Annotated in this window: 57 protein-coding genes, 2 tRNA genes and 1 riboswitch (2 of these 60 running past the window's edge); of the genes, 29 read left to right on the top strand and 30 right to left on the bottom strand. The window is 54.4% G+C overall.

Annotation, left to right across the window (positions count from 1 at the left end; genetic code table 11):
- Nucleotides 1–804: the 3' portion of a 5-deoxy-glucuronate isomerase gene (locus DBQ51_RS02295; protein ID WP_054326181.1), read on the top strand. It extends 3 nt beyond the left edge of the window; the window shows 804 of its 807 coding nt (coding positions 4–807); the start codon falls outside the window, past its left edge; it ends in the stop codon at nt 802–804.
- Nucleotides 805–947: 143 nt separating this feature from the next.
- Here the strand turns inward: DBQ51_RS02295 and DBQ51_RS02300 are convergent, their stop codons facing one another.
- The 7 genes from DBQ51_RS02300 to DBQ51_RS02330 form a co-directional block, all read right to left on the bottom strand.
- Nucleotides 948–2,102: an iron-containing alcohol dehydrogenase gene (locus DBQ51_RS02300; RefSeq protein ID WP_159068036.1), complete on the bottom strand. Its 1,155-nt coding sequence runs from the start codon at nt 2,100–2,102 to the stop codon at nt 948–950.
- Nucleotides 2,103–2,168: 66 nt separating this feature from the next.
- Nucleotides 2,169–3,119, bottom strand: a complete 951-nt coding sequence (locus DBQ51_RS02305) for a transketolase family protein (RefSeq protein WP_107630652.1) — start codon at nt 3,117–3,119, stop codon at nt 2,169–2,171.
- Nucleotides 3,120–3,983 (bottom strand): transketolase, encoded by an 864-nt coding sequence (locus DBQ51_RS02310; protein WP_107630653.1) that lies wholly within the window; start codon nt 3,981–3,983, stop codon nt 3,120–3,122.
- Nucleotides 3,984–3,999: 16 nt separating this feature from the next.
- Nucleotides 4,000–5,031 (bottom strand): zinc-dependent alcohol dehydrogenase, encoded by a 1,032-nt coding sequence (locus tag DBQ51_RS02315; protein ID WP_054326176.1) that lies wholly within the window; start codon nt 5,029–5,031, stop codon nt 4,000–4,002.
- 71 nt (nt 5,032–5,102) lie between these two features.
- A complete protein-coding gene (locus tag DBQ51_RS02320; protein ID WP_054326175.1) occupies nt 5,103–6,239 on the bottom strand; it encodes a Gfo/Idh/MocA family protein in 1,137 nt (378 codons plus the stop codon).
- Nucleotides 6,240–6,278: 39 nt separating this feature from the next.
- Nucleotides 6,279–7,076, bottom strand: coding sequence for a TIM barrel protein (locus DBQ51_RS02325; protein WP_159068037.1), 798 nt, complete (start codon nt 7,074–7,076; stop codon nt 6,279–6,281).
- A 57-nt stretch (nt 7,077–7,133) separates the two neighbouring features.
- Nucleotides 7,134–8,519 (bottom strand): MFS transporter, encoded by a 1,386-nt coding sequence (locus DBQ51_RS02330; RefSeq protein ID WP_207724456.1) that lies wholly within the window; start codon nt 8,517–8,519, stop codon nt 7,134–7,136.
- Nucleotides 8,520–9,118: 599 nt separating this feature from the next.
- Here DBQ51_RS02330 and DBQ51_RS02335 point away from each other — a divergent pair.
- From DBQ51_RS02335 to DBQ51_RS02360, 6 genes are all read left to right on the top strand, one after another.
- Complete coding sequence (locus tag DBQ51_RS02335) at nt 9,119–10,066, top strand: AraC family transcriptional regulator (RefSeq protein ID WP_107630655.1); 948 nt, start codon at nt 9,119–9,121, stop codon at nt 10,064–10,066.
- A gap of 342 nt (nt 10,067–10,408) precedes the next feature.
- Nucleotides 10,409–10,608, top strand: a riboswitch (cobalamin riboswitch).
- Nucleotides 10,609–10,784: 176 nt separating this feature from the next.
- Nucleotides 10,785–11,786 (top strand): sirohydrochlorin cobaltochelatase, encoded by a 1,002-nt coding sequence (locus DBQ51_RS02340; protein ID WP_107630656.1) that lies wholly within the window; start codon nt 10,785–10,787, stop codon nt 11,784–11,786.
- Nucleotides 11,787–11,911: 125 nt separating this feature from the next.
- On the top strand, nt 11,912–12,841 hold the full coding sequence (locus DBQ51_RS02345) for a hypothetical protein (protein WP_159068038.1): 930 nt from the start codon (nt 11,912–11,914) through the stop codon (nt 12,839–12,841).
- A complete protein-coding gene (locus DBQ51_RS02350) occupies nt 12,838–13,980 on the top strand; it encodes an ABC transporter substrate-binding protein (RefSeq protein ID WP_107630658.1) in 1,143 nt (380 codons plus the stop codon). Before DBQ51_RS02345 ends, DBQ51_RS02350 begins: the two co-directional genes overlap by 4 nt.
- 12 nt (nt 13,981–13,992) lie before the next feature.
- The gene (locus tag DBQ51_RS02355; protein WP_107630659.1) at nt 13,993–15,006 is read left to right on the top strand and encodes a FecCD family ABC transporter permease; all 1,014 of its coding nucleotides are present in this window, start codon (nt 13,993–13,995) and stop codon (nt 15,004–15,006) included.
- A 15-nt stretch (nt 15,007–15,021) separates the two neighbouring features.
- On the top strand, nt 15,022–16,140 hold the full coding sequence (locus DBQ51_RS02360) for an ABC transporter ATP-binding protein (RefSeq protein WP_407923207.1): 1,119 nt from the start codon (nt 15,022–15,024) through the stop codon (nt 16,138–16,140).
- 500 nt (nt 16,141–16,640) lie between these two features.
- Here the strand turns inward: DBQ51_RS02360 and DBQ51_RS02365 are convergent, their stop codons facing one another.
- The 13 genes from DBQ51_RS02365 to DBQ51_RS02420 all read right to left on the bottom strand — a co-directional run bounded on the left by DBQ51_RS02365 (nt 16,641) and on the right by DBQ51_RS02420 (nt 28,583).
- Nucleotides 16,641–16,838, bottom strand: coding sequence for a hypothetical protein (locus DBQ51_RS02365; RefSeq protein WP_054326167.1), 198 nt, complete (start codon nt 16,836–16,838; stop codon nt 16,641–16,643).
- 937 nt (nt 16,839–17,775) lie between these two features.
- Entirely contained in the window at nt 17,776–18,000 is a 225-nt protein-coding gene (locus tag DBQ51_RS02370) for a hypothetical protein (RefSeq protein ID WP_107630661.1), read from the bottom strand.
- Nucleotides 18,001–18,308: 308 nt separating this feature from the next.
- Entirely contained in the window at nt 18,309–18,455 is a 147-nt protein-coding gene (locus DBQ51_RS16400; protein WP_159068039.1) for a hypothetical protein, read from the bottom strand.
- A gap of 103 nt (nt 18,456–18,558) precedes the next feature.
- Entirely contained in the window at nt 18,559–19,755 is a 1,197-nt protein-coding gene (locus DBQ51_RS02375) for a cupin domain-containing protein (RefSeq protein WP_107630662.1), read from the bottom strand.
- A gap of 37 nt (nt 19,756–19,792) precedes the next feature.
- Nucleotides 19,793–20,626 (bottom strand): shikimate dehydrogenase family protein, encoded by an 834-nt coding sequence (locus tag DBQ51_RS02380; protein WP_107630663.1) that lies wholly within the window; start codon nt 20,624–20,626, stop codon nt 19,793–19,795.
- 18 nt (nt 20,627–20,644) lie between these two features.
- Nucleotides 20,645–21,880: an NADH:flavin oxidoreductase gene (locus DBQ51_RS02385; RefSeq protein ID WP_159068040.1), complete on the bottom strand. Its 1,236-nt coding sequence runs from the start codon at nt 21,878–21,880 to the stop codon at nt 20,645–20,647.
- A gap of 109 nt (nt 21,881–21,989) precedes the next feature.
- On the bottom strand, nt 21,990–22,811 hold the full coding sequence (locus DBQ51_RS02390; RefSeq protein ID WP_107630665.1) for an RraA family protein: 822 nt from the start codon (nt 22,809–22,811) through the stop codon (nt 21,990–21,992).
- 58 nt (nt 22,812–22,869) lie between these two features.
- Nucleotides 22,870–24,045 (bottom strand): mandelate racemase/muconate lactonizing enzyme family protein, encoded by a 1,176-nt coding sequence (locus DBQ51_RS02395; protein ID WP_107630666.1) that lies wholly within the window; start codon nt 24,043–24,045, stop codon nt 22,870–22,872.
- 13 nt (nt 24,046–24,058) lie between these two features.
- Nucleotides 24,059–24,715 carry an aspartate/glutamate racemase family protein gene (locus DBQ51_RS02400; protein WP_107630667.1) on the bottom strand — a complete coding sequence of 219 codons (657 nt, stop codon included), beginning with the start codon at nt 24,713–24,715 and terminating at the stop codon, nt 24,059–24,061.
- Between the two features lie 12 nt (nt 24,716–24,727).
- Nucleotides 24,728–25,372 (bottom strand): hypothetical protein, encoded by a 645-nt coding sequence (locus DBQ51_RS02405; protein WP_107630668.1) that lies wholly within the window; start codon nt 25,370–25,372, stop codon nt 24,728–24,730.
- Between the two features lie 27 nt (nt 25,373–25,399).
- A complete protein-coding gene (locus tag DBQ51_RS02410) occupies nt 25,400–26,404 on the bottom strand; it encodes an aldo/keto reductase (RefSeq protein WP_159068041.1) in 1,005 nt (334 codons plus the stop codon).
- Between the two features lie 40 nt (nt 26,405–26,444).
- Entirely contained in the window at nt 26,445–27,308 is an 864-nt protein-coding gene (locus DBQ51_RS02415; RefSeq protein ID WP_107630670.1) for an aldo/keto reductase, read from the bottom strand.
- A gap of 207 nt (nt 27,309–27,515) precedes the next feature.
- A complete protein-coding gene (locus DBQ51_RS02420) occupies nt 27,516–28,583 on the bottom strand; it encodes a LacI family DNA-binding transcriptional regulator (RefSeq protein WP_107630671.1) in 1,068 nt (355 codons plus the stop codon).
- A 396-nt stretch (nt 28,584–28,979) separates the two neighbouring features.
- Here DBQ51_RS02420 and DBQ51_RS02425 point away from each other — a divergent pair, with 396 nt between their 5' ends.
- The 16 genes from DBQ51_RS02425 to DBQ51_RS17315 all read left to right on the top strand — a co-directional run bounded on the left by DBQ51_RS02425 (nt 28,980) and on the right by DBQ51_RS17315 (nt 43,038).
- A complete protein-coding gene (locus DBQ51_RS02425; protein WP_107630672.1) occupies nt 28,980–29,816 on the top strand; it encodes a transketolase in 837 nt (278 codons plus the stop codon).
- A complete protein-coding gene (locus tag DBQ51_RS02430) occupies nt 29,813–30,742 on the top strand; it encodes a transketolase family protein (RefSeq protein ID WP_107630673.1) in 930 nt (309 codons plus the stop codon). Before DBQ51_RS02425 ends, DBQ51_RS02430 begins: the two co-directional genes overlap by 4 nt.
- 12 nt (nt 30,743–30,754) lie before the next feature.
- A complete protein-coding gene (locus tag DBQ51_RS02435) occupies nt 30,755–32,239 on the top strand; it encodes an FGGY-family carbohydrate kinase (RefSeq protein WP_107630674.1) in 1,485 nt (494 codons plus the stop codon).
- Nucleotides 32,240–32,466: 227 nt separating this feature from the next.
- A complete protein-coding gene (locus DBQ51_RS02440; protein WP_159068042.1) occupies nt 32,467–33,432 on the top strand; it encodes a DctP family TRAP transporter solute-binding subunit in 966 nt (321 codons plus the stop codon).
- A 33-nt stretch (nt 33,433–33,465) separates the two neighbouring features.
- The gene (locus tag DBQ51_RS02445) at nt 33,466–34,008 is read left to right on the top strand and encodes a TRAP transporter small permease (protein WP_159068043.1); all 543 of its coding nucleotides are present in this window, start codon (nt 33,466–33,468) and stop codon (nt 34,006–34,008) included.
- 4 nt (nt 34,009–34,012) lie between these two features.
- Nucleotides 34,013–35,287, top strand: a complete 1,275-nt coding sequence (locus tag DBQ51_RS02450) for a TRAP transporter large permease (RefSeq protein ID WP_159068044.1) — start codon at nt 34,013–34,015, stop codon at nt 35,285–35,287.
- A 128-nt stretch (nt 35,288–35,415) separates the two neighbouring features.
- Nucleotides 35,416–35,871 carry a hypothetical protein gene (locus tag DBQ51_RS02455; RefSeq protein ID WP_107630677.1) on the top strand — a complete coding sequence of 152 codons (456 nt, stop codon included), beginning with the start codon at nt 35,416–35,418 and terminating at the stop codon, nt 35,869–35,871.
- 28 nt (nt 35,872–35,899) lie between these two features.
- The gene (locus DBQ51_RS02460; protein ID WP_107630678.1) at nt 35,900–36,550 is read left to right on the top strand and encodes a bifunctional 4-hydroxy-2-oxoglutarate aldolase/2-dehydro-3-deoxy-phosphogluconate aldolase; all 651 of its coding nucleotides are present in this window, start codon (nt 35,900–35,902) and stop codon (nt 36,548–36,550) included.
- A gap of 3 nt (nt 36,551–36,553) precedes the next feature.
- On the top strand, nt 36,554–37,576 hold the full coding sequence (locus tag DBQ51_RS02465) for a sugar kinase (RefSeq protein WP_107630679.1): 1,023 nt from the start codon (nt 36,554–36,556) through the stop codon (nt 37,574–37,576).
- Between the two features lie 116 nt (nt 37,577–37,692).
- Nucleotides 37,693–38,616 carry an AEC family transporter gene (locus DBQ51_RS02470; protein ID WP_277997736.1) on the top strand — a complete coding sequence of 308 codons (924 nt, stop codon included), beginning with the start codon at nt 37,693–37,695 and terminating at the stop codon, nt 38,614–38,616.
- A 957-nt stretch (nt 38,617–39,573) separates the two neighbouring features.
- Nucleotides 39,574–39,846, top strand: a complete 273-nt coding sequence (locus DBQ51_RS02475) for a helix-turn-helix transcriptional regulator (RefSeq protein ID WP_242977805.1) — start codon at nt 39,574–39,576, stop codon at nt 39,844–39,846.
- A 449-nt stretch (nt 39,847–40,295) separates the two neighbouring features.
- Nucleotides 40,296–40,727, top strand: coding sequence for a DUF6100 family protein (locus DBQ51_RS02480; protein ID WP_107630682.1), 432 nt, complete (start codon nt 40,296–40,298; stop codon nt 40,725–40,727).
- The gene (locus DBQ51_RS02485) at nt 40,714–41,745 is read left to right on the top strand and encodes a hypothetical protein (protein ID WP_107630683.1); all 1,032 of its coding nucleotides are present in this window, start codon (nt 40,714–40,716) and stop codon (nt 41,743–41,745) included. The genes DBQ51_RS02480 and DBQ51_RS02485 overlap by 14 nt, the downstream gene beginning before the upstream one ends.
- Before the next feature lie 132 nt (nt 41,746–41,877).
- Nucleotides 41,878–42,303: an N-terminal phage integrase SAM-like domain-containing protein gene (locus tag DBQ51_RS16965; protein WP_242977806.1), complete on the top strand. Its 426-nt coding sequence runs from the start codon at nt 41,878–41,880 to the stop codon at nt 42,301–42,303.
- A gap of 142 nt (nt 42,304–42,445) precedes the next feature.
- Entirely contained in the window at nt 42,446–42,817 is a 372-nt protein-coding gene (locus DBQ51_RS17310; RefSeq protein WP_277997737.1) for a site-specific integrase, read from the top strand.
- Nucleotides 42,712–43,038, top strand: a complete 327-nt coding sequence (locus tag DBQ51_RS17315) for a tyrosine-type recombinase/integrase (RefSeq protein ID WP_277997708.1) — start codon at nt 42,712–42,714, stop codon at nt 43,036–43,038. The genes DBQ51_RS17310 and DBQ51_RS17315 overlap by 106 nt, the downstream gene beginning before the upstream one ends.
- 115 nt (nt 43,039–43,153) lie before the next feature.
- On the opposite strand, the gene DBQ51_RS02495 is transcribed toward DBQ51_RS17315, so the two are convergent.
- The 3 genes from DBQ51_RS02495 to DBQ51_RS02505 all read right to left on the bottom strand — a co-directional run bounded on the left by DBQ51_RS02495 (nt 43,154) and on the right by DBQ51_RS02505 (nt 46,173).
- A tRNA-Ser gene (locus DBQ51_RS02495) sits at nt 43,154–43,244 on the bottom strand.
- Between the two features lie 86 nt (nt 43,245–43,330).
- Nucleotides 43,331–44,512: a phosphodiester glycosidase family protein gene (locus DBQ51_RS02500; RefSeq protein WP_107630684.1), complete on the bottom strand. Its 1,182-nt coding sequence runs from the start codon at nt 44,510–44,512 to the stop codon at nt 43,331–43,333.
- Nucleotides 44,513–44,541: 29 nt separating this feature from the next.
- The gene (locus DBQ51_RS02505; protein ID WP_107630685.1) at nt 44,542–46,173 is read right to left on the bottom strand and encodes a DEAD/DEAH box helicase; all 1,632 of its coding nucleotides are present in this window, start codon (nt 46,171–46,173) and stop codon (nt 44,542–44,544) included.
- 126 nt (nt 46,174–46,299) lie between these two features.
- Here DBQ51_RS02505 and DBQ51_RS02510 point away from each other — a divergent pair, with 126 nt between their 5' ends.
- Nucleotides 46,300–47,151 carry a putative manganese transporter gene (locus DBQ51_RS02510; protein ID WP_054326164.1) on the top strand — a complete coding sequence of 284 codons (852 nt, stop codon included), beginning with the start codon at nt 46,300–46,302 and terminating at the stop codon, nt 47,149–47,151.
- A 47-nt stretch (nt 47,152–47,198) separates the two neighbouring features.
- Here the strand turns inward: DBQ51_RS02510 and DBQ51_RS02515 are convergent, their stop codons facing one another.
- The 3 genes from DBQ51_RS02515 to DBQ51_RS02525 form a co-directional block, all read right to left on the bottom strand.
- Nucleotides 47,199–47,810: a CpXC domain-containing protein gene (locus DBQ51_RS02515; RefSeq protein WP_107630686.1), complete on the bottom strand. Its 612-nt coding sequence runs from the start codon at nt 47,808–47,810 to the stop codon at nt 47,199–47,201.
- Between the two features lie 141 nt (nt 47,811–47,951).
- Nucleotides 47,952–48,326, bottom strand: a complete 375-nt coding sequence (locus DBQ51_RS02520) for a DUF2752 domain-containing protein (protein ID WP_159068045.1) — start codon at nt 48,324–48,326, stop codon at nt 47,952–47,954.
- Nucleotides 48,326–49,930, bottom strand: coding sequence for an ABC-F family ATP-binding cassette domain-containing protein (locus tag DBQ51_RS02525; RefSeq protein ID WP_107630688.1), 1,605 nt, complete (start codon nt 49,928–49,930; stop codon nt 48,326–48,328). The genes DBQ51_RS02520 and DBQ51_RS02525 overlap by 1 nt, the downstream gene beginning before the upstream one ends.
- 174 nt (nt 49,931–50,104) lie before the next feature.
- Between DBQ51_RS02525 and DBQ51_RS02530 the strand changes: the two genes are divergently transcribed.
- From DBQ51_RS02530 to DBQ51_RS02540, 3 genes are all read left to right on the top strand, one after another.
- Nucleotides 50,105–50,626: a nitroreductase family protein gene (locus DBQ51_RS02530; protein WP_107630689.1), complete on the top strand. Its 522-nt coding sequence runs from the start codon at nt 50,105–50,107 to the stop codon at nt 50,624–50,626.
- Nucleotides 50,627–50,642: 16 nt separating this feature from the next.
- Nucleotides 50,643–51,359 (top strand): NAD-dependent protein deacylase, encoded by a 717-nt coding sequence (locus tag DBQ51_RS02535; protein ID WP_054326330.1) that lies wholly within the window; start codon nt 50,643–50,645, stop codon nt 51,357–51,359.
- Between the two features lie 116 nt (nt 51,360–51,475).
- Complete coding sequence (locus DBQ51_RS02540; RefSeq protein ID WP_054326161.1) at nt 51,476–51,691, top strand: DUF378 domain-containing protein; 216 nt, start codon at nt 51,476–51,478, stop codon at nt 51,689–51,691.
- 47 nt (nt 51,692–51,738) lie between these two features.
- Here the strand turns inward: DBQ51_RS02540 and DBQ51_RS02545 are convergent, their stop codons facing one another.
- Nucleotides 51,739–53,031: an O-acetylhomoserine aminocarboxypropyltransferase/cysteine synthase family protein gene (locus tag DBQ51_RS02545; protein WP_107630690.1), complete on the bottom strand. Its 1,293-nt coding sequence runs from the start codon at nt 53,029–53,031 to the stop codon at nt 51,739–51,741.
- A gap of 249 nt (nt 53,032–53,280) precedes the next feature.
- Nucleotides 53,281–54,672 carry a glycine--tRNA ligase gene (locus tag DBQ51_RS02550; RefSeq protein WP_054326159.1) on the bottom strand — a complete coding sequence of 464 codons (1,392 nt, stop codon included), beginning with the start codon at nt 54,670–54,672 and terminating at the stop codon, nt 53,281–53,283.
- A 154-nt stretch (nt 54,673–54,826) separates the two neighbouring features.
- Between DBQ51_RS02550 and DBQ51_RS02555 the strand changes: the two genes are divergently transcribed.
- A tRNA-Ala gene (locus DBQ51_RS02555) sits at nt 54,827–54,902 on the top strand.
- A gap of 45 nt (nt 54,903–54,947) precedes the next feature.
- Entirely contained in the window at nt 54,948–55,775 is an 828-nt protein-coding gene (locus DBQ51_RS02560) for an MvaI/BcnI family restriction endonuclease (protein WP_107630691.1), read from the top strand.
- Nucleotides 55,776–55,982: 207 nt separating this feature from the next.
- On the opposite strand, the gene DBQ51_RS02565 is transcribed toward DBQ51_RS02560, so the two are convergent.
- A complete protein-coding gene (locus DBQ51_RS02565; protein WP_107630692.1) occupies nt 55,983–56,870 on the bottom strand; it encodes a site-specific DNA-methyltransferase in 888 nt (295 codons plus the stop codon).
- On the bottom strand, nt 56,870–57,553 hold the 3' portion of the coding sequence (locus DBQ51_RS02570) for a DNA-methyltransferase (RefSeq protein WP_107630693.1). It continues 183 nt past the right edge of the window; only the last 684 of its 867 coding nucleotides appear in the window; its start codon lies beyond the right edge, outside the window — the gene reads right to left on this strand; its stop codon occupies nt 56,870–56,872. The genes DBQ51_RS02565 and DBQ51_RS02570 overlap by 1 nt, the downstream gene beginning before the upstream one ends.

Raw genomic sequence — 57,553 nt, forward strand, 5'->3', positions numbered from 1 at the left:
TATATGGATAAGCAGGTCAAGCGGGGATATAATGAATATCTCCGTTTGGAAGAAGGATACGGAAAAAAAGCCATGATGGACGTCGGGCTTCTTGTCATGGAGGCCGGCGACACCATCTCTTTGCGGGAGGACCGCAAGGAGATGGCCGCGCTGGTGTTCGACGGACGCTGCACGCTGGAATGGGAAGGGCAGGCCCGCGACGTGGACCGTCCCAACCCGCTTGATTACAACCCATCCTGCCTGCACGTCTGCAAGGGCGTCGAAGTCCGGATCACCGCTCATGGAGCCTGCCATATTTACATTCAAAAAACAGAGAACGACACGGTTTTCCCCTGCCGCATGTACGGGCCGGAGGATACCGACACTTGGCCGCGCGGCGACCAGGGCGAGCTGATGGGCTGCACTAAGCGCGATGTCCGTACCTGCTTCGATCTGGATAACGCGCCGTATTCCAACATGGTTTTGGGCGAGGTCGTCAACCTGCCGGGCAAATGGTCCTCCTACCCACCGCATCACCACCCCCAGCCCGAGGTATATTTTTACCGTTTCGATCACCCCAGCGGCTTTGGCGCGGGCTGGGGCGACGGGGAGTTATATGAGACCCACCACAACGGCCTGGCTCTGATTACAAAAGGGATGCACCCGCAGGTCACCGCCCCCGGCTATACCTGCTGCTATGCCTGGGGAATCCGGCACCTGCCCGGCAACCCGTGGGACAAGACCCGCATCGACGACACTGCGCATCTCTGGCTGACCGAACCGGATGCCAACGCGCACATCTGGCACTGTCCCACAGGGAACTGACCCCGCCACCCTTTCCAACCCAACACAAAACCGGTGTTTTATTCTAAGAATAAAACACCGGTTTTTGTAAGAGAGAGAAGCGGCCGCTATTTCACGGTCGCAAGGCGGCTGCGCCCTCTGCGCCGGCCGCCCGCCGTTTTCCATCAATACGCCGCATAGGTATAGGAGATGTATTCCCTGATCTCCTCCATACTGGGCGCGCCGGGTGCGTTGCCGAACGCCCCGTCATGCGCGAACTGCTCCGCGGAAGCCAGGCAGTCCTCCAGCAAGAAGCCGGATTCGCGCAGCGATTTGATCTGTAGTTCTTTCATCAGCCCAACCACGCGCTGCGCCAGCGTCTCCGCAAGCTCCATGGTTCCGGTTTCCGCAGTGCAGGCGACCCCCATTGCCTCGGCGACTTCCTCCAGATTCCTGCGCTCACCATATTTGGCGGTATAGACCATGACGCCCGGCAACCCCCACGCGCAGCCCAATCCGTGCGGCACATGATGGCGCGCGCCGAACGTCTGGCTGAAGCTGTGTCCGATCTGGCAGCCGCAGGCGGAGATCGCCATGCCGCCCAGGCTCGCGGCCAGGGACATCGCCTCTCGCGCCTGCGCATTCTTCGGCTCTTTTACGGCGACCGGAAGCCACTGCAGCGTCAGCCGAATGCCCTCCTTGCCGAAAATATAGCCATACGGGTTGTAATTCCGGTTCGTGATCGCCTCCACGCAGTGCGCCAGCACATCCATGCCGGTCGCGGCGGTCACACCCGCAGGCACGGAGTAGGTCAGCGCCGGATCGACGATTGCCAGATCCGGCTTATACACCGGCATTTCCTTGGCGCCGGTTTCCACATCGCCGATGACCGCCCACTGCGACAATTCGCTGCCCGTACCCGAGGTCGTGCTCAGCGTGATCAGCTTGAGGGTATGCTCCGCCTCCTCTATCCCATAGTAGTCGCGGATGGTCGTACCATTCTGGCTGATGACGATGCCGACCGCCTTTGCGGTGTCCAGCGTGCTGCCGCCGCCGACCGCCACAACGCCGTCGATCGCGTGCTCCCGCACATAGACCGCGCCCGCGTCGCAGATATCGCTCGGTGCGTCCGCACGGCACCGGTCGAACACGAACACCTCCAGGCCGGCGTCTTTCAGCGCATCGATGACCGGCGTTACCACACCGAATTCGCACAGCGCCTGTTCGGTGCAGACCATTACCCGATGCATGCCGAGCGCCTTTGCACGCTCCCCTGTCTCCCCGGAAGCGCCCGTCCCGAACAGCGTGGGGCAAAAGGTGTTCCACATATAAACGCTCATCTTATGTCCTCCTCTGCGCGTTCCGGCCGCTCCGCCACGCAGGGCGGGCCGACCGAAGCACCGCATTTATCCTAACAGCTTGCTCACATATTCCCAAACGGCTTCCGGGTCATAGCCGTACAGGTGATACAGGTCCTCCGCGCTGCCAAAGCCCGGGTACACCTGCGGGATGCCGAAGCGCTTGAACGATTTGAGTGCGATACCGTTGTCGCACAGCAGGTCCGCAACCGCGCTGGCCAGGCCGTTTTTCATCAAGTGGTCCTCCCAAACGATGATGCGGCCGGTTTCCTCGGCGGCCTTGCGCACGATCTCTTCGTCCAGCGGCTTGACCGTGAACATATCGATCACGCGCATACCGATGCCAGCCTTCTTTGCCTTGTCGTGCAGCTGCAGCGCATAGCTGACCATCTCGCCGCAGGCGATGATGGTGATATCCTTTCCGTCCCGCGCCAGGTGGCCCTTGCCGATCTCAAACCTGTCCTCCGCCGTGTACAGCACGCGGTTTTCCTTGCCTGGGTCAATGCGGATGGAAAGCGGGCCTTCGTAATACAGGCTTTTCTCGATGATTTGGCGCAGCTGCACCGGATCGGATGCCGCGCAGACCGTCATGTTGACCAGCGAGGAATACAGCGCCATGTCCTCCATCGCATAATGGGTGGAGCCGCCGTTGCCGGTCAGTCCCGCATAGTTGGCGATGAGGCGCACCGGCAGGTTGGGATAGCATACATCCGTGCGCACCTGTTCGAGCGCGCGCATGCTCATGAACGGCATCATGCCGATGATGAACGGGATGTTCCCGTCATACGCCAGGCCGGCCGATACGCCGACCACATCCTGCTCCGCGATGCCGGTGTCGATGAAACGGTCCGGATATTTCTCATGAAACTCCTTGCAGCCGAAGCCGATATCCGGCGTGAGCAGCCAGACGCGGCTATCCTTTCCGCCAAGCTCCGCTATCGTGTCGCCCACCACAGAACGCGCGGAGTTATATTCATCCAGAGTATATGACTGCTTCATTTATAACTCCTTTCTCTGCCGGTCCAGCGCCGCGTCCAGGTCGGCCAGCGCGGTCTGCAGATCCGCATCGTTCATGCTGCCCGCATGCCATTTGATCTCCCGTTCCATAAAGGAAATATTCTTGCCCTTGACCGTGTCCGCGATAACCGCGGTCGGCACGCCGCTGCTGCTTTCCGGCAGGCGCTCGAGCGCGTCGGCCACCTGCTGCATGTCGTTGCCATCCGCAATCTCGATCACGTTCCAGCCGAACGCGCGCCATTTATCCGCATAGGGGGCGAGCTTAATCGAATCCTCGGAAAAGCTGGTCATGAGCTGCCTGTTGCGGTCCACGACCGCCACCAGATTGCCCAGGCCAAGCGCGTGGCCCGCCATCGCAGCCTCCCACACTGAGCCTTCACAGGTCTCGCCGTCACCCATCAGGCAAAACACGCGGTTCCGGCGCCCCTTCTGGCGGGACGAGGCCGCTAGGCCGACGCTGAGCGGCAGGCCGTGGCCGAGCGAACCAGTGGAGGCGTCCAGCATCGGCAGTCGGGTCTTGCAGGGATGTTGTCCGAACTTGCTGCCCACCTGGCCGTAGGTCTCGCAGATCTCCTGGTAATCAAAAAACCCCTTTTGCGCCATCACGATGTACATGCCGACCGCGCCGTGTCCCTTGCTGAGAATGAAGCGGTCGCGGGCGGGGTCCTGCTCCCGTTCGGGAGAGACGTTCATCGTGCGGTGGAACAGGCAGGTCAGCACATCGAGCATGGACATGTCGCCGCCCATATGGATGTTGCCGCTGTACGCCCCGCACAGTTTGCACAGGTCGCGGCGCGCCTGGTATGCCAGCTCGGTCAGGCGCAATACCTCTTTTTTATCTACCATTCCGCGCTGTCCTTTCTCACAGGTCCATGGAAACGAATACCTTGCCGCACTGGCGGCTCGCCGCCAGGTCGAGCGCCTCCTGATAACGGGAGGCCGGTATCACATCGGTCACGATCTTATCGAGCGGCAGAATGCCGGATTCTATGATCTGCGCGACCTTGCGCATATAATACTTGCCCAGATAGCCGCCGTAAACCTCGATCTCGTTCTTGAGCAGCTCGGCGACCGGAAATTCCGGGCGGGCCAGCTCATCGTGTCCGAACTGCAGCACCTTGCCGTGCGGCCGCACCAGATAGACGCAGTCCACCAGCATCGCGGCCACCGCCTCTACACAGTGGTCCACGCCCAGACCGCCGGTTTCCTCCTTGACAATCTGCTGCAGGTTCTCGGTATCTGGATTGACCACGCGGGTCGCGCCGACCTCCAGCGCCAGCTTGCGGCGGTGTTCGATCGGCTCGGAAACGATGATCTTGCGGCAGCCGTTCGCCTTGAGCAGCGCGATGAACATCAGGCCGATCGGGCCGGCGCCCAGTACGCATGCGGTATCGCCCACATGCACGTTCAGCTTTTCCAGCGCGCAGCCGCAGCCCGCGAGCGGCTCGGCCACGCCCATCAGCTCAGGCTTGGTTTCCGGCGCTACCTTATAGCAGTACTGCTTGGGCAGTACGACGTAATTGGTCAGGCCGCCATCCGCGAACACGCCGCGTGAGCTGACGTGCTGGCAGGCTTCGGGCAGACCGGCCAGGCAGTTGTCGCACTCGCCGCAGGGGCCGTGTGGGTCGATGACCACCTTATCGCCCGGCTTGAGGTCGGTGACGCCTTCGCCCACCTCCGCGACCTCGCCGCAGAACTCATGGCCGAAAATAATATCCTGCTTGCACGGATGCTTCTGGGGCGTGGCAAAAATATTCACGTCCGTACCGCAGACCGCGCAGCCGTAACTTTTGATCTTGACATCGTTCCGGTTCTTGATCTCGGGAATAGGGCGGTCCTCATAGGCGAATTGGCCCGGCCCCTTGTAAACGATTGCCTTCTGCATGTTTGCCATTGTCTTTTCCTCCTGTTCCGGTCCGGCACGGACAGGGCCGGCCGCCCTGCCCCTGCCAGGCCGTTCTGCTCTTAGTTGATCTCCACCCACTTGGAGTTGTTCTGCGCGCTCTCAACGACAGCGTGGAAGAACTTGACGCCGTTGACGCCGGTTTCCACATCCGGAAAGTCCAGATCCTCCTCGGTCGGGGTCTCGCCGTTTTTGAGCTTGAGGATCGTGTCGATCACGCTGCGGTAGATATTGGCGATCGCGATATAGTAGCCTTCCGGATGGCCGAACGGCACGCGCGCCAGCTTGCCTGCGGGTACGTCGATGCCGTCGCCTGCGCGGCAGAGCGTGCGGGGCGCCTCGCCCTTTTTGATGTAAACCACTTCGTCCGGACGGGTCTGGTGCCACTCCAGGCAGCCCTCCGTACCCATGATCCGCAGGTCGATTTCGTTGGGGCAGCCGCAGGCTACCTGGGTGAACCAGTAAGCACCGTGAACGCCGTTTTCATACTCCAGAATAATGTTGTCGTTCAGGTCCAGCTTTTTGCCGAACGTATCAGTCGTGGCCAGCAGGCGCTTGATCTTCAGGCCGGTGACATAGTGTACCAGATGCTCGACATGCGTGCCATCGTCCGCGCAGGTGTTGGAGATGCCGCTATACTTGGGATCGGTGCGCCAGATACGGCCGTTGACCTGCTCCTTTTCGGCCAGCAGGCTGAGGAAGCTGTTCTCAATATAGTTGGCATTGACCGCGATGATCTGGCCGATGTCGCCGCGCGCAATCATCTGCTTCATGACCTTGCACATAACATAGCCGGAATAGCAGTAGTCCACCGCGAACACCAGTTTTTTCTCCTTGGCAATGCGGGCCAGGTCCTCGGCTTCTTCCACGGTCAGGGTGAGGGGCTTCTCACACACGACGTTGATGCCGTGCTCCAGAAAGGTCTTGGCAGCGGAGTAATGCACAAAGTTCGGCGTGCAGATGGAAACGAAATCGATCTTGCCAGCCTCAGCCTTTGCCATATCCTCCGCGTTGTAATACACGCGGGATTTATCAACGTGGTACGCCTCCGCGCACTCGTCATTCAGCTCGTCGATCGCGGAAAAGCAGCCGCAGACCAGCTTCGCGCGCGGATCCAGGCCCAGCGCCTTGCGGTGGCACTCGCCGATCAGAGCTTTCAGGTCGCCGCCTACCATACCGTACGTTACTTCCTTGAACATTTTGTCGTCCTCCTTAAAAATTGATGATAGTGGTTGGTTTTATTTTGAAATGGAATCGCAAAGCTTTTTGACTGCGGGGAAGCCGGCCTCGGTGTTCCCTGCCGGAAAATATTCAAAGCAGACCGTCCCCGCGTAGCCGCTTTCCGCCACGCCGCGCAGCAGGAAATCAAAGTTGATCTCCCCCGTTCCCGGCTCGTGCCGGTCGGGCGCGTCCGCCAGATGGATGTATTTCACCACGCCCAGGTTGTTGGTGATGCTGCGCAGCAGGTTCCCGTGCATCAACTGCATATGGAACACATCGCACAGCAGACCGACCCGCTCCGAACCGACCGCGCGCACGATGTCCGCGCCCTCCTCGGTTGTGGTCAGCGACATGCCCGCGTCGCCCCCCAAATTGTTAAGCGGTTCGACCAGGGCGGTCACCCCGTTTGCCTCCAGCACCGGCGCCAGCCTGGTAAGCGTATGCGTGATGTTGGCAAGCATCGCGGTATGGCTGTACTGGTCGCGGAAGTCCGCGCAGCCGTTTGGCGTAAAGTGATTTGGGAACAGGATCAGCTTGTCGCAGCTCAGCATTTTCGCCGCGTCGAGCGACTGCCGGATCCAGTCGATACAGTCCTGGCTGTGCGCCCGATCACACAGGGAGTAGATACTGGTGCCGCTGAACGCTTTGACGGACACGCCCCGTTCCTGGCAGACCCGCCGGATGTCCGCGAGGTCCTTGTCGTGCCAGCTCCAGAATTCGATCGCCCGAAATCCCGCCGCGCTGACCCGCTCGATTTTCTCGCATACCTCCATGCCTGGATAAATGGTTTCAATATTAATCGCAAAATCTATCATGTCTTCTGTCTTCACCTTCTTTCCGTGTTCTGTGCTGCTTCCTATTGTGCAGCCCGTTTACAGGATGCCCTGCTCGTCGCGCTTTTTCAGATCCGCAATCACCTGCGGATAGAGCTTATCCAGCTTGTAAAGCAGGCAGAGGATCACGATGATGACAGAGAAAATGATTGGCGCATACATGCAGATTGCTTTGATCATCGCCATCGCGTCCGCGTTCTGTACCGCGGCCAGGCCGTCATACCCGACCGAATCCATCAGCAGGCCGATGCCCGCCGAAGCAAGGCCGCCGCCCAGCTTGGAGCCGACCGAAGCGGCGCTGAAAATCATGCCGTCCTGCCGGACGTGGGTCTTCCACTGACCGAATTCCGCGCAGTCCGCGATCATCGGGAATACGCAGGCCCACAGCGGCGCAACACCGATGCCGCGCAGCACGGCGCTGACCATGGCGACGGTGACGCTCATCGGGTTGCTCATCCACACAAACTGCGCCACGATTACCAGCAGAATACCGGCAAGCGTCAGATTCCTCTTTCCGAAGCGGAGTACAAACTGCGGCACGATCAGCACAACGATGCTCTGCGCGATCAGCTCCGCCGCGTAGATCGGACTGTACAAGGCCTCGTTGCCCAATATGTATTTACAGTAATAGGTTTCGATCGTACCGGTGACAGTGCTCATCATGACCATAAAGCCCCACAGCCCCAGGCAGATCGCCCAGTACTGGTTGGAAAACAGCGCCTTTAGGCTTCTTCCCACCGATACCTTCTCGGTTTTTGCCGCTTCGATCACCACGCGCTCCTCAATATTGAAGAAGCAGACCAGCAGCAGCACCAGCGCGATCACGGCGAAGATGATCGAAACGATGATCCAGCTCTGCTGGGTGTTGCCAAACGCCTGCACCAGCGGGATCGTGGAAACCGTAACCACCATCTTGCCCATCGGCCCGCAGAAAATGCGGATCGCCTGGGTGGAGGTACGGGATTTCTGGTCGCGCGTAATCAGAGAGGCCATCGTGGAATACGGCAGGTTGAGCGCGGTATAAACCACCGTATTGACCAGGTTATAGGTGACGAAAATATACACTGCCTGCACCATGACCGGCGCATTCGCCGGAATGAGGAACAGCAGGACGAACGTCACCGCATACGGCACCGCCATCCACAGAATCCACGGCCGCGCTTTGCCGTACTTGGATTTCGTCCGGTCCGTGATAAAGCCCATGATAATATCCGAAACACCGTCAAACACACGCGTAATCAGGAAAATGATACCGACGAGCGCGGCACTGACACCCACATAATCCGTATAAAAAAAGGTAAGCAGCGTGCTGCACAGGCCGTATACCACGTTACAGGCCGAATCGCCCAAACCATAGCATATCTTTTCCCGCAGGCTGACAACGTGGTCCTCTCTGCTCCGCTGGATTTCCGAAGTATGCTCCAACTGAAAAACTCCTTTCTCTTTCCAATCACAATCCGGATCGCCCCAAGGCAATCCGTTTTCCCTCAAGCATTGTGCAAGCTGGGAAAATCGTAGCCGGAACTATGCCAACTGGACCGCTTGCATCCAATCGTTTTCCGGTGCCGCCCCGTATATCCATGCCGGTATGATGCAGGCGGTCGTCCTTTTCGCTTCTCCGAGAAAAAGTTCTGATTTCCGCACTTTTTACAGCCCCTTTCAATCTTCCGTTCATTTAGGATAATGCTCTTGAAAATTACCGGCAACTCTTTTATACTGGTATAGTACTATGAAAGCACAAGGGGTTCAATCAATTTAATTTCAGGAATTGTAATTATCCTCCCACGCCACTGGGAATATCGCAACAGTTTCAGGCAAATCCAACGTCATTTCTATCCCTCTCCAGTCCTGTTATCGTCACATTGAACAACAGCATTTTTGTTTTTTGATTTTTTCTTAACTATTTATAGGCATATCCGTGGTTAAAACGCAAAATTCGTTTTCCCTATTGTACATTTCTCACAACGCCCTTTTTCCGCCTTCATGAGACTTTAAAACTACTTCTGCAAAGGAGGAAGCCCTGTATGGAAAATATCAGCGCGCTGCACGCAGTAAAAGAGGAATTGACCTATTTGAACCAGATGTTCCCCCTATCCGAATTTGTGGACCATTTCGACACGTTTGCAGACGGCAGTTTCCCAAGCCACTGGCACAATGAGTTTGAGCTTCAGATCATGTTGAAAGGAAATGCGGAATATCGGGTCAACGGCACCCGCTATATAGTTAGCGAGGGCAGCGCTATCTATATCGCGCCGGAAGCCGTACATATGATGAAAGCGCTTTCCTCAAACGCCATTGGCTACAATGTGGTTTTGCTCCCGCAGTTCCTGACCAATCTGTTTCAAGTCTCCAACTGTGAAAAATATGCGGCCCCGCTGACTTCCCGCCATCCAGAGGCCTTTGTCATCACGCCGGAACGCAAGGAGGGGCATGTGGTTCTGGAACTGCTCAAGCGCATGTACTACGCCGAAAGCACCCATACCGCCTATGAGCTGTTCCTGCTGGAGCATTTGATCGGCATTTGGCGCAATCTGCTTGCCATCCTGCCCAAGGCCGCTTCGGTTTCCGAGAACAGCAGCAAATTCCTGCGGGAGCAGCGCATGCGGACTATGCTGCATTTCATTCGCAAAAATTATGCGCAGCCCATCACGATTTCCGAGATCGCTGCAGCCGCCAACATTAGCAAAAGCGAATGCTTCCGCTGCTTTTCCGAGCTTTCCAGAATGACGCCGATCGAATATGTCAACCAGTTCCGCCTGCTACAAGCCGCGCAGCTACTGACAAGCACCAAAAACAGCATATCTGATATCTGTTATTCAACCGGCTTCAATAACACCAGCTACTTTACAAAAAATTCAAGGAACAGTATAAGGCTACACCCCGCTCGTACCGGACACAAAATCTGCTATAGCGCTTCGGCGCATATCTGCAGCGGCTTTCTGTATCCCCTCTTTGCCGGCCGAGTGTTTTGATGCGCCGTTCAATCAGCAAAGTTTTTCCCGCTCCTGCCTGATTTTTATGCAGCAAAAAAGCTCTGGTCTGATTCAGACCAGAGCTTTTCTCAAAGCTTCTGCTATCTCAAGGAAGCAGCAAAACGCTTCCTTATTTTTTGACAGCGTTAATACCTTTGTTCATTCCCATACCCTCCGCGCGAAATCTGCTATGATATAAGGAATATCCGTCATATCGTTCACCTGCCCGTTTATTATCATAGCACAGATCGGCAGCGGATTTATAAAAGTTCAATAAGCTTATCCAAAGTATCTGCTTGACATCTGCGATATAGGTTGTATAATGAGGAATAGATTCAAAACTGAATACAGCGAGCAGTCGGTGCCTGCACTTCCTTATCTGTCGAAGATGCGGGTTAAAAGGGAAACAGGTGGGAAGCCTGTACGATCTCGTCACTGTAAGCAGGGAATGCGCGTCCATTCAGTCCACTGGTGCAAACCGGGAAGGCGGCCGTGCGTAGCGATCTGCAAGTCAGGAAACCTGCCGCCTGTTGGTACAGGAATCACATTCCAGATCACGAGTAATTGGTCGTACTGTAGCCGCGTTTGTCTCTTTACGACCCTTTTATTTGCACGTCATATGCAGTAAAAGGGTTTTGTTTTTCCTGTACTTTTTCAGAAGTGGTGTGCATTTTATATACATCACAGGGGATGTCCCCCAAAAGGAGGAAAAACAAAAATGAAACTTAAAAAACTGCTGGTTGTCCTGCTATCGGCCGCCCTGCTTGCTTCTCTGCTGGCCGGATGCGCTTCCACTCAAACGCAGGCGGAAGACAACACGGATACCCACGCTGAAACCGCGGCCGGCGGGGAGACAGAACAGACTGCCCCCGATGAAAACTATGATACCGGAGACGCCAGTCTGGACGATCCGCTCAATCAGGACGATATTGGCGAAAACGAACTGCTGGTTGTCAGCTTCGGCACCAGCTATAACGACAACCGCCGGCTTACGATCGGCGCCATCGAGAAAGCCATGCAGGAAGCATTCCCTGACTACTCGGTACGCCGCGGCTTTACCAGCCAAATCATCCTTGACCACGTCAAGGACCGCGATGGCGAAGTGATTGACAACGTTGGCGAGGCGCTGGACCGCGCCGCTGATAACGGTGTCAAAAATCTGGTCGTTCAGCCGACCCATCTGATGAATGGTCTGGAATACAATGATCTGGTCAATGAACTCGCGGAGTACAGCGATTCTTTTGAAAAGGTAGTCATCGGCGAACCGCTGCTGACCAGTGACGCGGATTTCCAGGCCGTCGCGGATGCAATCGTCGCGGCGACTGCGGAATATGACGACGGCGAAACCGCAATCTGCTTTATGGGCCACGGGACCGAGGCCGATTCCAACAGCGTATATGCCAGGATGCAGCAGGTGTTGACGGACGGCGGCCATGCCAATTACTTTGTCGGCACGGTGGAAGCCTCTCCGACGTTAGAGGATGTCCTGTCGCTTGTCCAGGCCGGCAATTACAAAAAGGTAGTGCTTCGTCCGCTGATGATCGTGGCAGGCGACCATGCCAACAACGATATGGCCGGCGATGAGGAAGGCGCCTGGAAAACCGCTTTCGAGGACGCCGGTTATGAAGTGATTACGATCGTAGAGGGCTTAGGGCAGCTCGAAGCGATCCAGGACTTGCTGGTACAGCACGCACAGGCTGCAGCGGCAAAATTAGGCTGATTATTTCAAACAGCTTTCTTTCCTTATCTTTCTGCTTTTTTATACTTCTTGTTCTGAACGGGGTGCGGCTTCTCAGGCCGGACCCCGTTCAGAATGTCGAGGGAACATTTTTTTGCAAAAGGAGGATGCGGTATTCTCACGAAAACCGCGCTAAACACATGAGAACAGGCAACCTTGTACCACTTGCCACTCTAACGGCCCTGCTGCTGTTCGGGGTGGGCTGCACCGCTGATAGAAATGGTCAGCAATCCGATATTCCACCCGTAAATGACGCAGTCGCTTCCGCCGACGAGATGGCCGGCGTAGAAGACGTTGTTGCGGAGGATATGACACCGATCGACGGCTCTCAGATCAGGGACGGCGTATACGATGTAACGGTAGACTCCAGCTCATCCATGTTCCATATCGTCGCCTGTCGGCTTACCGTAAAGGACGGAAGCATGACCGCACAAATGACCATGGGCGGAGCCGGCTACCTGTATGTCTATATGGGTACGGGCGAGCAGGCCGCAGCCGCAGACGAGACGGCATATATCCCGTTTGTCGAAGAGGCCGCAGGCGCCCACACCTATACCGTGCCGGTCGATGCGCTGGATGCTGGCATCCCCTGCGCCGCATTCAGCAAAAACAAGGAAAAATGGTACGACCGCACGCTGGTGTTCCGCGCCGATTCCCTGCCGGTTGACGCTTTTGCCTCCGGCGTCGTAACAACGCCGGAGGAGCTGGCGCTGGCGGATGGCAGCTATCAGGTTGACATCGCCCTGGAGGGCGGCTCCGGCCGCGCGAGCGTGGAATCGCCCGCGCAGGTGACGGTCAGGGACGGCGAGGTCACGGCAACTATCGTCTGGAGCAGCTCGAACTACGACTACATGAAGGTTGCTGATGTGCGCTATGACGCTGTCATTGAAAACGACCGTTCGGTGTTTACCATCCCCGTGACCTGTTTTGACTGGAAAATGGCGGTGGTTGCTGATACGGTTGCAATGAGCCAGCCGCATGAAATTGATTACGCGCTACGCTTCGATTCGGCTTCCCTTTCTCCGGCGGCATCATGAAAAGGCATGGAATGGCGGCGGCCATCCTTTCGCTTGCCGTTCTGCTGGCCGCCTGCTCCCCCGCATCCGAGCCGGTGTCAGGTGAGCCTTCCGCAGTCAGTTGGGACAGCCTCACGGTGGAAAGCGGCCTTGACCTGCAATACGCCGACCAGTTCACAGTCGATTATTACACCGGCGGCTATGCGTTAATCCATATTGTCGACGGCAACGATTATCTTGTCGTTCCGGAAAACAAGCCGGTGCCGGATGGGCTGGCGGATACGACCGTTGTCCTTACGCAACCGCTGGACCATATCTATCTGGTTGCAACCTCTGCCATGGACCTGTTCTGCGCGCTGGACAGTATCGGCAGCATCCGGCTGTCCGGCACAGACGAAAGAGGCTGGTATATTGATGAGGCCAAAGCCGCAATGCAAAACGGAGCGATGCTGTACGCCGGCAAATACAGTGCGCCGGATTATGAACTGATTTATGCTGAGCAATGCGATCTGGCGGTCGAATCGACCATGATCTATCATTCACCCGAGGTGAAAGAACAGCTCGAACGGTTGGGCGTACCCGTACTGGTAGAGCGCTCCAGCTACGAGAGCAGCCCGCTGGGGCGCATGGAGTGGCTGAAGCTGTACGGAGTGCTGCTGAACCGTGAGGAGGCGGCGGAAGCCATATATCAGCAGGCGCTCGACAGCCTGCGGCCTGTGATGGAGCAGGAGAACACCGGCAAGACCGTCGCGTTCTTTTATATCAATTCCAATGGTTCCGCCAATGTCCGCAAGTCCAACGACTATGTGGCGAAAATGATCGAAATGGCGGGCGGAACATACATCTTCAGCGACCTTGGGAATGACAACGCACTCTCTACCATGAATATGCAGATGGAGATGTTTTATACGGGAGCCAAAGACGCGGATGTCATCATCTATAACAGCACGATTGACGGGGAACTGCATTCCATCGACGAGTTGCTGGCCAAAAGCCCGCTACTCGCTGATTTCAAGGCAGTCCGGAACGGCGACGTGTGGTGTACCGGACAAAACCTGTTCCAGTCCACGATGGGCCTTGGCGATATGATTCTGGATATCCACGCCGTACTGACCGAAGAGGCTCCGGAACCTCTGACCTACCTGCATCGGCTGACATAAAAGAAGGTACCTATGGAAGAAAAACGAACCAGGCGTTATATCTTATCCTTCGGCATGCTGGCCATACTGCTGCTGGCCCTGCTGATCTGGAACATCCATTCGGGCAGCCTGCATCTGTCCGTCAGCGAAGTGCTGCACATCCTGCTGTTTCGCAGCGGTGAAAACGCCGCCGTCATCTGGGACATCCGCCTGCCGCGCATTCTGGCCGCGGTTTTACTGGGAGGCGCGCTGTCGGTTTCCGGTTTTCTGCTGCAGACCTTTTTTGCCAACCCTATTGCCAGCCCGTTTATTCTGGGCATTTCATCCGGTTCCCGACTGATGGTTTCGCTGGCTTTGGTGGGCGCACTTGCGCACGGCCTGATCATCGGCTCGGCGCTGATGATTACGGCGGCCTTTGTGGGCGCCATGCTATGCATGGGGTTTGTGCTGCTCATTTCCCAGAAGGTCAGGAAAATGTCGCTGCTCATCATCTGCGGCGTAATGATCGGCAATATCTGTTCTGCGGTTACGGATTTTGTTGTAACCTTTGCCGATGATTTCAATATCGTCAATCTTCATAACTGGTCAATGGGCAGCTTTTCCGGCATTTCATGGGAAAACATTTACATCATGGCACCCGTTGTGCTGGCCGCGCTGCTGCTTACCTTCCTGCTCTCTAAGCCGATCAGCGCCTATCAGATGGGCGAGGTCTATGCGCGGAATATGGGGGTGAATATTCGGGCCTTCCGCTTATCCCTGATTTTGCTGTCCAGCCTGTTATCCGCATGCGTGGCCGCTTTTGCCGGACCGATCTCGTTTGTCGGCATTGCGGTACCGCATCTTGTAAAAAGCCTGTTCCAGACTGCCAAACCGCTTCTGATCATCCCCGGCTCTTTTCTGGGCGGCGCGGCCTTCAGCCTGTTCTGCGATCTGATCGCGCGCACAGCTTTTGCTCCTACCGAACTAGGCATCAGCTCAGTAACAGCGGTTTTAGGCGCACCGGTCGTCATTTACATCATGGTGCGCCGCAGGATGCAGGCAGGATGAAAGGAGGAAGCCGCTGTGGATACCTATAAAATCCGCACGGAACACATGACAGTAGGGTATCGCGGCGTTCCTCTGATCCGCGATATTGAGATTCACGTCCGCAAAGGCGAGATCCTGTCGCTCATCGGGCCGAATGGCGCAGGTAAATCCACTATATTGAAAAGCATCATTCGGCAGCTTGCCCTGATTGGCGGGACCGTATATCTGGACGGCCGCGCGATGCGCAGCCTGTCGGAGCAGACAGTTGCACAGTCGATGTCCGTCCTGATGACTGAGCGTGTCCAGCCTGAACTGATGACCTGCGGGGATATAGTTAGCACGGGACGGTATCCCTATACAGGGCTTATGGGCGTTTTATCCGCCGCTGACCGCCGCAAAGTGCGGGAAGCTATGGCGCTGGTGCATGCGGAGGAGCTGTATGACCGCGACTTTTCGCAGATCAGCGACGGGCAGCGGCAGCGCGTACTTCTGGCACGCGCCATCTGCCAGGAGCCTGAAGTAATCGTGCTTGACGAGCCAACCTCCTTTCTGGACATCCGCTATAAGCTCGAATTATTGTCTATGCTCAAACAACTGGTGCGCGAAAAACAACTGGCGGTCGTTATGTCCCTGCACGAGATCGATCTGGCGCAAAAGGTATCCGATCACATCCTTTGTGTCCGGCACAACGCGGTAGACCGCTACGGTACGTCGGAAGAGATTTTCTCCGGCGGCTATATTGCCGAACTGTATGGAATCACCTCCGGTTCCTATAATGAAGCCTTTGGCTTTCCAGAACTGCAGGCAGCGCGGGGGCAGCCGCAGGTGTTTGTCATCGGCGGAGGCGGCAGCGGACTCCCGATATACCGCCGCTTGCAACAGCACGGCATCCCGTTCGCCGCCGGAATCCTGCATGAAAACGACATGGATTATCCTGTCGCGTCCATGCTGGCAGCGGAGGTCATTTCCGAACATGCCTATCAGCCGATCACCAAACAGACGTTACAGTCCGCATGTGCTGTAATGGATGCCTGCCGATATGTGTTCTGCCCATGCCAAACGTTCGGCCCGCTCAATCAGGCAAACGAACATCTGCGGCAGAGGGCAGGCCGCAAATTATGCGACGAGATTCCCGACTTGCCTTGCGAAGCATAGGAGGGCAATGGGATTGGCGCCTCCGGTGTATCCGCACGGTTCACGGGAAACGGTTTATTTTTGCTCCCACGCCGGTTTTATTTTATCGTAAAAGGCAGGCCGGTGCATGGAGTCAAGCCATATCAGTTTATCATGATACCGAGCGGCGCGCTATCCTTAAGCGAAATGATTATACCAGAGCGGCTGTGGTATCACAGCCGCCCCTTTTTCTTTGTGATATAAATTCACTTATAAAAGAAGTTCAAGAGTATATGTATGTAAAAACGCATTCGCCCTCCACTCCGCGCAAGGCTCATCAGCAAGGGCAAGATCTATCCTATTGTCTAAACAGAAACCGGCTTCACAACGCCACAGTTCGGCAGTTTTATCCGGCAGAGCCCCTCCCCCATTTTGGCACTTTGGCAGATCACAACCCACACAGCCTCGGATCTGATCCGAGACTGTTCTTTGTATATTGACACCCTGTCTGTTCTCACCAACCTAAAGGCCGGTGAAAACACTCAGCGCTTTACAGGATGGTAGTCGTTCCGCCACGATACGGAAGAAACCAAACAGGGAATGGCCTGATGAGAGGAGGCAGCAACCTGACGGCTGTACAGATCGAGCGTAAACGTATGCCGGTAGATCAGGCAGTTTTTGTCCGACGGGTTATTGCTGCCGCCGAACACCAGATTCCCCAAAGAATAGGCAATCTGCACCCAAATCAAACTCGTCCGAAACGGCCCTGCTTTGGTAGGCTGCAGCCACGCCCTCCTGCGCCCAGCAACTCATCGAGAACTCTGAACCGTCCTATGCGCCCGACTGCAGCCCGGCCAGCACGGCCTTCAACACGGAGGTACAGACTGTTTTCCGCACCATGCGGCACCTCTCTCTTTCTTATAGTACCAAAGTTACTATATTTCAGGCAATATTGCAAAACATTTTGCATAGTTATCCGACGGGAGCATGTGGATCGACAAGGAAATTGGGACTAAAAAATCGCACTTTTCCATCAAGAAAAAGTGCGATTATATGGCGGAGAAGGTGGGATTCGAAGTCATTTTTTGCAGTATATACCTCCAAAAAACTTCTATTATTTTCATTTTATTGCAGTTATCTCAACTTATTTTTCCATTTGGAGCACATAGATCTCGTTGCTTTCATTATGTTAGGGGTAACATTAGGGGGAGGCATGTCACGCACACCCGCTCATGTTGCCCCTGCTTGAAGTAACGGCTTGGCAGTATACCAGCTATAGAGGAATTCCTCAGCGTTCTCCGCTTTCCGGTTACACAGAAGAAAGAAATAATTATCGTCTTAAAGTTGTTCAAGGCTTTTAAGCAACAGAAATTAGGATAGGTATAATTGCTGTGGTCACTTTCACCGTGTTAATATCGCAATTTTCACCTATCAAATCCACGATGAATTTTGTCTTTTCGAGGTCTTTCGCCACACGATCCGCCGTCTCATAGATACGGAAAACATAGTGGGAGATTGACGAAATGCTGACCTTCGTGCTATGTTGTGTCTCAAGCCAGTGCTGAATGTCACGTTAGCTCATGTTGTCCTTTGTCAGCATTTCGTTTACCTAATCCCCCCCTTTTGGCAACTGGTACATTCGTGAATCAGAGCGCGGCTTACGCGGTTTATCAGCCATTACAGATCAATCCACGCTTCATCATCGCCGCCGTTCTCAATGAACCGAATCCCCTTGGTGGTCAGACGGGCCACGCCGTCACGCTCATAGGCTGTGTAGGGCGTGATGCGTACATCGGTGAACTCAATTAGCCCCATATCGGTAAGATACTTGAGTGGCTCCCAAATGTCAGGATCGGAAACCAGGCCGCCTTTCATCAGGTCGTTGGAGATGCGCCGAACCATAAGGCATGCTGGCGGCTCTTGACCAGCATCCGTAAAATGTATCCCCTGATTGTCGCGTTGGCGCGTCCGGCCTCTTCAAATGCGGTTTTAGAGGTTTTCACGTTTTGTTTATCCTATTTTCACATATTACAGGTAACATGACAACATGCTTGACCACAGCAACAACAGCAATTTTTACAAAACTCTCTGCCCCCCCTCCCCCCGCAGGAGTCTCTCCAGTCGGCTGAGGCTTGACCGCATGCGTCCGTGTAACACGCGGCCCCGTGCCAGATATTAGGATTTGCCACTCAACGTCTTATCAATCAACACTATATTTCCAAAGCGGACGCTACCGCATCTGATCCGAACTGGAAGACGCGCCCCTCTTGTTGTATCCCCGCCTTCTTCTGATCGCTCCCCGCCTGCTCGCTATCGACTGGCAGCCGTCCGGCATCGCGCTGACGCAGACGACGCACTGCTGTCGCCTCCCCGCTGCAGCCATGCGCTATGTTTGACTGTACATTCTCTTTTATTCTTTAAACAATCAAACGGAGCGGTACAAAGTACCGCTCCGTTTGATTATTTCTGCACATAAACCGCGTTATCCGGTCCAAAATGCTGGAGGATTACCATCGGTTCAGTCTGGCTGTTATTCGTGATTCGGACACCGCTCTGCGCGCGATCCTTGCTCACGAAGAATTCATCCGCAGTCAAGTCCCCGACCCGCATCATGTTGACTGCCTCCGCGTCGAAACTGCCGAATTTGCCGTAGCCCTGCAGCAGAACACAGCCATAAGCGGCGCGGTCGGTCAGTGTGACCGTGCTGCGCGGCGCAATGGTCGTTTCCTTGGCGGTGATGTAATCATTGCCGTAGCAGATCCACTTTTCCGTCAGGTTCTCATCCGTCTTGGACAGCTCTACCGGCGGGCGGAAATAGTGCTCCTTGAAGTCCGGATCGAAGTTTTTCTCCCAGTCCACCGCATCCATGATATAATCCACCTTATTTTCCTCATCCGGCGGACAGATGTCGGTCAGGAACCTCTCCGCGTATACCTCGCCGCAGACGACATTTTCAAACACACAGTTCAGGTCTGTGCTCCACTGCGGCTCATAGGTCAGCAGGGAACCTGGCGCGTGCAGCACGCCGGCCGGTATGTACCAGCCTGTGCCGATCTCCAGATCGAACGCGCGGGAAAGCGATGTGATATGGGTGTCACGGTCCCCGAAATGCTCGAGCCGTTCCCGCACATCCGCTTTCGTCACATTCGGGTTGAAGCCGAAATAGGTCGAGGGGCGCTCGCCTGCATAGTTGTTCAACTGCGGTGGGAAGTAATAGCATTCCGGCTTGGCCGAACATCCAACTTTTTCCGCTACTGCGTCGTCCGGATGGAAGTGGAAATACAGCGGATTTTTGTAGTCAAAAAACTTGGCGAAAATCGGCCATGTGCCGTACTTCTCCTGCAATTCCCTGCCTATCAATTCCTCTTTCAGTTCCGCGACCGCGTCAGCCAGCGTGATCTGCTGTCCATCCGGACAGAGAATATAGCTCAGTCCCTCGTCCTCACGCTTCAGGTTATTGTTACGGGTACGGTTCACCGAGCTGAACCAGCGCTCCATGACCGCGCCCGCCTCCATACCGTAGGCATAATAATCGTCCGGATGGATTTTCAGGCGGTAGCCCGGCAGGTTAAAGGTTCTGGTTACGAAAGTGGGGACCATACGAAAAATCCCGCCGCCCGCCTCAAATGCCTTGCGGATCGTATCTTTTTTATCCATATTGTGTTTCACTCCTTTTTCTGCTGTTTTTGTCCTATCAGTCCCCGCGCTCGATCAGGGCGACCAGTTCGCACGCCGCTTCATCTGTGGGCGCGGTACCGGTCCAGATCTCCATCGCGCGGATCCCCTGGCAGGAACTCATCGTATTTCCAACATAGCTGCGCAGCCCGCGTGCGGCCGCCGCAGCCGGCAGCCGGGCAGCCGGATTGGAATAATTGACATCAAACACCACCGCGTCCGGCCGAAGCCTGTCCAGGAAGTCCAGCGACGCATAATCGTCATAGCCGACCTGTCCTAAAACGCTGGCGTTGATGAATACATCCGCACCGTCCGCGCAGGCGCACAGATTTTCCGCATTCAGTATATGACCGGTAAACAGAGGCCCCATCCTGTCGGTCAGCCGCTTTGTCTCTTCCTCGAACAGGTTGAGTACATCCACCTTTGCTACGCTATTTACAGAAAGGTTATACGCGATCGACAGGGCAACGCCGCCCGCACCGACCATAGCCACATGCTTTCCGGCAAAATCGACACCTTTCAGCCCAAGCGATTTGATCATGCCCCAGCCATCGGTATTATAGCCGATCAGCTTGCCATCCCGCACAAGGATCGTATTGGCTGAGCCACATTTTTCTGCCGACTCATCCAACGCATCACAGTATTCCATGATTTTCACCTTATACGGCATCGTCACCGTAAAGCCCTTCATCTGCTCTTTCATAGTCTGCACGGTTTCGTCCAGCCGTTCCGGCGGCACATTGCAGATGGTGAAATCCACATCCACGCCGATGCTTTTGCCGAAGAACGTATAGGCACGGGGCAGCACGGAATTATGGATATCTTTCGCCAAAAGCCCCAATTTGTATTGCATGGTTGTCTCCTTTCCTCGTTATTTCCGTACGCAACGCATTTCCTGCCCACTCTTGATCAGCGCCGTACAGCCCCCACACGCCATACAGGGCTTTTGCAGCCGCCGGCCGGACAGGATATCGTCTGCATAGTATGGGGCTGCAACCCACTGGCGGCCAAAGCCCGCCAAATCGAACCATCCATCCCGTATGCCGCCGGCGGCGACCATCGGCGCATAGTCCCGCAGCCAGGTAAAACCGGAAGCGACGACGCAAACACCCGTCGCCGCCTGTTTGACCATGCGCGCGGATTGCAGCAAGCGCTCGACACCCTCCAGCGGGTGTTCATCCGGTATCGCCGCACCACGGTCATAGGGCCGGATCATATATGGCGTGCAGGCACCGATTCCCGCGCTGACATTGAGGATGGAAACCCCCAGCTCCGCCAGTTCCTGCACCAGACGGAGCGGCTCGGCCATATCCTGCTTTTTCGCATCGTCCGGATCACAGCCCCATCCATAAGGATACGGCAGACCATCCGTGACATTCAGACGCACCCCTACCGCCAGTCCAGTATGCTCCCGCACATCGCGCACAATATCGCGCAGCAGTCGCGTCCGATTCTCATAGCTGCCGCCGTAACGTCCCGGGCGATGATATGCGGCGAACAGTTCGTTGAGCAGATATCCATGGCAGGCTCGGATATCGACTGCGTCAAAGCCCGCCTGCTCTGCTAACTGGGCAGCGGCTACATAGTCCCCGCGCAGGCCGTCCAGTTCCTCGTCCGTAATGATACGGCTGTTTTCCTTGGGAATGAGCGGATTGGAAAACGCACAGATCGCCCGACGCTGCCCGTCCGGATTGCTGTATCGGCCGGAATGGGTGAGCTGTGCCACCACATAGGGGCAGCCGCTTTCATGAATGGTGTCCACCAACCCACGGAACCTATTAACATTATCTTTTGTGATCCAGAGCTGCTTCGCGCCAGATTTTCCCTCAAAATTGACGGATATCGACTCCATCCAGATCGTACCCGAGCCTCCCTGCGACAAACGCCGGTACCGCTCGACGACCTGCTCATTCGGACCGCCGTCCGCGTCCGCGTCAAACCCCTCGATCGGCTGAGCGAGCAGGCGGTTTTTTATCGTATGGGTGCCGCACTGCAGAGCCTCTCTCAGAATCGAAGTATCTTCCGCATAGGGAAGCCCGTGTTGAAGCACGGCGCAATCTGCTTTGAATTCCTCCGCATTTTTATAAGAAAATGGCCTGTGTTCCATTGTATTCCTCCCTTGTCCTGCACGCCGTATCATAATGGAAGAGCGGCTGGATGCCGACCGCCAGCCGCCCTGTTCTCTGCCGGAAGTATTCCTTCCGCAACGCGTGCGGTCAGTCCTCCTTTGCCGGATTGCACCGCAGATGGCAGATCTCGTAGGCATGGATGCATTCATCCACCGTCTTGGCCTGTTCGATCACCTTATTGGTTTCATCTTCCGCCCACTTTTCCGCTTTGCACATGGCGAGCAGCTCTTCCAGCATTTCGGCCTTGAACTTGACCGCGCCGTCCCGATCCATATGGACCAGCTCGCCGGGCTCGACCTCCATACCGGCTACTTCCACCTTGCCGTTGAGCTCATAGATCATGGACGGGGCTGTGGAGGCAATGGTTCCTGGGATCATCAGCTGCATGCCGTAGCCCTCCAGCTCCTCCACATCGCGGATCGCGCCGTCGCAGATGACATTCTTCACGCCAAGGATATTGCATACCCGTCCATACTGGCCGCCGAAGTTGCTGTCGGCCAGACGCATGGCCTCCGGCTCGTCCACTTGGATGACCAACGTGACCGGCTTGGGGCTTGCATCGATCAGGCGTAAGAGGTCGTATCGCGTCGGCGCGTCAAATTCCGGCACCGGCACCCCCACGCGCATAGTCACGACAAAACCACAACGCGCGCCGATCTTGGTATTTGTGCAGTGTAGGGATGCGTCGGTATAATATTTATCCATGCGCGAGGTATAGTAGTCCACTCTGCGGTGACCTTTTTCCAGGCAGGCCGCTACAAAGCCGCTCGGATACTGCTCCAGCTCCTTAGCGATCTCCGCCATACGCTCATTAGTCAACGGCTCCTTGTTTTCCGGTTCATATTGAAAGCGGATATTCTCCTGCAGCTTGGCGACCAATTCGTTCTCCTGTTCCTTTGTCATTGCCATTTTTATATGCTCCTTTTCCTGTATATCGTTGTGTTGCTGCGCCCTATCCCACAGGGTATCAGGCTTTATACTTTTCCACCGTATCCATATTCAGCTCAATGCCGAGCCCCGGTCCCTGCGGCACATAGACGAAACCGTCCGCCGCGATATCGATCTTCTCAGTCAGCAGCTCGTCGCGCAGCGGATACACGTTGCGGTCCATTTCAAACAGGCCTGCGTTCGGCAGCGAGGCCAGGAAGTGCAGGTTAGCCGCCAGGCTCACGCCCGATGAGAACACATGCGGGTTGCACGGCAGATTATGCGCCAGCGCAAGGTTAGCAATTCGGCGGCATTCCGTAATACCACCCGTCCAGACACAATCCGGCTGCACGATGTCGATCGCCCTCCGCTGGATGAATTCGCGGAATCGATAAAATCCGACCTCGGATTCATATCCTGCCACCGGCATATCAAGCGCGGCGGCAAGCTCCGCCGAACCGTCGATATTATCCAGATGAAGCGGCTCCTCCAACCAGTACACGCCCATTTCCTGTAACTTTTTCCCCATCTGTATTGCCGTAAAGGTGTTCCAGTTGTTATTAGCGTCCACCATGATGCGCGCGCCGTACTCCTTCGCCACGGCGCAGCAGGCCGCCACGCGCTCCAGATCCTCGTCCAAGGAATACCGGCACTCCTCGGTAAACGCCATGTTATGCAGCGGTGTCATCAGCACCTCCGGATTACGGCCGATCTTGATCTTCGCATACCGGAAGCCGCGTTCGAAATAGCTGCGGCATTCTGCGGCGATCGCCTGAGTATCCTTGCCACGCGAGTAGAAGCCCGAGCTGGCGTAGGGCGTCACCTTATCCGCGTAGCCGCCCAGCAGCTTATAAACCGGCAGCCCAGCCTTTTTGCCCAAAATATCCCACAGCGCGATGTCGATGCCACTCATCGCGGCGAAGATCAGCCCGCTCCTACCGTGCTGACGGGTCCGGTCAAACATACGCTGCCAGACGAGCTGGATATTGGTCGGATCCTGGTCCAGTACGATGGGCTTCAGCTCAGTCTCGATCACGATTTTTGTCGTTTCCGGAGGTCCGCCAAAGCAGGCCGACTCCCCAAGTCCAACAATCCCTTCATCCGTGTAGACCTGCACCAGCACAGCGGAACGGATCGAAAAAAAATTCTGCGCGTCCGCAATGCCGTTCTCGTACTGGTATTTCAGAATCGTTGCTTTTACATCTGTGATTTTCATGTCCTGCCTCCTGTCATGCAAAATATGCCGCAAGCTGCTCCAAGCCAGACTGGACGCTGGTCAGCACTGGCACACTGAGGCTGCCGCACTGCTCCGCAGCGTCCAGCATCGTTACCTGCGCGAACACCAGCACATCGTAAGCCGCTGCCGCCTCTTTTGCCTTTTCTACGATCAGTCGGTCGTGCTCCTGCTTATCCCCTGCGTTCAATGCGTCGCGCGCTCCATCCACCACGATCACATCAACGGTCACTTCGCACCCACAGTCTGCTGCAAAGGCCAGAGCTGCGGCCTTGGAAGTCCGCGCGGTCGGCGGGAACGTGATCAGCATGCCGATCCGCTCCCCACTTTGGACCGCTTGCTTGAGCATTGGGCCGTCGATCGTCAACATCGGGATGGATACTGCTTTCTGCGCCTCACGCACGGCAATTCCCAGCGTGGTGCATATACAGACGAATACTGCCGCGCCCTGCTCCTGTGCGATCGCGCCGTACTCCACTATCCGCTTGACGATGGATGGGGTCGGCAGCCCACCGTTGGCAATCACTTCGGGCAGCACGCCGTCCTCTAGGATCGTGATCAGCTCCGCATCTGGGTACCGCTCATGGAACGCCGCTTTCATCGGCGCGGGCGTCGCCAGAGTCGTATGGAAAAATGCCGCTTTTTTGGCCATGATCCCGCTCCCTCAGTCCGCTTTTTTCCGTGTGATGTGGATGCCCATGAATACTGTCGGCGCGAAAGACTGGAACTGATGCCACTGGTAACCGCCGTTCGCATCAAAAAGCACGTCATGGACGATGCCAGGCGCCATCTGCATCTCACGGAACTTGGTGTCGAAGTCCTTTTCATGAAACATCTGCATCGCACCTGCGCCGAGCAGCAGGCAGTGGTATTCGTCGATATCGCGCGGATGATTCTGATGCAGGCCAAGGTTATGCGGCTGGGCGATGCAGTTGCTATCGATATAGATCATACCGTCGTGGACGAATTCGCCCTCGGCATGGTAGAACGGCAAGCCCTTGAAGCGCTCTTCCGGACGCAGGGTGTACATCTGCGGCCACGCCTCGGCAAACTTGTCGAACACATTGGGATCCGCAGCCAACTCCTCATAGTTTTCCACAATAACCGCCTTGTCGATATGGGGGACGGTAGTGTGGCCGACAATCGTGCCTTTCATCGGCTGCAGCGGGATGCCCTCGAGCAGAATGTCCTCCTTCACGTCATAGGACAGGTTGATCAGGATCGCCATCATGCTGATCTCGTAGTTACTTTCGTCCTCGATGTACTTGACCTTCAGCATCGGTTCGCCGTATTTTAATTTCTGGATCATACTTTTCTAGTCCTTTCTGTATGTTTGTTATTTCTTGAACACATTGGTGAATTCCTTGAGCTTCATATCCGTGTTGCCCTCATCCTGGATCGCATTGATGCGGGTCACATACTCGGAAGCCAGCGGCCCCATCTCGACTGTTGCGATGTTATCCTGGATGTGCGCCAGCGCGCGGGCACCCAGCGTATGCGAGTGGATCTCTGGGAAAGACAGGACATAGCGCACCGCGAGCTGCACCATATTCAGCCCCAGCTCGTCCGACAAGTCGTACAGCTTGGAGAGCTTGCGCGCCTGCGAGACTACCTTTTCATCCTCCGACTGCAGGAAAGCCTCCAGCGCCGCACGGTCCTTATTGACCAGCCCCGGGTTGTTCTGCCCTAAGCAGCCGCCGACCAGCACGCCAACATCGTGCTCCTTTGCCGCCGGAATCAGTTCATCGAACATCCAGCGGTTGAGCAGGCTGATGCCCCCCGCGACCATGACCACGTCGAACCGACCGGTACGCGTCATCTTCGCCAGCGCGGAGCAGTCCCACGACGAGCCGCCGATATACTGGGTCAGCCCCTCCTTTTTAAGCTGCTCCAGCACCTCCATAATCACGCAGTCCGCCGTATCAAAGTTCGCCTTCCACTCGCGCTCAACCTCGTGCATAAGCAGGATGTCAAAATGGTCGACGCGCATCAGCCACATGGAATGCTTGATGGTGGCCATGATTTTTTTCGGATCCTGAAACGCCTCGATCGCGCGCTCCTTCATTCCTGCGAGGATGCCCTCGTGCAGATGCCCCACCTTGGCGCAAATAATCGGCTTATCATCCGGATGGCGCTGTAGCGCACGGCCTACGATCGCTTCGCTTTCGCCGCCGCCATAGCACTGTGCGGTATCGATCAGGTTCACGCCATGCGCGATTGCATAATCGATGATCGCGTCTGCCTCCTCGGGTGCCACGTCGAACATGCTGGTAAACTGGAAGCCACCCAGTCCTAGCGCGGATACCTCATAACCGGTTCTGCCCAAAGTACGTTTGATCATTTTTCTTCCTCCCGTTTTGTTATCTATAGAATATTTCATTTTAGAACACGTTGAACGTATCCGGATTATTACCCGAATAACCGGTCAGCGGCATCGCGTCGATCACCGCCATATCCTCTGCCGAAAGCACGAAGTCAAACACATTCGTATTGTCCTTGATGCGGGACGGCGTAACCGATTTCGGCAACGGGGCGACCCCGTGCTGTAGGCACCAGCGAACACAGACATGCGCCACAGTTTTTCCGTACTTTTCCGCGATCTGCTTGACGGTCTCGTTCTGGAACATCGCTCCGCTGCCCATCGGGCTCCACGCCTCGACCTGTATCCCGTTTTCCTTGCAGTAAGCAACCGTTTCCGCCTGCATATAGCCGGGGTGGAACTCGATTTGATCCACCATTGGCTTTACTCCGGTCTCCATCAGGGATTTGAGGTGGTGGGGCAGGAAGTTGGATACGCCGATCGCGCGCACTTTGCCCGCCCGATACAACTCGGTCAGGGCGCGCCAGCTTTCCAGGTTCATCTCGTCCCAGTTTTCACAGTTGCCCGCGTTCGCCGGCCAGTGAATCAGATACAGGTCAAAATAGTCCAAGCCGAAATCATGCAGCGACTTTTCGAACGCCTCCAGCGTCTTTTCGTACCCGCGGTGCGTTGTCCAGACCTTACTGGTCACAAACAGCTCCTCACGGCGCACGCCGGCTGATTCCATTCCCGACCGAATGCCCTCACCCACACTTTTTTCATTTCCATAAACCGCGGCGCCGTCAATATGTCGGTAGCCCGCTTCGATCGCTGCTTTTACGGCGCGAACTGCGGTCTCTCCATCCGGTGTCTGCCAAGTGCCGAAGCCTACGCAGGGCAGCTTGACGCCATTGTGTAAAACGAACGCATCCGTTAACTGTTTCATTCTTCTCACTCCATTTTGTCGTATTGGTTTCGTTATCCAACGGTGTCTGTGCGTCTCCCCTCCATTTCATTGTCAAGCAATTATTAAAACGATTCATTTTATTTTTACAAAGTGTTATATGGTATTTTTTATGATTATTTTCAAAAACATTGAATCGTTTTATTTTATAAATATGATGGTATACAGAGTATTCCGCACCATATCAGCTTATATTTTTTCCAAACTGCTTTTCCGCACCATCAGACGCGGACGGAAATAAAGGTTCTGAGGCTCCTCCGCCGGATACTTCAGTCTGGCAAGAATCATTCTGGCCGCCTCCTCGCCCATTTCGTCTTCGTGCATGCCAAACGAGGTAATGTCGAGAATCTTGGAAATTTTCAGATTATCCAAACCGGTCAGCGCAATATCCTCTGGAATTTTTCCGTTCAGGTCATGCACAGCTTCCCAGCATCCGATCGCCTGTTGATCGTTGGACGCACAAATCGCCGTCGGCCGGTCCTGCATCTGGAACAGGATGCGTCCTGAATTATATCCTCCACGCTCATTATAATCGTTCCACTGCACATATGTTTCAGGGCAGATAAGCCCGCACTCTTCCATAGCCGTCTGGAACCCTTCATAGCGCTGCCGATACACTTCCAACCCTTTGGGCCCCGCCAAATATCCGATCCGGCTGTGCCCCATCGAAGCGAGGTGCTTGACCGCGTCATGTATTCCCTGTTGAACATCGATGGAAATAGTATCGAACGGATACCCCTGGTTCGCCCACAGATGGTTGCACATACCACACAGCACGATCGGCGCCGGCGTTTGCAGAACGGCGTCCAACAGCTCCTGGTCATAGGAGAAGTGTACCATGAACAGGCCGTCCACAACACGCTCCTGCAACAACCGGACCGCTTGCAGTTCCTCGTTTAGTTTACCATTGGTATAGTACAGCAACATGGAGTAGCCTTGCTTTTTAACCGTTTCCTGCACGCCTTCTATCATACCGAAGTATATCTCATTGGACGTATCCGGCAATGCCAGCATGATCAAACCGGTTTTCGCGGTTTTCAAAATCCGCCCGGCGCGGTTAGGCACATAACCCAGCTCTTTTGCTGCGTCCAGTACCAGCTTCCGGGTGGAATCCTTAACATATCCCACCGAATTAAGCGCGTTGGATACCGTGCCAACTGACACACCAGCCAGACGGGCCACATCACTGATTGAGCTTTTACCCTGTCGGCGCGCTTTTCTGTTTTCCTTTTTGACGTTTTCTCTTGTCTCCGCCATATTGCCTCCAATTAATTGTTATTACAGACAAATCGTTTCCCTTTCTTTCATTGTAGCCTGATTTCTACTATATTGCAATTGTGTAATTTGCCCGCACAAACCTGAATCGTTTTTTGTTGAAACGTTTTAATCACATTTTGATTATACACCTCGCGCATTTTTTTGCAATATCGTTTCTGTACATATTTCCTTGCATTTTTTCGGATGTTTTTTACAAAAATTCGAATTTTTCAAAAATAGGTCTTGATTTTTCCGTATGGTTTCGTATTCTTAAATTAAGACCGCTCCTTATCGCTTTTTTCATGAAACGTTTTAATATCCAAATCATTCAATACAGTTTAGCACATACAAACTACTTGCATCATGATTATCTCTACAACACAAGGAGAAGCGTTTATGGACGATTTAACCGCATTGCAAAAGCGTTCTTTCGAGCTTCGAAAGGATATCGTTGAGCTGATCCGTACCGGAAAGGCCGGTCATATTGGCGGCGATATGAGCGTTCTGGAAATTTTGATGACGCTCTATCTGCGCAGGATGCGCATCACACCGCAAACCGCTGCCTCCCCGGACCGTGACCGCTTTATTCTCAGCAAAGGGCACTCCGTAGAGGCCTATCTGACTGTTCTTGCCGCTGCCGGCTTTCTGGACATTGCTGAGGCGACAGAAAAGTTCTCTCAATTTGGTTCCCCCTACATCGGTCACCCTAACAACAAGCTTCCGGCGATTGAAATGAATACAGGCTCGCTCGGGCATGGATTGCCAGTGGCCGTCGGCATGGCTCTTGCCGCCAAAATGGACGGCAAAGACTACCGCGCCTATGTTGTGATGGGCGACGGCGAGCTGGCGGAGGGCTCGGTCTGGGAGGGTGCGATGTCAGCCGCACACTACCGGCTCGACAATTTGTGCGCGGTCGTGGACCGCAACCGTCTGCAAATCTCCGGCAGTACAGAAGACGTCATGGCGCTCGACGATTTGCATGCACGCTTCCGGTCTTTCGGCTGGCATGTGATCGATGTAGCCGATGGCAACAGCGTAGCCCAGTTGGATGCCGCTTTCGCGCAGGCGGAATGGCATAAGGGCCAGCCCAGCGTCCTGATCGCGAACACCGTCAAAGGCTGCGGCTCCGCCATCATGGAAAACAAGGCCGGCTGGCACCACAAAGTGCCCAACGATGAGGAATACCAGCAGATCTTGCAAGATCTCGCGGCAAGAAAGGAGGCCGTACAATGAATACGATTGCGAACCGTCAGGTCATTTGCGACACTTTGATACAGGCAGCGCAGTCCGATAATGATATTGTCGTCCTGTGTAGCGATTCCCGCGGCTCCGCATCGCTCGCCCCCTTTGCACAGGCTTATCCAGCGCAGTTTATCGAAACAGGTATCGCGGAGCAGGATCTGGTCGGCATTGCCGCCGGCCTTGCAAGCTGCGGCAAAAAGCCGTTTGCCGCCTCCCCTGCTTCGTTCCTTTCGACGCGCAGCTACGAGCAGATTAAGATCGACGTGGCCTATTCTTCCACCAATGTCAAGCTGATCGGCATTTCCGGCGGCATCAGCTACGGCGCGTTGGGTATGAGCCACCATTCGCTGCAGGACATCGCCGCCCTATCCGCGATCCCCCATATGCGCGTCTATCTGCCGAGTGACCGTTTCCAGACTGCAAAGCTGATGAAGGCGCTTTTGCAGGATGACAAAGGCGCCTATATCCGCGTGGGCCGCAATCCGGTAACGGATGTATATGAAGAAAACAACATCCCGTTCGAAATGGACCGCGCGACCAAAATCGGCGCAGGGGAAGACGTACTGATCGTTGCCTGCGGCGAAATGGTGCGGCCCGCCGTTGACGCCGCTGCACTTCTGCAGTCCAAGGGCATCGCGTGTACCGTACTGGATATGTATTGTCTCAAGCCACTGGACAAGCAGAGCATTATAGAAAATGCGCGGGAAACAAGGCTGGTCGTCACAGTGGAGGAACACGCACCCACCGGCGGGCTTGGTTCGATGGTCAGCCAGGTCCTGTCTGCCCACTACCCGAAAAAGGTAGTAAACCTGTCCCTTCCCGACGAGCCGGTCATCGCCGGCACTTCCAAAGATGTGTTCGCTTATTACGGCCTTCATGCCGAAGGAATCGCCGCCTCTGTAGAACAGAACCTGTAGGAGGGCGTCGCAATGAATATGCGTTACGTCCTTTCCGTTGACCAAAGTACGCAGGGTACCAAAGCCTTGCTATTCGACCAAGCTGGGCGCCTGCTTCACCGCAGTGACCTGACGCACCAACAGGTCATTGACGCGCACGGCTGGGTATCCCACGACCTTGAAGAGATCTATCAAAACCTGATCCGCTGTGTCCAGGCCGTTGTTCAGCAAGCCGGTATCCGCAAAAGTGATATCGTCTGTCTTGGTATCAGCAACCAACGTGAAACCGCTGCCGCGTGGAACCGTGAGACTGGCAAGCCGATATGCGGCGCCGTGGTCTGGCAATGCTCACGCAGCAACGCGATCTGTGAGCGCATCGCCACAGCCGCGTCCACGAAGCAGATCCAGCGCCGTACCGGCATCCCGCTTTCACCCTATTTCCCCGCTTCCAAGTTCACATGGATACGGGAAAATGTAGCCGAAGCAGCATTGCTCGCACAGCAGCACGCGCTGTGCCTGGGTACGGTAGATACCTGGCTGATCTACCGGCTGACGCAGGGCGCGAGCTATAAGACCGACTACTCCAACGCTTCGCGGACGCAGTTGTTCAACATTTCCACCCTGCAATGGGATCCTGACATCTGCCGCATGTTCGGTCTGGAGCCGGCAGAGCTGGCAACGGTCTGCGATTCTGATTCAGTTTTCGGTTTTACCGATTTGGAGGGCTTCCTGCCCGCCCCTATCCCCATCTGCGGCGTGCTGGGCGATTCCCACGGCGCGCTGTTCGGGCAGGGCTGTCTGCGCAGCGGAGAACTCAAGGTGACCTACGGCACGGGGTCTTCCGTAATGATGAATATCGGTTCTACCCCCAAATACAGCATGCACGGCCTGGTCACCTCGCTGGCCTGGCGCAGAAACGGCCAGACCCAATATGTCATGGAGGGCAACATCAATTACACCGGCGCGGTTATCACCTGGCTGCAGGAGCTTGGCCTGATTGCTTCGCCGCCGGAATCCGAGCAGCTTGCCCGACAGGCACACGCGGCAGACACGACTTATCTGGTCCCCGCCTTTACCGGACTTGGCGCCCCCTACTGGGACGGGGAAGCACAGGCAGCCCTATACGGCCTGACCCGACAGACCGGCCGAGCAGAAATCGTCAAAGCCGGCCTAGAAAGCATTGCTTACCAAATTTCAGACGTACTCCGCACCATCGAGCAGGACATCGGGATTCCCGTGCGTGAAGTATTGGCAGACGGTGGCGCAACCAAAAATGCCTATCTCATGCAGTTCCAGAGTGATATCAGCGGCACCCCCGTCCATGTTACGGATGCGGAAGAGCTGTCCGGTATCGGCGCGGCTTATATGGCGGGGCTTTCTTTCGGTATATATGATCCATCTGTCTTTTCCATCATCCAACGTACACCATACACACCGCAAATGGACGATCAGACCCGCTTGGCAAAACACGCCGGCTGGGAAGACGCAGTCCGCCGGACGCTGCGGCGTCAAGCGTGACCTAAACAGTTTATGTTGCCTTTCCCCCCTGTTTTCGGAGGTGGTGCTTTTACAAAAATTTCCCGCATCGTGTGCCGCAGTTATTTCATCACGCATCGAACATCCCCTGTGGCAACCGATCCGGCTGGTGCTTCTTCCTATCATGCATGGTAACACACAAAAAAGAAATAAGAAAAGAGAGGTAAATTATTATGAAACGAATCGTAGCTTCCTTGTTAAGTGCAACGATGATCCTGGGCCTTGGCGCCTGTAGCTCGAGTGGTTCGGATGCAAACAGTCAGGCCGGGGGTACTGTTGAGTTAACGCTTGACAGCGGCCTGACGCCGACCCATATTATCAACAAATGTGGCGAAGCGCTGGTAGATCTGGTAAACGAAAAGACCAACGGTGAGGTGCAGATCACCTTTTATCCCGCTGATACGCTTGGCAATTCCTCTGAGCGCGTAGCTATGTTGATGGGCGGTGAAACCGATATTTCGATGCAGGCACTGAGCGCATTCGACAGCTATAACCCACGCCAGGGCGTAGTCAATGCATTCTTCATGTTCAATGATTGGGATCACTACCAGAAGTACATGGAGTCCGATATCTATGGCGAGGTAATGTCCGGCCTCGAGGAGGCAACCGGCGCCACTGTACTCGGAGAAGTCTACTACAACCGCCGTCATATCGTCTCTAAAAAACCGGTTCAATCTCTGGCTGACCTGAAAGGGCTGAAGTTCCGCGTTCCAAACGAACCCATGCCAATCGCCTCTATTGAAGCGCTTGGCGCGTCCCCCACACCGATGGCAGGCAACGAGGTTTATATGGCGCTGCAGAACGGTACCATCGATGCAACCGAAAACGGCGCGGAACAGATTGTTGCACAGGCATTTTATGAGGTAGCGCCTTATATGACCTTTACTGCCCATCAGTATCAGACTCAGCTGTTTGTTTTGAGCGACGCTGGACGCCAGAAGCTTTCCGACGAACAATTTGAACTGCTCTGCGAGGCGGTCGATGAGGTTACTGCGGAATATAATACGCTTATCCAGGAATCCGAGGCAGAATATGAAGAGCAGCTCCGCAGCCAGATCAGCTGCTACGACATCGACACCTCCGAATTCCGCACAGCCTGCGAGGCAATGTACGACCAGCATGACGACGAATGGGGCGACGGTACCTGGGAGGCCATCCGCGCGCTTGCAGAATAACGCATATTTCCCACACATAAAGGAGGGATTGATTTGATTAAAAAGCTTGCGCGTTATTATACTGCCTTTGAGACATGGTTTTTGACCGTCTTATTTATGGGCGCGTTCGTCGTTGTTGCCATACAATCGGTTAGCCGCTATCTGTTCAACAGCCCAATTATTTGGACAGACGAGGTATCCACCATGCTGCAAATGTTCATGGCCTTCCTAGGGATTGGCTATGGTATACGGACTAAAAGTCATATCCGCATTGATGGAATATTTGTTTTCCTGCCTAAAAACGCACAGCGTATTTTATCGCTGATTTTCGATATTGCATTCATACTGCTTTGTATCGTTTTAATCCAGGACGGTATCAAGTATTCGATGAGCGAATGGAACGTTTCTTTTGGTACCTTTGCACTGGATCGCGGCAAAGCGTTCCTGGCTGTTCCCATCGGCTATGGACTTGCACTGCTTTACAGCGCGCTCAGTTGCATCGACTCTGTACGTGAGCTGTGTCACAAAGAACCTTGGTTCCGCTTCGGAGAAGGCGAGCAATCAGTTACTGATCTGGAAGACGAGGAGGCGAACTGAACAAATGGATTTCCTATGGTTGTTTGTATTTCTAATCGCCTTTATGGCACTGGGCGTTCCTGTGGCTATTTCGATGCTGATGGCTTCATTTATCTATATGCAGATGTTCGACATCAGCTTTTATAGCGCTGTTATTCAGTCTGTTGCAGCTCCCATGTCCCAAACGTTGCTTGCGGTAGGCTTCTTTATCCTGGCAGGCAACCTGATGAACCTGGGCGGTGTCACGCGGCGTATCTTCACTTTCGCGCAGGACGTTGTCGGCTGGATTCCCGGAGGCCTAGGACATGCCAATGTGCTCGCCAGTGTCATATTCGCGGGCATGAGCGGTTCTGCCACTGCCGACGCAGCCGGACTTGGAAAAATCGAGGTCAAAGCAATGACCCAAAACGGCTACGACAAGGAGTTTTCTGCCGCTATCACCGGAGCCTCCTCTGTGTTGGGGCCAATTATCCCACCCAGCGTGCCGATGATTCTGATGGCTACCCTCACCGGTGTTTCTACCGGACGGTTGTTTGCTGCAGGGATTCTTCCTGGTATTACCTGCGCGCTGATACTGATGATCATCGTATTTCTGCTGGCTCTGAAAAACGGCTATCCTCGGACGCCGTTCCCCACCGCACGCCTTTTCTGGGTTGACTTGAAAATGGCTTTTCTTCCCATGATGACCCCTGTCCTGATGCGTTTGAGCATTTACAGCGGTGTCTTTACCCCCTCGGAAGTTGCAGTCTTTGCAGGCATGTATGCGATCTGCCTGGGTCTTATCACCCACGAGCTTCCCCTGCGTCAGATACCACATATTTTCCGCGAATCCGCGCAGCTCCTCTGCAATATCCTGTTTATCGTTGTCGCTGCCAAGGTGTTCGGGTACGTCCTTACCCTTGAGCGTGTGCCGAATATCATTACGGAAATGATGATGAGCTTTGTTTCTTCGCCGACCGGCTGCATGATCGTCATTGTCATCATCATGCTGATCGTAGGCTGCATTATGGATGGTACCGCGGCAATTTTTATTGTTGCACCAATCCTGTATCCGGTAGCAACCTCCTTTGGTATCGATCCAATTCATTTCTGTATGGTATTCGTATTCACGCTAATGGTTGGCGTTGTAACCCCCCCATTCGGCATGGTACTGTTCATTCTTCAGAAGGTGGCCAAGGTCGATTTCGGCAAGCTATGTAAGGCCATGATTCCGTTTTTTGCTGGTCTTGGCATTGTCATCCTGTTACTGGCGTTTGTACCGCAGCTCTCTACCCTGATGCCTGCAATCATGTACGGATAAAATGCATATACGGAAAACGGCAGCACCCTAATCCGCTGCTGTTTTCCGTTCTACCTGCGCAAAATAAATTTTTCGTCCAATATTGAAACGTTTTAATATAAAATTATCACGAGGTGAAACAAACAGATATGAAGTTACCCATCCATAACATTAATGAAATGAAAATCAGCGGCGTTTCCATACAGCTTAATCCGCAGGAGAACGAATACAAGGAGCGCTATTTCCAGTGGACGCCCTACAATCTGAAAACCTCTTTTAACGGACAGGAAATCATCTCCGGCCGACTAATCGGCTGGCATCATGCACCAGTATTCACGGAAGTAGAAACACATGGCAGCGATGAAATGTTTTTCTTCACCCACGGTGAATGTATTATGATCTTCTGCGATCTGAAAAATGGTATTCCTGCACTGGAAACCGTACAGCTTGCCCGTATCCCTGCTGGGACCCAGGTGCTAGTTCATGCGGGCAAAGCTCACTTTGTCCCTGTAGCCACGGGTGATTATTTTGAAGCTGTACTGTATGCCCCTGTGCAGGATTCCCCGCGAGCCAGTCTTGCAGAACCCATAGAGGGTATTGTATAATCTATTCCTTTTCGAGAGGTCTGACCATATGAGAAAAAATATTATTCAACAGGTCGAACTGCATAAACTGATCGCGATCGTCCGCGGCATTCCGCACGATCAATGCATGCCGCTTGCGCAGGCGCTTTACGACGGCGGCATCCGCCTGCTTGAGATCCCTTTCAACCAACAGGAGCCGGACTCTTTCCTACAGACCGCGCGGACTATTTCCGACCTTTCCAACGCATTTAGCGGAAAGCTACTCATCGGTGCGGGCACAGTCGTCAGCACAGAACTGGTGCGCCTTGCCGCTGACGCAGGCGCACAATATATCATTTCCCCCGATACCAAAGAGTCGGTTATCGCGGAGACTCGCGAGCGCGGACTGGTATCCATGCCCGGCGCGATGACACCTACCGAGATCACACTGGCGCACCAGTCCGGTGCGGACTTTGTCAAGCTGTTCCCCGCCGGCGCGCTGAGTGTGGATTACTTCAAAGCGGTCTTTGCGCCGCTGGGACATATCAAGTATTTGGCGGTCGGCGGTATCAACACCGAAAACATCCCCGCGTTTCTCAAGGCCGGCTGCTGCGGCTTCGGCATCGGCGGTAATCTTGTCAACAAAACGTGGGCAGCTGAAGGCGCTTTCGACCGGATCACCGCAGTCGCGCAGGACTTTTGCTGCGCAGTAAGGAGTTAAACCATGCCCAAGATCATTACCTTTGGCGAAATCATGATGCGCCTGAATCCGGAGGGATACCGCCGGATTGTACAGGCCGATCGTTTTGAGACCAGCTATGCCGGCGGCGAGGCGAATGTTGCCGTTTCCTTGGTACAGTACGGGATGGACACCGCCTTTGTTTCTAAGGTTCCTGCCCATGAGATCGGGCAGGCCGCAGTCAACGCGCTGCGCCGGTACGGGGTGGATACCGCGTATATGCTGCGCGGCGGACCGCGCCTTGGCACCTATTATGTGGAGAAAGGCGCTTCCCAGCGTCCGTCCAAAGTCATCTATGACCGCGCGGGTTCATCTATTGCGCTGGCAAAATCTGCGGAGTTCGATTGGCCAACAATCTTCAATGGAGCAGACTGGTTCCATTTTACCGGTATCACGCCGGCACTCAGCGAAACGCTTCCGGTCATTTGTCTGGAAGCGGTCCAGGCTGCGAAAAGTGCTGGCCTTACCGTCAGCTGTGATCTGAATTACCGCAACAAGCTTTGGAGCCGCGAAGAGGCGCGGACGGTCATGGAAACGCTGATGCCGTACGTCGACATATGCATTGCTAACGAGGAGGATGCGGCCGATGTATTTGGCATCCACGCAGAAAATACAGATGTCGACAGCGGCAAACTGTCGCATGAGGGCTATATCAGCGTAGCCAGGCAGCTCAGCGAGCGATTTAAATGCAGGGCGGTCGCCATTACGCTTCGCGGAAGCATCTCAGCCAGCGAAAACAACTGGGCAGCGATGCTGTATAACGGCAAACAGGCTTTCTTTTCACAGCAGTACCGCGTCCATATCGTCGATCGGGTCGGCGGCGGCGACAGCTTTGGCGGTGCGCTGATTTACGCTCTGCTCTCGCAGTACGACAACCAAAAGGCGATTGACTTCGCGGCGGCCGCCTCCTGCCTCAAGCATTCTATCGAGCAGGACTTCAACCTGGTCAGTGTGGCAGAAGTCGAGTCGCTCGCAACTGGAAATACCTCTGGCAGGGTACAGCGCTAGGCACATGCACCCCCATATCTTTTAAAAACAAACGGCAAGACAATGCGTCTTGCCGTTTGCTTCTGCTTTCCTATATTTTCGCAAACCGATCGCGAGGTGATCTCATGATCAGCCTTATGCTGGCGAAAAAAATCTTATCCCTTTTTATTATCATGTTCATGGGCGTAGTTTTGGTAAAAAGCAAACTTGTTACACCCGAAAACAGCAAATGTCTTTCCGTCATATCGCTGTATGTCATCACACCATGCGTGATTCTCTCCGCTTTTCAAGTCGACTATACGCCGGATATTCAAAGCGGCTTTATCCTTGCCCTGATCGCTGCTGTTCTGGTTCATATCGTCCTGCTGCTTGTGACCAAAGCCTGCGGACATCTTTTCCATTTGACCGCGCTGGAGCGCGCGACGACGATCTATTCCAATGCGGGCAGTCTGATTATTCCCATTGTATCCTCTGTCCTCGGAATAGAATGGGTCATCTACACCACCCCCTTTGTCGCGGTGCAGCTTTCTTTGATCTGGAGCCACGGAAAAATGCTGTTATCCGGTGATACGCATATCGAATGGCAGAAGATCTTCAAAAACATCAATATGGTGTTTATTTTTATCGGTATCTTCCTTTTTATCGCAGGGATCCGTTTCTCGCCCGTGCTGCAGGAAGCCATCGTGTCTACGGGAGATATGACCGGCCCGTTGGCCATGCTCGTAACGGGTATCCTGATCGGCTCCATGGACTGGCGCAGGGTTCGCTCCTACCGCCGGCTATGGCTGGTCGCGCTGCTGCGCTTGATCGTGTCCCCCCTCCTGATCATTGCCGTTTTCTATTTTTCCCGACTCGCCGCCCTCGCGCCGGAAGGCGCACGCATCCTGTTCATCACGTTGCTTGCCGCCAGCACGCCCTCTTCGGCCGGCCTAACGCAGATGGCGATGATCTATGGCGACGATCCGGCCTATGCCAGCACGATCAATGCAGTCACCACTATGCTATGCATCGCCACTATGCCTGCGATCATCGGCTTGTATAGTATGATTTTCGGCATATAGCTGTTGTGCTTCCGATCACACCTAAATGTTTATTTTGAAGTATAGCGTGAATTTTATCCCACGCTATACCTTTGTTTTGGGGCATATCCATTCAGAAGCAACTCGTATCTTTTCGTAGATCCCGTGATGATCACCATTAGGGGGACAGCCCCGTACAACGCCCTTTCGCTTAGATCAAAGACGTTTTTGACGGTATATCCCCTCAAAATCTCCTATTATCTTTAATTTGTTGAAATTATCTCAACTTATTTTCCCATTTAGAACACATGACCCTCATTTTTTCTTCCCTGTGTTGCCGGCATGCCACTCATCTCAACACGTCCAGTCCATCAGAGTCAATTCTGTAGCAGCCTTTTCAGCGATCAGCGCCTTTACCCCTGTAATCGTAGGCAGGCTTGGTATTGTATCCATAAAGGTGTCCATGATCATAGTCGCATGACTGGCAAGCGCCAGCACCTGATGTCGTCATGAAGAATTTTTTCAGGTAATACCTGTATTTTTGTAATTTCCCGACAGTCCTGAGTAATTATGCCGCATACTGCCTGGCATTTTTCTTCAATCGTACAAAAAGTTGGCCATTGCAAAGCAAAACTTGGCGCGTCTTTTCCCCATATGGTTGCGGTCAGTTTAATTGCATCTCGTAGTTGCTCCTGATCATACCGTAAGGCAGAAAAATCCATACTTGGTTACAACCACTCAACATAAATTTTATTTATGGCATATTAAGCGTTTGTTGGGTTTCCATCCATCATTCCCAACAGCACCTCATTTGTTTTTCTGACACCAAAAAGGCATTCTACTCTTCAGCCAACATTTTCCCTTTCATAGTGTTACACTCTATCAATATTATATAACCTTAACCACTTACTGATTAGCTAAAATAATATAAAATTCGCGAACTTCTTATCTACTCGTCTTTATTCAAAACAGCATATTCTCTACGGCGATTATTCTGACGTGCTGAACGCCGAGCAGCTTGCCGCACTGCTTGTCATCTCGCGCGCGAGTGCGTATCAGCTGATGAACCGCACGGACTTCCCCAGGCTCTACATCGGCAAGCGCAAATTGGCGCCCAAGGACAAAGTCCTTGCATGGATAGACCAGCAGACCATGACACGACCACACAAACAGAATTCAACGTTTTCCGAACTTTTGGCGGATTTTCGATCCCGCGGTTTTGTTTCCAGGTCCAGCGGTAATTTGGCCGAAAGCACACCTTTCTTCCCATAAACCGAAAGCGCCGAAAAGGTGTACTTTGGAGATCCGGAAAAATTTGGCGGTAATTCTGAAATCAATTGAAACAGCACACTTTATTGCTTCAAGTCTTCGGAAAAACACTGAAATCAACAGATACGTCGTTCTGCACGGTTCCTCATTACCGAGCTGCTGGCTACGCAAGTGGGGCGGTACTGTTCCGAGGCATTTCCAACAAAAACAGCTGAAAGGCGGAGAAGCAAATGACCGATCCCTCAAAGGTGGCTTTTGAGTCCGCCTGCACAAGCTGAATGAATTATCTGAGCGGCTTGCGGTAGGCTGGCAGGATGACGCCTACCTGTACCGCCTTACTAACGCTGCACAGGATACTGCAATCGCCGCACGCGAAGTCCTATGCAGAAGCCCGCGAAAAAGATATCCTGTGCAGCAGGATATCTTTTTCGCGGGCATGGGTGGGGAGAAGCATGGCAGAGAGCAGGTCTGCGGTGCTTCCGGATGGGTATGCGCTGGAGGTCAGAGAAGACGGCTCGGTGGCGATCCGGCTTCCGCTGCGGCTGTCCAAGCGGAGCAACGACAGCGCGTTCGTATACGCGCCGCTGGATACGCTCCTTGCCCAGCACGCATCCGCCCTGCCCAGATTCAAGGAATGTACGATAAAATTCCTCCACTGTTACGCCTCATCGCATCATCCCGCGGATGTGCGCGACCATGATAATCTGGAGACACGCGCCGTGCTCAATGTCATCGAGCGGTACCTGCTCACCAGTGACAGCGGTATCTACTGCTCCAACATCCAGACAAGCTGCTGGGCGGAACAAGACCAGACCATCATCGTTATCCGCCCCTACAAGATACCGGTCTGCAATATAGGAGATGGCCGCCATGCGCATCTTTAGGAACAGTACCGCAGCCTACCTGCTGCTCATCAGCGCGCGCTATGGGCAGCTGCCGTACCGTGCGCTGCGCTTCCTCTCCCTGCCCTACGAAACCGCAAAGAATGCATTCCAGAAGCTGTGCCGCGCTGGGTATCTCGAAGTCGTCAAGGCGCCGGGGCATAAGAGCTTTTTTCTCACGGACAGCGGCTACGAGGCGTATTTCCAGACTATGATGAAGGACGACGATTCGCTGGAATGGGATGACTGGGAGAAATTTTCGGACAAGCCGGAATTTACCCGCAATATTCAGAAAGCCATCCGGCTCAGCCGTATCAATGAAGCGCAGCTATTCTTCTTTTTCCTCGGGCTGGCGCCGTACCAGACCTCGCTGGAAGTCAAACATGAAATGGAGAAAAAGGCTGCCCGCAGCTCGGATAGCCTCAAATATTCCCGTTTTGTCGGCATTACCTGGCGCGGTCAGCAGTCATCGCTGGTCTACCATTTCAGCAGCGGCAACCAGCGGCTCAACACGAACGGCGAGCGGAATGCCGCGGCACTGTTCAGCGACTACAGGCACCCATGCGGCAAGTTTATCCTGACCGAAACGGAAAAAGGCATCGTGGACATTTTGGAATACTCCCTATGGACGCTGAACAAGAGCAGCCGTGAACTCCGGCACATGCAGCTCAACTACCATATCACCTACGAGGACAACACGATCCTTCTTCCGCTGACCAAAGACGCAGGGGATTTTATACGGGCTTTCCAACATACGGACTGGCCGCAGACCGTACAGCGCCTGGAGGAGGACGCGCGACCCAAAGAGGGGATATTTCTGTCCACGCTCGACGGCACATGGATGGATGTGCTAGCCTACTTATCCGAGGAGCATACACCCGATATGCCTGTGACGTTCGCGGTCTGGGCTATCCAGCTCCCAATCCTGCGGGAGCTGACAAGACGCGGCTTACTGCCGGACGGCTGGCAGGTCGTTTCCTATCAGGCAGGGGATTTCTGCCGCGGAATACCGCCGTTCTGACATAGCAGGACTGTTCGCATATATGCAAACAGTTCTGATCAGACAGGCAGATAGAACCACTACGCATCCAGCATGGAATATGCTATACTGTTCATAGCAACGGGATCCATGTGCCACAGAAAGGAGGTCATCGTGGCACAAGTCAAAAAGACCCGCAACGCCGCGGGCAACGGAAATATCCGAAAGCAGAAAGATGGGACATGGGAAGGCCGGTACACCGCAGGCGCCGATCCCAAAACCGGCAGGCAGATCCGCCACTCTATTTATGGGAAAACACAAAAGGAAGTACGGGAGCAGCTCCGGCAGATCACGACCGATGTAGATACTGGGGCTTATGTCGCGCCATGCGCGATGAAGTTTTCCGAATGGCTGGATATCTGGCTGGAGGAGTACCTCACCGGCCGCTCGCCGCTGACGGTCAGCTCCTATGAAAGCTATGCACGCAACCATATCAAACCCGCATTGGGAGCGATCCGCTTAGACCATATCACGCCAGTCCACAATTCAAAAATTTATCAACGCACTTACAAAAACCGCTTTATCCCCAAAGACTGTTAAAAACATCCACGGGATTATGCATCGGTGCTTACAGCAGGCTGTGCTGATAGGCTATCTGCGAAATAACCCTGCTGATGTCTGTAATCTCCCCAAGATCCCCAAATCGCACATACAGCCGCTGTCGGATGAACAAATCGCTGCAATGATCCATCAGCTGCAAAGTTATCCATCCCCCTATACCACGTTGTATTTTGTCACTTTGTTTACCGGTATGCGGCAAGGCGAGGCTTTGGGTCTGAGCTGGATGGATATCGATTTTAACCGAAGCACGATACACGTTCGCTGGCAGCTTCGTAAGCTCCGCAAAAAGGGAGCAGGCTACGAGTTCGCCGTGCCTAAAGACAATGACAGCCGACTGATCCGTCCAGCCGATGCAGGAAGCACTGTGCAGAACGGAAACGGCAGCAGTTGGCCGCAGGTCCGCTGTGGAACAACTCCGAAGACCTCGTTTTTACCAACGAATTCGGGAAACATCTGGCACATATCACCGTGTATAAAAAATTCAAGGTATTAGCAGCCGATCTCGGTTTTCCCGCATGCCGCTTCCATGATCTGAGACACACCTACGCGGTCGTCTCCCTGGAAAACGGCGACGATATCAAGACCGTTCAGGAAAATCTCGGCCACGCCACCGCAGCGTTTACCCTTGACGTCTACGGCCATGTGACCGACCGGATGCGCAAGGAAAGCTCGGACCGCATGGAGAAATTCATCCATCAGGTGTCCACCCTGTAAAATCCTCTTAGGGGTATGGATAGGGGTGGGGAAATTTATATCCGCCAAAAAAGTTTTGAATCCTTCATACAAAAATAAAAATCGCACTTTTCATTCTCAGAAAAGTGCGAAATTTTGGCGGAGAAGGTGGGATTCGAACCCACGTGACGTTTTACCGTCAACTCGATTTCGAGTCGAGCTCGTTATGACCACTTCGATACTTCTCCATTTTGCGCCTGTCCTACAGGCGCTTAATTATTTTACCATATGCTGCGCTGAAACACAAGGCTTTTTTCATTTTCCATCCGGATTTTTATTTTACCAAGAAGGCGTCCGGCAGATAGCGGCCCTCCGGATTCTTGGAAAGTGTGGTCGGGCTGGTGATTTCCCGTCCGTCGTACACCATAACCGAGGACGAGCCTCCGTCCAGCATGGAGGCTTGGTATGCGCCATAGCTCTCCATGATCTCGCCGCAGCGCTCGATCGAAATGCCAAACGAGTGGAACTGCCGCCCGTCCACGACCAGCATAATCACAGTGCCGTCCTCTGCCTGTCCGATCGCAGTACGCGGCTGCTCTTCATTCAGCCCCGTACCCGCGACCAGGTTTTCCCCATTAATGATAAGCGCCGGATGGAATTCGACCGCATCCCGCAGATTGGAGGTATCGCTGAACGCGCCGACCTGCAAATGGTCGTTTTCATCGAAGCCGATGATCTTCCAGCCGTCTCCGACCGCGCTCTGCAGTTTCCTGCCCTCGCTTTTCAGGAACCCATATGGCAGCCCGCCTGTACCGTTCCCCTCATAATCGGCAAAGCCGGATGCGTTGATGCCGAGTATAGCGTCATACGCGCGCGTTATGTCCGACACATAGGAGCCATATTCAAACAAGCCCTCGCAGGTGCCGACAATCACACGCTCCGGCTGCTTGCACAGCGCCAGCTTACCCGCATACTCCATACCGAGCGCGTCCTCGCCGACCACCTCCGCGATCAGGATACCGTATTCCACGTTGATCGCTAACACCGTATCCCCCTGCTTAGTCGTTATGCCGGTATGATAATCCCTTTTGTCCGCTTCGCCGATCAGGTCAATATCAATATGGTCGTATCCGTTGGCTATGTACTCCGGATTGTCCTGAAGGAATTGCTCAAAGCTGTCCCTGTCCAGTTCGGAAAAGGTCTGGTAAAAACGCTCCTTGGGGGTGGATGCCGTCGCCGTATGATTTCCACTGTCTCCCCAGGCGCTTTCCGCGCCCTCCTGCTTCTGGTTCAGCAGATAGCGTTTCACCATGACCTCCTCGATAATATCGTGTGGGATAAACCAGGTGGCCAGCCACTGATGCGTCATCGTCCCCATTGCGGTCTCGATATACCACTCTCGCCAGCGTGTTACAAATGCATTGGGCGTATACAGCAAAAAGGGGTAGACCACGGTCAGGCATATCATAAAAAAACAGGTTAGCCCTAAGGCAAAGCGGTGTCTGGCGCCGTTCATGGTCTGTTTTCTCCCCTTTTACGCTTTTTCTATTTCCCGCTGCGGCGGCGCGGGCTGTGGCGGCGCGCCGTTGCGCTTTTCTTCTCCTGCGGCTGCGCCGCAGGAGATTTTTCCGCCTTCTGTCCGCGGGCCGACAGCGCGGCCTCCACCTTTTTGCGGATACGTTCCGCCGCCTCCGCGCTCAGCGCATAGGCGCGGGACGGGGTATGCGCGTCCACCCGCGGTTCATTTTTTTCAAACCGCGCGTATGGGTCGTTTCTCCGTCCACGTCCGCGGGATACGGATGCGGCGGCGGTGCGCCGCGCGCGCGGTGCGGCCGCTTTCGCGCGCTGCTCCAGCTGCAGCTCCGCCGCTTTTTCCCTACGCGGCGCACGCTTGGCAGGCGCGGCTTTGCGCGCCTTCTGCTTCTCGGCCTTCTCCCGCTCCGCTTCAGCCGCTACCGCCTCTGCGGGGGCATTTTCCGAAACCAGCTTGCGGCGGGTGCGGGTATTCGTCGTTTTGCGCTGGCCGCTCTCCCGCTCTGCGGAGGCCGCTGGCTTTTCCTCATGCGGGATCTCGCCCGCGACCGGTATCTTTTTCCCGATCAGCTTTTCGATATCCGCAAGATACGGCCGCTCGCTCCGGTCACAGAACGAAACCGCCGTCCCCTCCTGTCCGGCGCGGCCCGTGCGGCCAATGCGGTGGACATACGTTTCCGGAATATTGGGCAGCTCGAAATTGATCACAAGCGGCAGCTCGTTGATATCGATGCCACGCGCCGCAATATCGGTCGCGACCAGCACCGCAATCTTGCAGGCCTTGAAATCCGCCAGCGCGGTCTGGCGCTGGTTCTGCGATTTATCGCCGTGGATCGCCTTGGACTTGATGCCCGCGCGGTTCAGGTCGCGCGCCACACGGTCCGCACCGTGCTTGGTGCGCGTAAAGACCAGCGTTTGATGCACGTTGCTTTGACGGATGACCTCGGTCAAAAGTTCCCGCTTTTCCGCTTTTTCGACCAGATACACCTTTTGCTCAATTTTCTCGACCGGCTTGGCGGACGGCGTAATCGAGATCCTTGCCGGATTCTTCAAAAGCCTGTTGGCCAGCGACGCAATCTCCTGCGGAATTGTCGCGGAGAACAGCAGCGTCTGCCGTTCCTCCGGCAGATACTTGATAATGCGCTTGACATCTGGGAAAAAGCCCATATCCAGCATGCGGTCCGCCTCATCCAGCACAAAGCATTCCACCTTGTCCAGCGAAACCAGCTTCTGCCCCATCAGGTCCCACAGCCGGCCGGGTGTTGCGATCAGGATATCCGCGCCGCGCTGCAGCGCTTCCACCTGCGGCACCTGGGAAACGCCGCCGAACACCACCGCGGCTGTGCAGCGCGTATAGCGCGCGTACTGACACACATTTTCATAAATCTGCAGCGCCAACTCGCGGGTCGGCGTCAGGATCAGCGCCCGCACCGCGCCCGTTTCCCCCTGCGCGCATAAGCGTTGGATGATCGGCACGGAAAACGCGCACGTCTTACCCGTACCGGTCTGCGCGCAGCCCATCAGGTCGTGTCCGTCCAGAACGGGCGGAATCGCCTTCTGCTGGATCGGCGTTGGCTGCTCATAGCCCGCCTCTTCCAGCGCTTTGAGAATATTTTTTTCGATCTTTAGTTCTTGAAATTTCATAATATCGTTTCGTTTCCTTTTTTGAATTGGCTGATTCCGGCAAATCCCGCTTGCCCGAACGCACCGCCTTGTGTTATACTATTATAGTACGTTTTTATGCCCCCATTAAATCTGAGGTGAATCTTTTTGCTGCATCTTTTAGCCCATGTGGTACCCGAAGCGTTTTTCGATGTCGTCAAAACCGTACCTCTGCTGCTGCTGGTTTATGCTTTGCTTTACTATATCGAAAACCGCCTCACCAACACCCCCGCGCTGTTGTCCCGCGCGGCGCAATTCGGTCCGGTCGTCGGCGCGCTGGCCGGAACAATCCCACAATGCGGGTTTTCCGCAGCCGCGGCCGCGCTCTTTTCCGCCGGCTATCTCGCCCCCGCGACACTGGTCGCCGTCTTTCTGGCTACCTCCGACGAGGCGGTGCCCGTTATGCTGGCCGGCGGTGCAAGCGTGCCGCAGGTCGTGCTGCTGCTGGCGGTCAAATTCGGCATTGCGGTGATCGGCGGCTATATCCTGCGTTTTACCGTATTCCGTTCCCACCGCGCGGAAAGCGGCGAAGCGCTGGAGATCGAAATGACCGCCTGTGACTGCAGTGCAGGCTCGCCTATTTGGAGCGTTGTCTGGCACACGCTCAAGACCGCGTTCTTCCTGTTTGCCGTACTGCTTGCGCTGAATCTCGTGGTACACGGCATCGGCGAGGAGCGCGTCGCCGCCCTCATGCTGTCGGACAGCATTTTCCAGCCGCTGCTCTGCGCGCTGCTCGGCCTGGTACCCAGTTGTGCGATGAGCGTTTTGCTCTCCGAGCTTTTCGTCAGCGGGACGATCAGCTTCGGCGCTTTGATCGCCGGCCTGTCAACCGGCGCCGGCTTCGGCTACATCGTCCTCTTTGAAGAAAAAGAGGGCCGCCGGCGCGCGCTTCCGGTCATCGCGGCCACGCTCGCCGTTGCAGTCATCGGCGGCACGCTTGTCCAGTTCTTTTACGGATAACACAGCCGGTATTTTCAACAGCCTCTCCTATACGGAGCGGCTGTTTTTTATCCCAGCTCGTGCAGCAGCCCGAGCGCCTCGTGCGCCCAGGTCATGTCAATGCGCGCAAAATCCCCGCCGGTGGTATACAGGTAGTCCTCCACATCACCGTGTATGCGCTGGTAAACCGCCCCCGGCATAGCGGCGTATTGCTCCGCCCCGTCCGACAGCACGGCAACGAACCGGATATCCCCCGTGCGCTCGTCCAGTTCATGAAACAGCAGTTCAACCACATCCAGATCGTGGTCCAGTTGGGTAAACAGCAGCAGCTTCATGATCTCAACCGTGCGGTCGTCCAGGCCGCGCTCCAGAATATTGATCTTTTCGCGGAACGCGTTCATACTGTCCACAATACGCAGGGTATAGCCTGCCAGCGGGTCGAATTCCGCGCGGGGCGCTTCGCCCTCCTCCGGCCACAACCAGACCATAAACTGATTCGACATATCATGGTACAGGCAGGGGTACACCACCAGCACGGTTTCGCCGCAGTTTGGGCATGCGACGCGGAAGCAGGACAGATCCTGCACCTTAGCCCGCAGTTCGGGATTACGGTCAATATTGATATGGTCGAGCATCTTATGGTCGGTCTCGGCCTGACAATGCGGACAGGTAACGGTCATAGCTGCGTTTTCCTCCTCGATATATGCCCAGTTATTTTATAGTATACCACAAAATACCGGATATAGGCAAGCAATCGCGCCGGATTTATCCAGCACAGAAAAGCAGCGCACGGCCCGCGCCGCGCGCTGCTGTATCCGGTTTCAGACAGACCCCCATACCAGCGGGTCGTGCGCGGCCAGACGAACTATCCAGACCGCCGCCCAGAGTGTCATTACACCCCAGAGCAGCGCCCGCTCGCGTGTTTTGCTGCCAAGCAGCGGTTTTTTCCCGAACAGGACATATAAAACCACCGGCGGCAGCACATAGACCATCGGATGATACCGAAACGCTGCCGCAAAATCCAGGCGCAGCAGCGCGTATACCGCGCGAGACAGGCCGCAGCCTGGGCATGGCACGCCGATAAAATGCTGCACCGGACAGCCCCACCCTAGCAGGGAAGCGCTGAGGCTCGCTGCTCCGAACAGCAGCCCGATCACAAGCACGCCGAGCAGCCCCGCCCCGAAACGCCCGCGCATCAGCCCTGATAGGTTTCGCGGAACTCGAGGAACTCGTCGTAAGTGCATTCCTTGTCCAGAACGCCCTGTTCCCGTATCTCGATGATGCGGGTCGCAATGGTCTGCACAAACTCATGGTCATGCGAGGCGAACAGCACCGTACCCTTAAAATCGCGCACGCCGTTGTTCACGGCAGTGATGGATTCCAGGTCCAGATGGTTGGTCGGCTGGTCGATGACCAGCACATTCGAGCCGAACAGCATCATTCGGGCAAGCATCAGGCGCACCTTTTCGCCGCCGGACAGCACGCGCACCGGCTTATACACATCATCGCCCGAGAACAGCATCCGTCCCAAGAAGCCGCGCAGCGTGGACTCCAGCGTATCGGTCTGGGAATAGGGTGCGATCCAGTCGAGCATGTTTTCCTCATGGCCCTCGAAAAAGTCGTTGTTATCTTTGGGGAAATAGCTCTGCGAGGTGGTCACGCCCCACTTGAAGCTGCCCTCGTCCGGCTTAATCTCGCCCATCAGGATTTGGAACAGCGTGGTCATGGCCAGCTCATTATCCGAGATAAAGGCGATCTTATCCCCGCGGCGCACAATGAAAGACACATTATCCAGCACCTTTTCCCCATCAATGGTTTTGGAAATGCCGCGCACCTCTAAGATATCCTTTCCCGCCTCGCGGTCCTGCTGGAACGCGACCCACGGGTAGCGGCGCGAGGAGGCTGGCAGCTCCTCGACGGTCAGCTTGTCGATCAGCTTGCGGCGGCTGGTCGCCTGGCGCGATTTGGACTTGTTGGCCGCAAAGCGCTGGATGAAGTTCTGTAACTCCTTGATCTTTTCCTCGTTCTTGCGGTTCTGGTCTTTAATCATGCGCTGGATGAGCTGCGAGGACTCATACCAGAACTCGTAGTTGCCCACATACAGCTTGATCTTACCGTAATCGATATCCACAATATGGGTACATACGTTATTGAGGAAATGGCGGTCGTGCGACACCACCAGCACAGTGCCCTCAAAGTCCGCGAGGAAGTCCTCCAGCCAGCGCACCGCCTGGATATCCAAGTGGTTGGTCGGCTCGTCCAACAGCAGGATGTCCGGCTTGCCGAACAGCGCGCGGGCAAGCAGCACCTTGACCTTTTCCACGTCCCCGAGGTACTGCATCTCAGTATACAGGATCGCGTCCGCGTCCAGTCCCAGGCCGTTGATGAGCTGCCCCGCCTCGGTTTCCGCGTCCCAGCCGCCCATCTCAGCAAACTCGGCCTCAAGCTCGGCGGCCTTGTTGCCGTCCTCCTCGGTGAAGTCCTCCTTGGTATAAAGCGCGTCCTTTTCGCGCATCACTTCCAGCAGACGCGGGTTGCCACCCAGCACGGTATTCAGCACGCTCTCCTCATTAAAGGCAAAGTGGTCCTGCTTAAGCACGCTCATGCGGGTCTTGGCCGCGATGGACACCGTGCCGGTCGAGGGGTCGAGGTCGCCGGACAAGATGCGCAGAAACGTGGATTTGCCCGCGCCATTGGCGCCGATAACGCCATAGCAGTTGCCCTCGGTGAATTTCAGGTTTACGTCTTTGAACAGCGGCTCGCCGCTGAAGTTCAGGCTCAGGTCGGTAATCGTGATCATATCGCGTTCGTCTCCTCCATCCATTTTTTCAAATCTGTATCAGTATACCATATAAACGCGGTTTTTCACAGTTTTTTTACAACCTTTCCCGCATTTTTGTTCATCTTGTATTGAAACCGGCCGCGCGGAGCGCTATACTATATTTATTCTTATCGTTTAAGGAGGTCTTTCCCTATGTCCAACCTGATGCAAGTCATCCAAAGCCGCCGCTCCACGCGCGCGTTTCAGGCCGAGCTCCCGCCCAAGGAACAGATCATGCAGCTTGTCGAGGCCGCCGAGTGGGCGCCCTCCGGCGTAGGCAAATACCTGTGGCATTTTACAGTCGTTTACAGCGCGGAAAAATCCTACAAGCTCGCCCGCGCAGTCGCTGAGGTGGACAACCGCGGTCCGGAATACAACTTTTACGGCGCTCCGGTCAACATCATCATCTCCTATCAGCGCGGCGAGCACCACGCTTTCGTCGACGGCGCCGCCGCGATGGAGAACCTGCTGCTCATGGCCACCGAGCTGGGGCTTGGTTCTTGCTGGATCAACCAGCTGCGCGAGACCTGCGACATCCCCTCGGTGCGCGCGCTGCTGACCGAATACGGCGTGCCGGAGGACCATATCGTCATCTGCTCCGCCGCGGTCGGCTACATTGCAAAGGAGACCCCCGCCAAGCCCCGCAGGGAGGGTACGGTCACGTTTACGGAATAAAAGGAGGCGCGCCGGTATGGACGCACAGATCGCAAAGTTAAAAGAATGGGTCGATGCGAGCGACAATATCGTTTTCTTCGGCGGCGCAGGCGTATCCACGGAAAGCGGCATCCCTGACTTCCGCTCGGTGGACGGGCTGTATAACCAGCAGTACAAATACCCGCCCGAAACCATTTTGAGCCATACGTTCTTCATGGCTGAGCCGGAGGAATTTTTCCGCTTCTACCGTGCAAAAATGCTTGCGCTGGACGCGCAGCCCAACGCAGCGCACCGAAAGCTGGCAGAATGGGAGCGCATGGGCAAGTGCCGCGCGGTCGTCACGCAAAATATCGACGGGCTGCACCAGAAGGCCGGCTCCGAAGAAGTGCTTGAGCTGCACGGCTCGGTTCTGCGCAACTACTGCATGCGCTGCCGCAAGCCGTACGACGTACGTGACATCGCCGCGGGCAAGGGCGTACCCAAATGCACCTGCGGCGGCACCATCAAACCGGATGTCGTCCTCTACGAAGAAAGCCTGGACAGCGTTACAATCAACAAAAGCGTCGAATACATTGCAAATGCGGATATCCTGATTATCGGCGGCACCTCGCTGGCTGTTTATCCGGCCGCGAGCCTGATCGATTATTACCGCGGTAGCAAGCTGGTACTGGTCAACAAAACCTCTACCCCTGCCGACCGCCGCGCGGATCTGGTCATCCACGCGCCGATCGGCGAGGTTTTCTCACAGCTTTAAAAGGCGCCCCCCAAGCAGCGCAACAGCCGGCTTTGATAAAACAACTATTTTCCGTTCCGTATATTTCTCCCTTTTTCGGCCATACTATTGCAAAACCAAGAGGGGAGATTTTTCAAATGATCGATAAAATCGCGCTGACACTCGCTATCATCGGCGGCCTGAACTGGGGCGGCGTCGGCTTGTTCGGCTTTGACCTCGTCGCATTTCTGTTTGGCGGCTCCGCCAGCGTAATGAGCCGTATCGTCTATTGCCTGGTCGGTCTGGCGGCGGTCTGGTGTATCTCGCTTCTGTTCCGAAATGTCCAGGAGCCTGTAGAGCGACATGCCTCCTGAACAAAAAAGAACACCCGATCGGGTGTTCTTTTTTGCACTTCCATCTTTCATGCGAGCGCCTGCTCCAGGTCGGCCAGAATATCCTTGATATTTTCCGTACCGATCGAAAGCCTGATCGTGTTCGGCTTGATCCCTTGGTCGAGAAGCTCCCGTTCGTTGAGCTGTGAATGCGTCGTGGTCGCTGGATGGATCACAAGGCTCTTAACATCTGCCACATTGGCCAGCAGGGAGAATATCTGCAGCTTATCGATAAAGTGATGCGCCTCCTCCTGCCCGCCTTTGATCTCAAACGTGAAAATAGAGGCGCCGCCCTGCGGAAAGTATCTCTGATAAAGTGCATGATCCGGATGCTCCGGTAAAGAGGGATGATTGACGCGCTCTACCTTGGGGTGCGCTGCCAAGAACGCAACGACCTGTTTTGTATTCTCCGCATGCCGTTCCAGCCGCAGCGACAGCGTTTCCACCCCCTGCAGGAGCAGGAACGCGTTAAACGGCGATATTGCCGCGCCCGTATCGCGCAGCAGAATCGCACGGATGTAGGTGACAAACGCCGCTGAGCCAGCCGCCTCGGTGAACGATACGCCGTGATAGCTGGGATTTGGCTCGCTGATCGGTGCGTACCGGCCAGACGCCGCCCAATTGAATCTACCGCTGTCTATAATCACACCGCCGAGCGTTGTTCCATGTCCCCCAATAAACTTGGTCGCCGAGTGAACGACAATATCCGCCCCATGCTCGATCGGCTGGATCAAATAGGGCGTGCCAAAGGTATTGTCGATCACCAACGGCAGGCCGTGCCGGTGAGCGATCGCCGCGATCGTATCGATATCAGGAATGTCACTATTCGGGTTTCCCAGAGTCTCCAGATAAACCGCCTTTGTATTCGGCTGAATGGCCGCTTCCACCGCCGCAAGATCATGTGCATCCACAAAAGAGGTCGTTATTCCATACTGCGGTAGGGTATGCGCCAACAGATTATAGGTGCCGCCGTAGATCGTCTTTTGCGCCACGATGTGTTCCCCTGCCTGTGCCAGCGCTTGTATCGTATAAGAGATGGCCGCCGCTCCTGACGCGGTCGCTAACGCAGCCGCGCCGCCCTCCAGCGCAGCGAGACGCTTCTCCAGCACCTCCTGCGTCGAATTAGTCAGGCGGCCATAGATGTTCCCTGCATCCTCCAGGCAGAAGCGCGCCGCCGCATGGGCGCAGTTCTGGAAAACGTACGAAGCCGTCTGGTAGATCGGTACCGCGCGTGCGCCGCTTGCCGGATCCGGACTTTCCTGCCCGATGTGGAGCTGCTTGGTTTCAAACGCCCAATTTTCGGTATTTTTTATTGTTGTCATGGTAAGTGCTTCCTTTCCCTTTTGGTTTGTCATTACCGTTATTTCCACAGAAGCTGCGTCACATTCGCCCAAACCGAAAATTAGACCGCAGCAGCGTTTTTAGCCAAAAGCACATGGCGGCTCCTTCCTTAATTTCATATTATTCCAATAGGAATAATAAAATTATAAACTTCCCTACTTTACTTGTCAACCCCCTGTATAGAAAAAACCCGCTGCAAAATGCAGCGGGTTTTTGAAAACAGCGAATTTTCAGAATGCGATCTTCTTGGCAAGGTAGTCTGCAACATCCTCAATCCGGATGCGCTCCTGTTCCATGGTGTCGCGGTCGCGCACGGTCACGCAGCCGTCCTGCTCGGTTTCGAAATCGACCGTGATGCAGTAGGGGGTGCCAATCTCATCCTCGCGGCGGTAGCGCTTGCCGATCGAGCCAGCGTCGTCGAAATCGACAGAGAACTGCTTTGCCAGCATTTCCCACACCGGCATTGCCTTTTCCGACAGCTTTTTGGACAGCGGCAGCACGGCCGCCTTGAACGGCGCGAGCGCCGGATGCAGGCGCAGCACGGTACGCACGTCGTCCTTGCCGTTCTTATCCTGGCCGACGACCTCTTCGTCGTAGGCATCGCACAGGAAAGCGAGCGCCACGCGGTCCGCGCCGAGAGACGGCTCGATGACGTACGGGATATACTTTTCGTTCCCCTCCTGGTCGAAATACTCCATGGAAACGCCCGAAGTTTTCTGGTGCTGGGTCAGGTCGAAGTCGGTGCGGTCCGCGATGCCCCACAGCTCGCCCCAGCCGAACGGGAACAGGAATTCGATATCCGTGGTGGCATTGGAGTAGTGCGACAGCTCCTCCGGATCATGGTCGCGCAGACGCAGGTTCTCGTCCTTTATGCCAAGGGACAGCAGCCAGTTATGGCAGTAGTCCTTCCAGTATTTGAACCATTCGAGGTCGGTGCCAGGCTTGCAGAAGAACTCCAGTTCCATCTGCTCAAACTCGCGGGTGCGGAAGGTGAAGTTGCCAGGCGTGATCTCATTGCGGAAGGACTTGCCCACCTGTCCCACGCCAAAGGGGATCTTCTTGCGGGTAGTGCGCTGGATATTCTGGAAATTGACAAAAATACCCTGCGCGGTCTCCGGCCGGAGAAAGATCTCATTCTTGGCATTTTCGGTTACGCCCTGATAGGTCTTGAACATCAGGTTGAACTGGCGGATATCGGTGAAGTTATGACCGCCGCAGTTCGGACAGGCAAGCTGATGCTCGTCAATATACGTTTTCATCTGCTCGTTGGTCCAGCCGGCCGGATTCTCGCCGGCCTGCTCCTCGATGAGCTGGTCTGCACGGTGACGAGTTTTGCAGTCCTTGCAGTCCATCAGCGGGTCGGAAAAGCCGCCGACATGGCCGGAAGCGACCCAAGTGGTCGGGTTCATCAGGATCGCCGCATCCAGACCGACGTTATACGGACTCTCCTGCACAAACTTCTTGCGCCACGCGGCCTTAACATTGTTCTTGAACTCCACGCCGAGCGGGCCGTAGTCCCAGGTGTTGGCCAGGCCGCCGTAGATCTCCGAGCCGGAGTATACGAAGCCGCGGCCCTTACACAGGGCAACGATCTTTTCCATGGTTTTTTCGCTGTTGTTCATTTTACATTCTCCTTTTGGCGCATCTGGCTGATGCACGCTTTTTTTGCCAGCCGTTTAAAAAAATGCTTGACATGTTTCCATTCTACATGTATAATTATTACTTGTCAAGGGCAGTTAGTCTGCTACACCCAAGAGCGAAAAATTTTTTATATTTGGGCCTGTAGCTCAGTTGGGAGAGCGTTCGGTTCGCATCCGAGAGGTCGAGAGTTCGAATCTCTTCAGGTCCACCATAGATCCTTATTTTATCGGAAGATAAAATAAGGATTTTTTAGCTTATGCCCAATTTTCACCTAAGCATCAGCGGGCTGGCTGCAGCAGAGCCCGCAGAGCCGCAAAACAGACAAACAATTCATAGAAAGCGAGGAACTGCAATGGCTGATATCTGGACCAAAGAGGCTGTGATAGAACGACTGAAAGAAATCAATTCCAAAGGATTCATTTCCGTTCCCAAAGGTATGTTTCGCGCTGATGACGGAATTGTGGGGCAAATACTAGAACGCGAATTTGGTGTTGCCGAAAACAACCTTCATCTTGCCGATTTAGGCACATATGAGTTAAAAGGAATGCGCAAGAAAAAGGGTAAAACCAGTAAGTTAACCCTATTTCACCAAACATCAACTTCCGGAATGACTCCCAGGCAAATCTTTAACCGCTTTAGTTACGAGAAGCCGTCAAACAGAGACGACTCCTTAAAGCGTAAACTCTTTACAACCATTTACGGAAATAAATTTAATCGCCTTGGTTTTACTCTGCGCGCGCAGGGGGTATCAGAAGTGTGTCTCTATCACGAAGAGGAATACCTGGCAACCTGGGATCTAACAGGCGGGAAAGGAAAAATCAATCAGGTACTATTCGTTCTTGCAGAAACGCAAGGGCCAGCCAACTCAGAATACGAACGATTTCATTTCATTGAAGCCTACATTTTAAGTTCGCCCAAAAACATTTACGACGCTATAAGCAGCGGTGCGGTAGTAATGGAGTTGTGCATAGATCAACCAGCAAACGAGTTCGGAAAAAAAGCCCCGCATGACCGAGGACCGCATATCCGTATACCAGTAAAAAAACTTTCCACTTTGTTTGAAAGCGTTGAACGAGTCCTGTAAGCATACCAAAGCAAAGGGAGAAGGCCCCATATTTCTGCGAGTCAGACTCGAGATAAAGTATACGCACTGGGAATGTCCCATTAAACACAGCTACGGAACAAAATTTGAAATTCTGCAATCTGCAAACCCATTCCATAGGAAAAACACGTCATTCATCATTATATAAAAAGCAGACAGCCTCATCCACAAAAATGAGACTGTCTGCTTTTACTTTTGTGCTGATTCAGGCTCGGCTGGAAGCGTAAAATCAAGAATATATTCAAATGTTGTTCCCATTGTGATGTAACTGCTCGGCCAACCAAAAATACCGATCCTATTTACCAGATTTCTTCTGTCCCAGATGATTGTATTTCTAAATTCATACCCCGCCTTTACAAGTGCATTAATGATATTGATATGCAGCGGCACCCTTTTTCCATCAATCCATGCGTCTGTAATATTAATCAGAGCATGGGCCTTTTCCGAAAAGACAGACTTCATTGATGAATAAATTTCGCAAATCGCCGTTTCAAACTGTTCAGCAGAGAGCGTTCCCAAGTCTCGTTCGTCCTGGCTGTACTGCTCCACCTTGAGATATTGTTTATTTTCTCTTAAATCACCGCGTCTGCTCTTGTTTTTTCTTTCTCTATTTAAAATATTGGCATACGGCGGGGATGTGAGTGATAGCTTGACTGTCCTGGGCCTGACCACCTCAGAAAGCGTTCTTGCATCTCTGCAGACAGCAATTTGCTTGCACGGATTGCCGTTTTTTTCATTGTCAACACGACTATTTGACAAATCAACGTATTCTTGCTTCAGGTCAATTCCAATACAGTTTCTTTCAAGGTCCTGTGCTGCAACAAGTGTTGTTCCCGAACCGCAGAAGGGATCTAAAACGAGTTCCCCTTTATGGGTAAATTGTTCTATTACTCTTGTTGCAAGGCCGATCGGAAATACGGCAGGGTGTACTGTTTTATCCCGAACATCGCGAGGTTCATAATTAAAATTCCATACCCCAATCTGGTTTTTCATCCATTCTCTTGCTTCAACACAGGAGAGATACCCTTTTTTGCAGTCACAAAGTCGTTCGCTATTTATTTCAATATAATCAGCCATTACTGCTTGCCTTTTGCCTCCCTAAATCTTTGGCTCGCAAAATTGAAGTATCCTTCGTTGATTTCAAAGCCAATACATTTTCTTCCTAATCGTTCACATACCACCCATGTTGTGCCAGTTCCAAGGAACGGATCAAAAACCGTTCCGCCGGCCGGAGAACCGCATTTTACAATCTGTTCAACCAAGCTCTCTGGAAAAGTTGCAGTATGATCTCCATTCAGGGGCTGCGTGTTGATCGACCATACATCTCCTGGATTTTTCATTTTGCCGTTTTGTCCTAAAACCTTTACAGCGTCAAGATCAAAAAAGTATTTCTTCTTTAGTGTGAAATGAAAAACATGCTCATATGTGTTATTGAATCTATCGGTAACGCTTGCAGGTATACGGTTCGGCTTGTGCCAAATAATGTCATCTCTCAGGAGCCAGCCGTGCTCTTGCATTTCAATGGCAAACCGTGACGGTATCAGCAAAAGCTGTTTGTTTTGATATAGTTTTCCGTTTTGCCTGATTTTGGGCTGAAGCGGCTTAGTTGTAAAAAACTTTTCTTTTCGTTCCTTCTGTACTTCCGTAACATTTCCTTCTCCATCAAGGTATTTCTTCCATGCTCCTGCTCCAGAACCAAAGAATGTGTCCCCTATATTGATAAAAACATTTGCTTCGTCTTTCAGATATGGCTTCAACTC

The sequence above is a fragment of the Agathobaculum massiliense genome, assembly GCF_900291975.1.
Classification (GTDB): domain Bacteria; phylum Bacillota; class Clostridia; order Oscillospirales; family Butyricicoccaceae; genus Agathobaculum; species Agathobaculum ammoniilyticum.

Bases quoted from the DNA above. Each gene is read 5' to 3' on its own strand.
- DBQ51_RS02300 (WP_159068036.1), bottom strand. From the start codon at position 2,102: ATGAGCGTTTATATGTGGAACACCTTTTGCCCCACGCTGTTCGGGACG.
- DBQ51_RS02305 (WP_107630652.1), bottom strand. From the start codon at position 3,119: ATGAAGCAGTCATATACTCTGGATGAATATAACTCCGCGCGTTCTGTG.
- DBQ51_RS02310 (WP_107630653.1), bottom strand. From the start codon at position 3,983: ATGGTAGATAAAAAAGAGGTATTGCGCCTGACCGAGCTGGCATACCAG.
- DBQ51_RS02315 (WP_054326176.1), bottom strand. From the start codon at position 5,031: ATGGCAAACATGCAGAAGGCAATCGTTTACAAGGGGCCGGGCCAATTC.
- DBQ51_RS02320 (WP_054326175.1), bottom strand. From the start codon at position 6,239: ATGTTCAAGGAAGTAACGTACGGTATGGTAGGCGGCGACCTGAAAGCT.
- DBQ51_RS02325 (WP_159068037.1), bottom strand. From the start codon at position 7,076: ATGATAGATTTTGCGATTAATATTGAAACCATTTATCCAGGCATGGAG.
- DBQ51_RS02335 (WP_107630655.1), top strand. From the start codon at position 9,119: ATGGAAAATATCAGCGCGCTGCACGCAGTAAAAGAGGAATTGACCTAT.
- DBQ51_RS02340 (WP_107630656.1), top strand. From the start codon at position 10,785: ATGAAACTTAAAAAACTGCTGGTTGTCCTGCTATCGGCCGCCCTGCTT.
- DBQ51_RS02345 (WP_159068038.1), top strand. From the start codon at position 11,912: ATGCGGTATTCTCACGAAAACCGCGCTAAACACATGAGAACAGGCAAC.
- DBQ51_RS02350 (WP_107630658.1), top strand. From the start codon at position 12,838: ATGAAAAGGCATGGAATGGCGGCGGCCATCCTTTCGCTTGCCGTTCTG.
- DBQ51_RS02355 (WP_107630659.1), top strand. From the start codon at position 13,993: ATGGAAGAAAAACGAACCAGGCGTTATATCTTATCCTTCGGCATGCTG.
- DBQ51_RS02370 (WP_107630661.1), bottom strand. From the start codon at position 18,000: ATGGTTCGGCGCATCTCCAACGACCTGATGAAAGGCGGCCTGGTTTCC.
- DBQ51_RS02375 (WP_107630662.1), bottom strand. From the start codon at position 19,755: ATGGATAAAAAAGATACGATCCGCAAGGCATTTGAGGCGGGCGGCGGG.
- DBQ51_RS02380 (WP_107630663.1), bottom strand. From the start codon at position 20,626: ATGCAATACAAATTGGGGCTTTTGGCGAAAGATATCCATAATTCCGTG.
- DBQ51_RS02385 (WP_159068040.1), bottom strand. From the start codon at position 21,880: ATGGAACACAGGCCATTTTCTTATAAAAATGCGGAGGAATTCAAAGCA.
- DBQ51_RS02390 (WP_107630665.1), bottom strand. From the start codon at position 22,811: ATGGCAATGACAAAGGAACAGGAGAACGAATTGGTCGCCAAGCTGCAG.
- DBQ51_RS02395 (WP_107630666.1), bottom strand. From the start codon at position 24,045: ATGAAAATCACAGATGTAAAAGCAACGATTCTGAAATACCAGTACGAG.
- DBQ51_RS02400 (WP_107630667.1), bottom strand. From the start codon at position 24,715: ATGGCCAAAAAAGCGGCATTTTTCCATACGACTCTGGCGACGCCCGCG.
- DBQ51_RS02405 (WP_107630668.1), bottom strand. From the start codon at position 25,372: ATGATCCAGAAATTAAAATACGGCGAACCGATGCTGAAGGTCAAGTAC.
- DBQ51_RS02410 (WP_159068041.1), bottom strand. From the start codon at position 26,404: ATGATCAAACGTACTTTGGGCAGAACCGGTTATGAGGTATCCGCGCTA.
- DBQ51_RS02415 (WP_107630670.1), bottom strand. From the start codon at position 27,308: ATGAAACAGTTAACGGATGCGTTCGTTTTACACAATGGCGTCAAGCTG.
- DBQ51_RS02420 (WP_107630671.1), bottom strand. From the start codon at position 28,583: ATGGCGGAGACAAGAGAAAACGTCAAAAAGGAAAACAGAAAAGCGCGC.
- DBQ51_RS02425 (WP_107630672.1), top strand. From the start codon at position 28,980: ATGGACGATTTAACCGCATTGCAAAAGCGTTCTTTCGAGCTTCGAAAG.
- DBQ51_RS02430 (WP_107630673.1), top strand. From the start codon at position 29,813: ATGAATACGATTGCGAACCGTCAGGTCATTTGCGACACTTTGATACAG.
- DBQ51_RS02435 (WP_107630674.1), top strand. From the start codon at position 30,755: ATGAATATGCGTTACGTCCTTTCCGTTGACCAAAGTACGCAGGGTACC.
- DBQ51_RS02440 (WP_159068042.1), top strand. From the start codon at position 32,467: ATGATCCTGGGCCTTGGCGCCTGTAGCTCGAGTGGTTCGGATGCAAAC.
- DBQ51_RS02450 (WP_159068044.1), top strand. From the start codon at position 34,013: ATGGATTTCCTATGGTTGTTTGTATTTCTAATCGCCTTTATGGCACTG.
- DBQ51_RS02455 (WP_107630677.1), top strand. From the start codon at position 35,416: ATGAAGTTACCCATCCATAACATTAATGAAATGAAAATCAGCGGCGTT.
- DBQ51_RS02460 (WP_107630678.1), top strand. From the start codon at position 35,900: ATGAGAAAAAATATTATTCAACAGGTCGAACTGCATAAACTGATCGCG.
- DBQ51_RS02465 (WP_107630679.1), top strand. From the start codon at position 36,554: ATGCCCAAGATCATTACCTTTGGCGAAATCATGATGCGCCTGAATCCG.
- DBQ51_RS02470 (WP_277997736.1), top strand. From the start codon at position 37,693: ATGCTGGCGAAAAAAATCTTATCCCTTTTTATTATCATGTTCATGGGC.
- DBQ51_RS02480 (WP_107630682.1), top strand. From the start codon at position 40,296: ATGGCAGAGAGCAGGTCTGCGGTGCTTCCGGATGGGTATGCGCTGGAG.
- DBQ51_RS02485 (WP_107630683.1), top strand. From the start codon at position 40,714: ATGCGCATCTTTAGGAACAGTACCGCAGCCTACCTGCTGCTCATCAGC.
- DBQ51_RS17310 (WP_277997737.1), top strand. From the start codon at position 42,446: ATGATCCATCAGCTGCAAAGTTATCCATCCCCCTATACCACGTTGTAT.
- DBQ51_RS02500 (WP_107630684.1), bottom strand. From the start codon at position 44,512: ATGAACGGCGCCAGACACCGCTTTGCCTTAGGGCTAACCTGTTTTTTT.
- DBQ51_RS02505 (WP_107630685.1), bottom strand. From the start codon at position 46,173: ATGAAATTTCAAGAACTAAAGATCGAAAAAAATATTCTCAAAGCGCTG.
- DBQ51_RS02515 (WP_107630686.1), bottom strand. From the start codon at position 47,810: ATGACCGTTACCTGTCCGCATTGTCAGGCCGAGACCGACCATAAGATG.
- DBQ51_RS02520 (WP_159068045.1), bottom strand. From the start codon at position 48,326: ATGCGCGGGCGTTTCGGGGCGGGGCTGCTCGGCGTGCTTGTGATCGGG.
- DBQ51_RS02525 (WP_107630688.1), bottom strand. From the start codon at position 49,930: ATGATCACGATTACCGACCTGAGCCTGAACTTCAGCGGCGAGCCGCTG.
- DBQ51_RS02530 (WP_107630689.1), top strand. From the start codon at position 50,105: ATGTCCAACCTGATGCAAGTCATCCAAAGCCGCCGCTCCACGCGCGCG.
- DBQ51_RS02535 (WP_054326330.1), top strand. From the start codon at position 50,643: ATGGACGCACAGATCGCAAAGTTAAAAGAATGGGTCGATGCGAGCGAC.
- DBQ51_RS02540 (WP_054326161.1), top strand. From the start codon at position 51,476: ATGATCGATAAAATCGCGCTGACACTCGCTATCATCGGCGGCCTGAAC.
- DBQ51_RS02545 (WP_107630690.1), bottom strand. From the start codon at position 53,031: ATGACAACAATAAAAAATACCGAAAATTGGGCGTTTGAAACCAAGCAG.
- DBQ51_RS02550 (WP_054326159.1), bottom strand. From the start codon at position 54,672: ATGAACAACAGCGAAAAAACCATGGAAAAGATCGTTGCCCTGTGTAAG.
- DBQ51_RS02560 (WP_107630691.1), top strand. From the start codon at position 54,948: ATGCCCAATTTTCACCTAAGCATCAGCGGGCTGGCTGCAGCAGAGCCC.
- DBQ51_RS02565 (WP_107630692.1), bottom strand. From the start codon at position 56,870: ATGGCTGATTATATTGAAATAAATAGCGAACGACTTTGTGACTGCAAA.